Source organism: Rhodococcus sp. no. 34 (genome assembly GCF_054589475.1).
Genome location: NZ_BAAILK010000023.1, coordinates 194,697 through 249,526, shown reverse-complemented (window position 1 = coordinate 249,526; position 54,830 = coordinate 194,697). Strand labels below are relative to the sequence as shown.

The following is a 54,830-nucleotide window of genomic DNA, read 5'->3' as shown; positions in this document are numbered from 1 at the left end:
TCACACTCGACCAGCGAGAAGCAGAGCGCTTCCTCGCCGCCGACGGCTCCGATTGCGGCATCGCGAACGTGAACATCGGAACGTCCGGTGCGGAGATCGGCGGCGCATTCGGCGGGGAGAAGGAGACTGGCGGCGGACGCGAATCGGGTTCGGATTCGTGGAAGGCATACATGCGCCGAGCCACCAATACCGTCAATTACTCGGACCAGCTTCCGCTGGCTCAAGGGGTCGAGTTCGGCTGAACACCTGCCGGGCGAAATCGGTGATCGCGTCGATCAACTCCGGGAGCGCCGACAACTGCGGTGCATGGTCGGTGCCCAGGCTGACCACCTGGGCACCGGGGACAAGTCTCTGCATGGCGCGTTGAGCCTCGATCGGCACGGTTCGATCCAGCGTGCATTCGACATACAACCTCGGCACGGTTCCGAATCGCTCATCCGTCCAGACCGGTGCCATCAGGCGGGCTGACTCCAGTTGTGGAACGAGCATGCGCGCGGCGAAGATCGCATCAGCCACCGGCGCTTCGTGGAAGAACACAGCGGCACCGGCTTCGGGCGGAACAGCCGTCGCATCCCCGTCGTCGGCGGGGACCAACCAACGTGAGATCCCGACCGGACTTTCCAGACCGAGTTCGACGCAGAGCATCCCGAAGTCCGTCTGCGATGGAAGCATCATCCCTGCGACGTACACAAGACCCGTTACCCGCGAAGGCAGCAACTCAGCCACCTGTGAGGCCACGATGCCACCGCCGGAGTGACCGACGAGGGCGCACTGCCCGTCCAAGGACTCGACAACTGCCACAACATGTTCGGCAACGACATCGAGATCGATCACGTCGTCTGGGTTCCAACTTCCCGAGCCGGGAAGCTCCACCACAACAGGATTGAAGCCGGCCGATTTCAGTGGGCCACACACACGATCCCAGACCCAACCGCCGGCCCACGCTCCGTGGATCAGGACGATGTTCCGTGCACTCACTGCTTGACCTCGAGCTCTGCAGCCGAAAGTACCCGAGCCGCCTCACGACCTGCGGCGGCGTTGGACTTCCCCTGCCTCGACCCGGCCAATTTGGCCTTGATGTGATCGCGAACGGTAATGGGTTCGTACTCCAAGCCGGAGTCGTCCTGAAAACTCGGCAAGGTCGCAATCACCGCGTCGACGTTTCCGTCATGGAAGAAGGCCGCCGATCGCCGGCGCTTGATGGTGCCGTTCACCACCGGAGGCGCAACTCGGTGCAGCGTGGACATCCACCTGTCGTTGGTCAGTCGCGCGGTGAGATCCCCGAGGTTGACCAGTAGCGCGCCGTCGTGCGGCCAGACATCGTGCCAGCGTCGGTCGCTCCCGAGTACTTGCAAACCTTCGACCTGATCCGCCCACAGCACGGTGACCAGCCCGAAATCGGTATGTTCGCCCATCCCCTTCAACTCACCGTCCAACGCCACCGTCCCTTCGGGTAACGCGTAGTTGTTCATCCGCAGTACGTCGATGGAGTGGTCGGTGATCGACTCGAAGAATCCTGGGGTCAGCCCGAGCGCGTCTTCGAAAATGGTGGTCAGTGTGCGTGCCACCCGCTCGCCATGGGCGTAGTAATTCTCCACCCGCTCCGTGAAACCAGACACTGCGGGCCACAGGTTGATTCCGTAATCGTCCTCCGACAGTTCGAGTTCGGTGAATGATCGGGCTTCGGTTCCGACGTTGAAGGCCTCGAAAAAGTCGTTCATTCTGGTCGCGGATTCGACGCCGAGGCTCAGGCTCAGCGACTCACTCTTGGGCGGGCTGTACCCACGATTCGCGCCCTCGATTCGGTAGCCCGACTTCGTCTCCATCGGCAGCCCGAAGAAGTCGTCCATCGCTTCGGCGAGGCCGGAAGAAACAGCGGCCGGAACACCGTGGCCCCGAATCTGCATGAAACCTACAGTCCGACAAGCATGGTCGACTTCGGCAGCCACTCGCGCCTTGTCCTGGTCGGCACCACCGAGCACGTAAGGCGAGATGTCGACGACGGGCACTTCGAAGGGATCAGACTGGGACGATGGCACTGGCGTCTCCTGCAGAGCTGGTGGCGGATTGAGATTTTGCAGTGGCATGGAGGCTCTCTCGCGATCGCCTCGCGAGTTCACCGAGTCGGGTGTGATTGAACAGCAGATTGAGTGAAAAGGCAGAGGCCGCAGCCAAGGTGATGCCGCTACCGAGGAGGATCTGAGCCGAGGAGGGGAATCGCTCGAACATCCCCTCCGCAAATTCCGGCAAGATACCGATCCCCACCGATACAGCGGCGATCGTGGTGTTGATCGGGTCGCTGAGATCGACCTTGCGCAGCGTGTTGATTCCGACCACGGCGACAGTGGAGAACAAGATGATTCCGACGCCGCCGACCACCGGATCAGGCAGGGCTGCAACCACTTCACCCATTCGCGGGATGAGGCCGAGGACGATCAGAATGGCACCGCTGGTAGCGGTCACGTACCGGCTGTACACCCGGGTCGTGGCAACGGCGCCGACATTCTGCGAGAAGACGGTGTCGACAAAGGCATTGAAGATTCCGCCCAGAACTCCCGACATCCCGTCGGCCACCAGCCCTCGTGCGAGATCTGCTTTCTTCAAAGGCTTTCCGGTGATCTCGCTGACTGCCAGCATGCTCGCCGTCGATTCTGCGAAGACGACTGCCATGACGATACTCATCGCCACCACGGCGGTGACGGGAAACTCCGGAGCGCCGAAGTGAAACGGCATCGGGAAGCCCACCCAGGCCGAGCCGCCGACGCCACTCAGATCGATCAGGCCCATCGGGATGGCGATCACGGTGCCGATCACCAGCGCCATCAGTACACCGAGCTGCGTCCACATCCCGCGGCCGAGGCAGATGAAGGCCACCGCGACCACAACGACTGCGGCAGCCAGCGCCAGATTCTTCGGGTCGGCGAACGACGGGGAGGTGGGGTCGTTTCCGACGATCAGTCCTCCTGCGACACCGATCAACGAGATGCCGATGACTGTGAGGACGACGCCGGTGACCAGGGGTGGGAAGTATCGGACGATCTTGGCGAACGGCACGGCCAAGGCAATGCCGACTACGCCACCGACCAGCATGGACCCGTACACCGCCTGCAGGCCGTACTCCTTGGCGATCAGAATCATCGGCGTCAGCCCGGCGAAGGTCGCCCCGCAGACGATCGGCAGCCGGACACCGGCGACCTTCCCGACGCCCAGGCTCTGAATGATCGTGATGATGCCTGCAACGAGCAAGTCCGCGCTGATCAGCATCGCGACCGTGCTGCGGTCCAGCCCGACTGCGGCACCGAAAACCAGCGGAACCGTGATGCAACCGGTGTACATGATGAGGACGTGCTGAAGAGCAAAAGCAGACTGGCGGGCAATGGGGAGCCGCTGGTCGACTGGATGGATGGCCATGCGCCGATCTCCGTCCGAAGCTGGAAGTGTTTCGTGTACGGGACTATTCAGCACGTCGATAATTTCTTACCGTGGTCGAATTTGTTTCGTCTGTGTAATCAAAACTTTCACCAGAGCACTGCTATCTTCGGCACATGGACGACGACCAGAGAGCGATAGCGACCGCAATCGGGGCAGCCGTGCGGACAGCGAGAAAAGAAGCCGGTTTGACGTTGCGTGAGGTTGCCGTGAAGTCAGGGTTGTCGCAGCCATTCCTGAGCCAAACCGAAAACGGGCACGCAGTACCCAGCGTCATGAACCTTCATCGCCTCGCGCAATCGCTCGGCACCACGGCGCACTCACTCTTGGCACAGGGCGAGCGAACTCCGTCCAGCCTCGTCCGCGCCGGCGAGGGGCGAACCTTCGAACTGGCACACGATTCGGTGATCCGATTCTGCTCGACCGGCTCACGGACCATGGAACCCAACGAGATCACGGCAGCACCTCACTCCGAGGCAGGTGAGCACACCGAACATGCCGGCGAAGAATTCATTCACGTTCTCGAAGGATCTGTCGAGGTCGAGGTCGGGCTGGACGAGCATCACGTTCTTCATGTCGGCGATACCCTCCTCTACACCTCGACCATCCCGCATCGGTGGTTCAATCGCACCGCTGCAGTTGCGAGATTCCTCATCGTGAGTTCACCGCCGTCCTTCTAGATACTCCACCGCTTCAGTTCCACACCACAACCCCGGCTCACGGCTTACCCTGACAGCGTGACCAAGTGGCCGGAACTTGCGCGTGAGATCGCCGATACCGTTCTGTTTCCCGTCGCCGACAGCGTCGACGCCGACGGAGAAATCCCCAGCAGCCATTTCGACGCGCTCGCCGCCGACGGCTTCTACGGCATCGCCGCCCTCGGTGAGGGTGGCCCCAGCAGCGAAGAACTGGTCGAGGTCCTCGAAACCTTGTGCGGCGGTTGCCTCGCCACGACGTTCACCTGGATGCAGCATCACGGCGTCGTCGGGGCCCTGGCAGCGAGTACCAATACGTCTCTGCGCGAACAATACTGGGACGGTCTGGTCTCCGGCACGATTCGCGGTGGGGTTGCGTATGCCGGCGCCATCCCCCGCCCACCGCTTCTGTGGGCGAAGCGGGTGAACGACGGCTACGTCCTCGACGGAATCGCCCCCTTCGTCACCGGTTGGGACATCGTCGATGTTCTCTTGGTGTCGGCGCGCGACGAGTTCGACAATTCCATCGTTCATTCCGTCGTACCGGTGGGCGAGGCCCCGGGTCTGACGATCGAGGAACTTCCACTGATCGCGGCGCGCGGAAGCAACACCGTCCGAATCGTGTTCGACGCTTTCGAAATTCCCGATACCGACGTCTGTGCTGTCGTCAGCGACGAACAATTCCAGAGCACCCAGCTCCCCGGCTTGTGGCTCAACGGCGCGATGGCCATGGGCATCACCCGCCGCGCTGTCACCGAACTTGCGGATCTGGGAGTCGACACCGACGCGTTCGAGGAACAAGCCACCCGGGCGCGCGCCGATCTCGATGCAGCACTGCGCGACGGCGGCGACATGTCGGCCGCCCGCGCCCGAGCGTCGGAACTTGCGATACGCGCGTCGGCCGCACTCGTGACTGCGACCGGAAGCCGCGCTCTGGTCGGCAGCAACACCCCCGAGCGGCTCATGCGTGAAGCCACCTTCACTCTTGTCGCGGCTGGTCGCCCGGAGATCAAAACAGCTCTCGTGGAACGACTCAGCGGATACTGAGTACGCACGGTTGTACTCGATTACGCTGGGGCTCATGACCAGTGGAGAACCAGTACTCATCCCGGCCGGAACCGTGTTCACGCCGGAGGACCTGACGTTCTATGCCGATCGCGACTCCCGCAGTCTCGACGACGCCATCGCCGAAGCCGACCTTCTTGTCAGTTGCCCACACTCGGGTTCCGCGATTCCAGCAGAACTCTCACGTTTTCTCGCACCCGAGTTCACACAGCGGCTGCAATTCGACTTCACCGACATGTCCACCAGTCCCATCGTGCGCCGTTGGGCCGAAATCGATTCGCGCATCGTATACGTGGAGAATCCGCACCCACGCATGATTCGCGATCCCAACCGTGCGAAGCCCGAAAACCTGGAAGCGTCACTGCGCGAAGCATTCGCCCGCGTCCACAAGGCCGGTGCAGGCAATAAAGCAGACCTCACCGGCGTCGACGCAGTTCGCCCTGTCACCTTCTCGTTCTACCCCCTGCTGCTCGAGCCGACCGACGACGCGGGCTGGAAGAACCTCGCCGAGACCTTCACCGAGACAGCCGAACACGGTTTGGGTGTCTACGAAAGAACTCGCGACACACTGATCGAAGCCATGGTGGAGAAGAGCTTCGAACTCGGTCGATCGTTCACGACGTTGTCGTTCCACGACACGATGAACCACACCACCCGGCGGGACGGCGCCGTCAATGTCGAACGGCCGGAAGCAGATCGACTCCCCGACGTCGTCGCACTCTCCAATCGTGGCGATCACGACGGCAATCGACGCGGCGACAATCCCGTGACGATGGATCCGGAGCTCATTCGCACACTTGCGGTCTCACATCGCAAGGGATTTCAGGTCGACGATCCGGATGCGGTCGCTCTCAATCAGCCGTACCTCGGCAGTTTCGAAATCATCCGAGCCGGAGCGAGATTCGCCGAATTGAGCGCCCGCGCTGCCGAAGCCGGGATCACGTTGAGTGCGGTCCAGGCCGAATTCAAGCGAGAATTCCTGCTGGGAGACGAACTGGCCGCCTACATCATGGAACCCGGCGTCGACTGGCCGACACCCGATGCCGAGCGGGTGGACCAACTCGCCCACGCGTGCAAGGCGAGCTGGGACCACTACCGCAACAGCTGACTCAGCGCTGTCACTCAGGCTGACTCAGCCACAATACTCAACCGAGCACCACTCCGAACAACGCGCCGGCCGCAATCGTCGTGACGGCCAAGATGATGGTCGGCAGGAAGAACGAGTGGTCGACGAGCTTGGAACCGAGCTTCGTGCTGCCCGAGAGGTCGAAGTTCGCAGCCGCGATCTGCGAACCGTTTGTCGGCAACAGATAGACGCCGGCAAACGCTCCGGCCCACATTCCGCTCACCAGACCGGGTGCAATCCCGGCAGCGAGACCGATCGGCACGATGGTCCTCGTAGCGGTCGACTGACTGGTCGTCAGTACACAGACCAGGAAGACACCGAGCGCGAAGATCCACGGCGCGGCGTTGACCCAGTCGCCGACGGTGCTCGTGATCAGCTCGGAATGGGCGCTGATGAACGTGTCCGTCAGCCATGCCAGACCGAACAGCGCGATGGCCGAGACCATACCGGCACGGAACACCGTCGACGACGGCACGTCGGCGACATTCGGGCGGCACACCAGCAGGATCAACGTACCCACGACGAACATCAGCATTTCGATGATCGGTGTCATCCCCATCGGAGTACCGTCGGCAGCTTCGGGACGAATCCCCTTGAACAGGCCGAAGATCACGATAGCCAGGACGCCGGCGAGGAAGATCAGTGCCGCGTTTCGTCCGGTCTTCGTCGAGACGAGTTCGGTCTTGGAGGCTGCACCAGGTCCGGCCAATTCGCCCGACTTCATCTTCGCCTGTATCTCCGGGTCGTCGTCGAGATCTTTGCCGAGTCGGTTGACCGCGATTGAGGAAAGGACGATGCCGACAACAGCGGCCGGGAAGGTGATCTTGATGATGTCGATGAGTTCGAAATCGTAGGGCGGCACGTCGGTCAGCGTGACCATTGCCGCCATTGCCGCGGACACCGGACTACACGCGAGCGCTACACCGGTCGAGACAACTGACAGCGACAGCGGTCGTGACGGCCGCACACCGTTCTTGTACGAGACGTCGTAGATGACGGGGAGCAGCGGGTAGAGGATGTTGGACGTGCCGGCACCGACCGAGAACAGGAATGACACCAACGGCGCGATCAGCGTGATCTGTTTCGGGCGAGATTCGATCAACTTGGCCGCGATGGTGACCATCCAGTCGATACCACCGGCCGCCTGCATCATCGACGACGCGAGGACGACGGACAGGACGATGAGGAGAGCGTCGACCGGCGGACTGCCGACGTCCTCTCCGAAGACGAACACGAGGACGGCAACACCTGCGCCGCCCCACAGACCGAGAGCGACACCGCTCGATCTGGTACCCATGACAATCGCCCCGAGCACTACCGCCAGCTCGAGGACAATCTTGACTGCTTCCATCAGGCACTCGCCTTCTCGATAACAAGAGAATCGCTATAACAGGGCAAATAGTATGCTCTGCGCTTCGGCTGCAGGCACGAACACGCTGTCGGTGGGAAGGGGCAATATGGTGGTCGTGACCAACGTCCTCGGTAGGTTCTCGCCCGCCACACGCGAGTGGTTCGGCGGCGCTTTCAGCGCTCCGACTGCTGCGCAGCTCGGCGCCTGGGAATCCATCGCGAGTGGCTCTCACACACTTGTCGTCGCACCCACCGGCTCCGGCAAGACATTGTCGGCGTTCCTGTGGGCCCTCGATCAACTCGCCGCCAAGGACGAAGGCGAACGAGCCACCAAAGTCCTCTACATTTCGCCGCTCAAAGCGCTGGGTGTGGACGTCGAGCGGAACCTTCGCGCGCCGCTGGTCGGCATCACGCAGACGGCGAAGCGTCTAGGCCTCACTCCGCCCGAGATCACCGTCGGTGTCCGTTCCGGTGATACGTCCCAGGCCGATCGGCGCTCGTTGATCAAACGACCCCCGGACATCCTGATCACCACGCCTGAGTCGTTGTTCCTGATGCTCACCTCCGCTGCCCGGGAAACACTGGTCGGTGTCGACACCGTGATCGTCGACGAGGTTCACGCGGTGGCGGGCACCAAGCGCGGCTCTCACCTCGCGCTCTCACTGGAACGCCTGGACGGCTTGCTCGAGCGTCCGGCGCAACGCATCGGATTGTCGGCCACTGTCCGTCCGCACGAGGAGATCGGGCGGTTCCTCGCCGGTTCGGCACCCATCCGGATCGTGGCACCGCCTGCCGCCAAGACCTTCGACCTCACGGTCCGTGTTCCCGTCGAGGACATGACCGAACTGGGGATCGCGACGCCGGACGACGGTTCCGAATCTCCCACCCCGCAAGCCGGTTCGATCTGGCCCCACGTCGAGGAACAGATCGTCGACCTCGTTCTCGACCACCGATCGTCCATCGTGTTCGCCAACTCTCGTCGCCTCGCCGAACGATTGACAGCCAGGCTCAACGAGATTCATGCAGAACGCATCGGTCTGGCCGTCGAGAAAACATCTCGCCCGCCCGCGCAGATCGGGGCTCCCACCGAGGTCAACTACGGCGCAGAACCCCTCCTTGCTCGCGCCCACCACGGATCGGTCAGCAAAGACCAGCGAGCCCTCATCGAAGACGACCTCAAATCGGGTCGATTGCGATGCGTCGTCGCCACCAGCAGTCTCGAACTCGGAATCGACATGGGCGCCGTCGACTTGGTCATCCAGGTGGAGGCACCGCCTTCTGTTGCCAGCGGCCTGCAACGTGTCGGTCGCGCCGGCCACCAGGTCGGCGAGATATCGCGAGGCGTCGTCTTCCCCAAGCATCGCACCGACCTGATTCATTGCGCGGTGACCGTCGAGCGCATGGTCGAAGGCAAGATCGAAGCGATGGCCGTTCCGGCCAATCCCCTCGACATCCTCGCTCAGCAAACTGTTGCGGCCACCGCTCTCGAACCGATCGACGTCGACGACTGGTTCGAGACGGTGCGCCGAAGCGGTTCCTTTGCAACGCTTCCCCGTTCGGCGTACGAATCGACTCTGGACTTGCTGGCGGGGCGGTACCCCTCGGACGAGTTCGCCGAATTACGTCCTCGCCTTGTCTGGGATCGTGAGTCCAACACGCTCACGGGCCGCCCGGGTTCGCAGCGTTTGGCCGTCACTTCCGGCGGCGCAATCCCCGACCGCGGCCTCTTCACCGTCTACATGGTTGGCGAGAAAGCGTCCCGCGTCGGCGAACTCGACGAGGAAATGGTCTACGAATCCCGGGTCGGCGACGTCTTTGCGCTCGGCGCCACCAGTTGGCGGATCGAGGAGATCACCTTCGATCGGGTTCTGGTCAGCCCCGCCTACGGCATGCCGGGTCGTTTGCCCTTCTGGCACGGCGACGGACTCGGTCGCCCCGCCGAACTCGGACAGGCGTTGGGGCAGTTCGTCCGCGAAACGGCTCTCGGCAACGAAGCCGACGTCGTCGAGCGTTGCCGCGTGGGCGGGCTCGATCACAACGCGACTACCAACCTGATCCAACTCGTCGGTGAGCAGAAGAATGCCACCGGGCAGGTGCCGTCGGATCGAACCCTGGTGGTCGAACGCTTCCGCGACGAACTCGGTGACTGGCGTCTGGTGCTGCATTCCCCGTACGGCCAACGGGTTCACGCACCGTGGGCCCTCGCCATCGGGGCGCGCCTGCAGGAACGATACGGCGTCGATTCCAGCCCGACGGCCTCCGACGACGGCATCATCATCCGACTCCCCGACACCGAGAACGAACCTCCCGGCGCCGAACTGTTCACCTTCGACGTCGAGGACATCGAAGATCTGGTCACCCAGGAGGTGGGCGGCTCCGCGCTCTTCGCTTCCCGATTCCGCGAATGTGCCGCCCGCGCACTGCTTCTCCCCCGCCGCAATCCCGGAAAACGTGCACCACTGTGGCAGCAGCGTCAGCGGTCGGCGCAACTGCTGGACGTCGCCCGCAAGTTCCCGACCTTCCCGATCCTGCTCGAGACCGTACGCGAGTGCTTGCAGGACGTTTACGACCTGCCTGCACTGAAGGAATTGTTCGGCAAGATCGAGAAAAGGCAGATTCGAATCGTCGAGGTGGAGACGGCCTCTCCGTCTCCGTTCGCCAGTGCGCTCCTGTTCAACTACGTGGGTGCGTTCATGTACGAGGGCGACAGCCCCCTCGCCGAGCGACGCGCCGCCGCTTTGTCCTTGGACTCCACGCTGTTGGCCGAACTCCTCGGCCGCGTCGAACTGCGCGAGCTCCTCGACGCCGGAGTGATCGAGCAGGCCGAACGTGAACTGCAACGGCTCGTCCCTGACCGAAAGGCCAAGGACCTCGAGGGTGTTGCCGACCTCCTCCGCATGCTCGGCCCGCTGACCACCGAAGAAGTCACCGAACGCTGTCTCGAGGACCCGGTCTCATGGCTCGAGAAGTTGGTTACGGACAAACGTGCCCTCCACGTCTCGTATGCGGGCGAGAGCTGGTGGACCGTCGTCGAAGATGCAGCGCGGCTTCGCGATGGACTCGGCGTTCCCCTACCCATCGGCGTTCCGGCCGCGTTCATCGAGCCGGTCGATCAACCACTCGACGACCTCCTGAGCCGGTACGCCCGCACCCACGGTCCCTTCACTCTCGCCGACGCGGCTGCACGCTTCGGTCTCGGAGTATCAGTCGCGCGTGACGTTCTCGGTCGGCTCGCGCTCGAAAAGCGGGTCCTGGAAGGTGAATTCCGCCCGTCTGCAACCGGGAGCGAATGGTGCGACGCCGAGGTCCTGCGTCGCTTGCGGCGTCGCTCGCTCGCCGCGGCACGGCAGGAGGTCGAGCCGGTCAGCACCGCGACGCTCGGGCGATTCCTTCCCAGTTGGCAGCACGTGGGCGGCACGCTGCGAGGAATCGACGGTGTTGCAACGGTGGTCGATCAACTTGCCGGCGTTCCGATTCCGGCGTCCGCTCTCGAATCGTTGATCCTGCCGAGCCGAGTTGCCGACTACTCTCCCGCGATGTTGGACGAACTCACGTCGACGGGTGAAGTCCTGTGGTCCGGATCGGGAGCTATCTCGGGCAAAGACGGGTGGGTGGTGCTGCACCCCGCCGACCTGGCACCGATCACGCTCAATTCGCCCGCCGACACCGACGTCTCGGAATTGCAGAAGCGCATCCTCGACCTGCTGTCCGGCGGCGGTGCCTACTTCTTCCGCCAGTTGGTCGACGCGTTGCGAACTACGGAGTCGGCTGCGGACACGGTCGACAGTGCGGTGACGACGGCGCTGTGGGAGTTGGTGTGGCTCGGACACATCGGTAACGACACCGTTGCACCGCTGCGCGCACTTCTCTCCGACACCACCAGAACAACAACCAGTCACCGATCACCTCGCCGTGTTCCTCGGGCCCGTCCGTACCGCGGAATGGCCCGCGCTACCACGCCCGCGCGCACGGGACCGGCAACCGCCTCCGGTCGGTGGTTCCAGCTGCCAGGTATCGAACCTGACCCCACTATCCGGGCGCACGCCACGGCTGATCTGCTGCTCGAACGATACGGCGTCGTCACCCGCGGTTCGGTGATGAGCGAGAACGTGCCGGGCGGTTTCGCGTTGATCTACAAGGTACTGAGCACGTTCGAGGACAACGGGCGCGCTCGACGCGGATACTTCGTGGACACCCTGGGCGGCGCTCAATTCTCGACGCCTCCCGTGGTGGACCGCTTGCGGACGTTCGGTGATTCCATCGAGGGGCGCCACACCTCCTCGGCTGCAGTCACTCTCGCGGCGTGCGATCCGGCAAACCCGTACGGCGCCGCACTACCGTGGCCGGCGTCGGGGGGCGAAGAGTCACCAGGACACCGACCCGGACGAAAAGCCGGCGCACTGGTAGTTCTGGTGGAGGGTGAGTTGGTTCTGTTCGTCGAGCGCGGCGGTCGCACGATCCTGACATTCACCGACGACGGCGGAACGCTGCGCCTGGCAGCACTGTCACTTGCTCAGAAGGTGACTTCTCGCGCCATCGACAAGTTGGTAGTGGAGAAGGTCGACGGAGAGACCATCCACGGCAACGATTTTGCTCCGGTCCTGGTCGAAGCCGGCTTCGCGGCCACCCCTCGCGGATTCCGGTTGCGGTCATGAGGATTGGGGTCATGATGATTGGGATCGTGGCAGTTGAGATCCTGAAGTGTGGGTGCGGCGACCATGCCTGAGGGCGATACCGTGTGGCGGGCCGCCAATGAACTGCGCGCTGCCCTGGCCGAGAAGGTACTCACCACCTGCGACGTCCGCGTTCCTCGTTACGCCACGGTTGATCTCTCGGGCCACCGCGTGGATTCCGTCGCGAGCCGCGGAAAACATCTCCTGATCCGAGTGGGCGAAGCGTCCATTCACACGCATCTGAAGATGGAAGGTCAGTGGCAGATTTATCGCCCCGGCGAGCGCTGGCGCCGACCCGCCCATCAAGCGCGCATCATCTTGGCCACCGAAGACTCTGTAGCAGTTGGCTTTTCACTGGGAATCACCGAGATCCTCGAACTCGGGCAGGAACAGGAGGCCGTCGGACATCTCGGACCGGATCTGCTCGGGACCGATTGGGACAGTTCCGTGGCCGCCCGAAATCTTCGGGCTGCCGACTCCGTACCGATCGGAATCGCGCTCCTGGATCAGCGGGTGATGGCCGGACTGGGCAACGTGTACCGAAACGAGATCTGCTTCCTACGAGGTATTCACCCGAAAACGCCGACACATCTCGCGGGGAATCTCGACGCGATAGTGGATCTGTCTTTTCGCACCATCAACGTCAACAAGTCACGTCGCATCCGGGTCACCACCGGCGACACCCGCCCCGGTAGGCAGACATGGGTGTACGGCAGACGCGGAAAACCATGCCGCCGTTGCGGAACTCGCATCAGAGAAGACACCCTCGGACCGGATCAGCTCACCGAGCGAAATATCTTCTTCTGCCCGGCCTGCCAGCCCTTCACGCCTGGTTAGCGTTGATCAGCAGCCTGACGCAGTGGCGGACAAATCGATCACGGTCCACGACGATCGTGCCGTCCAGATAACCGATGAACAGTGTGAACAACGCCCCGACCAATCCGACTGCCACCAGTTGCTTGTCCACGGGATCAGCGATCTCGGACAACTGGTCGTACACGAGGTCCACGAACGCCGGCATCGATTCGATACCGCGGCCGCTCAGGACGGGTTCCGAGAGCGGGGCGATCAGGAGCACTCTCCCCATCGCCGGATCGTCGACCATGAGCTTGACGAAAGCGTCGACCGCAGCGGTGGCGACGGCCTCGGATGTCGTCTCCGACTCCACTGCCGACGCAAGCGCCGACTGCGCGCGCTCGGCGACAAACGTGTGGACCGCGACAACGTACTGATCGCGATCGGTGAAGCTTTCGTAGAAGTACCGCTCGGTCAAACCGGCGGCCTTGCAGACCGCACGCACGTTGACGGCCGGACCGTCGACCGCACCGAGCAGTGTCACTCCGACGTCGAACAACGTCGCCTTTCGAGTGGCCCTGCGTTCTTCGATGCTCACAACTTCCCCACTTCGCCGACACTTGATCTTCAATGCACCCGGTATTCGATCCTTGACTACCGCTGTTGTCGATCCTAATCTGACAACATGCGTAGTCAACTTGACGACAGCAGCACCCCGGTTCCCCTCGGTCCGGATTCCCTGACGTGGAAGTATTTCGGCGACTGGCGCGGGATGCTGCAAGGCGTCTGGGCCGGTTCGATGCAGAACATGCACCCCGGCCTCGGCGCCGGAGTCGAGGAGCATTCACAATTCTTCGACGAGCGGTGGGAACGGCTGTACCGCTCGCTGTATCCCATTGCAGGCGTGGTCTTCGACGGCGATCGCGCGCAGCAGACAGCCGAAGAAGTCCGCGGCTATCACACACGAATCAAGGGCGTCGACAAGTTGGGGCGTCGGTATCACGCACTCGATCCCGACACTTTCTACTGGGCGCACGCAACGTTCTTCATGGGCACCATCGTCACTGCCGAGAACTTCTCCGGTGGCTTGACCGAGGCCCAGAAACGTCAGCTCTTCACCGAGCACATTCAGTGGTACCGCCTGTACGGGATGAGCATGCGCCCTGTTCCCGAGACCTGGGAAGCATTTCAGGAGTACTGGGACCACATGTGCCGCAACGTACTCGAAGACAACAAGGCGACCCGCGACGTCCTCGACCTGTCGGGACTCGGCAAGCCCCCGTACATGACGTGGCTACCCGATCCGTTGTGGCGGCTCGCCCGAATCCCCCTCGCCCGCGGATTCGTGTGGCTGACGGTCGGAATGTACGACCAACCGGTTCGAGACCTACTCGGCTACTCGTGGACCAGTCGCGATCAGAAAATTCACAACGCTGTCGGCCGCACCGTCAACGCCGTCTTCCTTCTGGTGCCGTGGCGATACCGGTATCAGCCACGTGCTCGCGCGGGATGGGATCGAGCTGACGGCCGAATCCCCTCCGACGCACCACTGGTCCACACACCGGCGCGCAACCTGCCCCCGCTCGAGCAGCGAGATAACCCGATGCACTACAGCCCCAGGGTCTGATCTGCCATGCTCTGAACATGGAGTGGGACCTGCGAACCCTGCTGAACCGTCCGATCACGTCTCACGGTGCGCCGCTGGGACAAGAACGTGTGGCGGCGAGGACCACCGCGTACATCTACGGCAACATTCTTGTCCTCGCCGCACTCATACCGGTGACGAAATCTCAGGAATCGCTCGGCGCCGCGATTGTGGTCGGCACGGCATTGTCGACATACATCGCCCACACATTTGCCGAGGGCGTCGGCGAGAGCATTCGCAACGATCGCCGACTGACGACCGCGGAGAGAATCGACTCGCTTCGCGATTCCGTCCCGATCCTCACCTCTGCGGTTGTTCCTGTCGTCATTCTCGCGACGGCGTGGTTCAACTTCCTGGAACCACGGACGGCGCAGTTGATCGCGGAAATCGTCTTGATCCTGCGGATCGGTTCCACCAGTTACGTGATCAGCCGACTGCACGGCGAGAAAGTCAGTACGAACACCCATCTGGCAGCGTTCGGCCTCGCCGCCGTCGCCACCCTCATAGTCGGGTTGAAGATAGTGCTCACTCATTGACGAGTCCCCCGATCGCGAATCCCCAGGCCTGAAGGGGTACTGCCGTTACCCGGCTGAGCAGTCACTCCCGCCGAACCACCGGCCGCCGCTACCGTGGACGACATGAGCATCCCGAGTCTGAAACTGAACAACGGCGTCGACATCCCCGCGCTGGGCTTCGGCGTGTACCAGACGCCGCCGGACGAAACAGTCGCCGCCGTCGAGTCCGCGCTGTCGACGGGTTATCGCCATATCGACACTGCGGCGGCCTACGGCAACGAGAAGGGCGTCGGTGAGGCGATCCGGCGATCCGGACTCGATCGCGCGGACATCTTCGTCGAGTCGAAGGTCTGGATCACCGACTACGGATACGACGAGACTCTGCATGCCTTCGACAAGAGCGCAGGCAAACTCGGTGTCGAACAACTCGACCTCCTGATCCTCCACCAGGCGTTGCCGAGCGAGTTCGAGCGCACGATCGACGCGTACAGGGCGTTGGAAACGCTTCTGGCCGACGGCAAGGTCCGCGCCATCGGAGTCAGTAACTTCATGCCGGATCACCTCACCCGACTCCTGGACGCAACGTCCGTGGTGCCGGCGGTCAACCAGATCGAGGTTCATCCGTACTTCAGGCAGTCGACTTTGCTCGAGGCCGACGCCGATCACGGGATTCTGTCTCAGGCATGGTCACCGATCGGCGGAATCACGTTCTACCGCGACGGCTCCCACGGCTCGACCCTCGAGGACGCCACCATCGGCGCCATCGCGACCGCTCACGGCAAGTCGCCTGCACAGGTGATGCTGCGCTGGCACCTCCAGCAGGGCCGCCAGGTGATCCCCAAGTCGGTGACTCCCTCGCGGATCGCGGAGAACTTCGACGTGTTCGACTTCGAACTCACCGCCGAAGAACTCTCCGCAATCGACGCACTCGACACCGGAGTTCGCGGCGGTCCCGAACCCGAGGTCATCACCCGCGAGAAGTTCGGAATCGAGATTCCCGAAGCCTGAACCCGGCAGCTTGAACAACACAGCAGCCCCAGTGATCTAGCTGGCGCTCCACCCGCCGTCGATGGTGTACGAAGCCCCCGTCACCATCGACGCCTCGGTCGATGCCAGCCACCCCACCAGCGATGCCACTTCTGCGGGCTCGACCATCCGTTTGATCGCGCTCTCGGTGAGCATCACCTTCTCGACAACCTCGGATTCACTGATTCCGTGAACCTTTGCCTGGTCGGAGATCTGGGATCGCACGAGTGGTGTCAGGACGTAGCCCGGATTGACACAGTTACTGGTGACACCGTGTGGGGCACCCTCGAGCGCAACAACTTTCGACAGGCCTTCGAGTCCGTGCTTTGCCGTGACGTACGCACTCTTGAATGCCGAAGCGCGGAGCCCGTGGACCGAGGAAATGTTGACGATGCGCCCGAATCCTTTGCGGTACATGTACGGCAGGGCCGCTCTGACCAGGAGGAACGGCGCTTCGACCATGAGGCGTTGAATCTTCCGGAAGTCCTCGACGTCGAAATCCTCGATGGGACTGACCCGTTGAATGCCGGCGTTGTTGACAAGTATGTCCGTCTCGAGTGCCAGATCCACGAGTTGGTCGGTGTCGAGGAGATCGACGGCCCACGCAATGCCGTCGATCTCGTCGGCCAGCGCCTTCGCGGCGACGTCGTCGAGATCAGCGACGGTGACGTGGGCGCCGCGGGCGGCAAGGAGTCGAGCACACGCCTCGCCGATACCGCTGGCACCACCGGTGACCAGTGCCGTTTTGCCGGAGAGCATCATGCGGAAACACCGGCCCGCTCGTCGGCGAGCACTCGTGCGTCGGCAGCATCGACGGACTCGAGCGAGATTCCCTTGGTCTCCCGCGCGAAAACGACTGCGACGATAGTGACCAGGGATGCCAGCAGGAGATAGATCGCGATGGGGACCGAGGAGTCGAACTTGCTCAGCAGTCCGGTCGCGATGATCGGAGCCAGTGAACCTGCCACGATCGACGTGACCTGATATCCCAGGGAGACACCGGAATAGCGCATCCGGGTCGGGAACATCTCGGCCATGATCGCGGGTTGGCCGGCGTACATGAACGCGTGGAACACAAGCCCGATGATGATTGCCGACAAGATGACTGCATTGTGCCCGCTGTTCATCATCGGAAAGGCGAAGAATCCCCATGTTCCAGCGGTGACGGCGCCGATCATGTACACCGGACGTCGACCGATCGTGTCGGACAGTTTGCCTACCAACGGAATCACTGTGAAGTGCACGGCATGTGCCATCAGCATCCACCAGAGGATGTGCGCCGTGTCCGCATGAACGACGACCTTGAGGTAGGTGATCGAGAAGGTCACCACGAGGTAGTACATGACGTTTTCGGCGAAACGCAGGCCCATCGCGGTCAACACTCCGCGCGGGTAACGCTTGACCACCTCGAAAACGCTGTACGAGGTTGCCTTGACCAGTTCTGCTTCCTTCTGCGCCGCAATGAAAATGGGAGCGTCGGTGACCTTGGTCCGAACGTAGTACCCGACCAGAACGATCACCGCGGAGAGCCAGAAGGCAACGCGCCAGCCCCAACTCATGAAGGATTCGTCCGAGAGCGTCGACGTCAGGATCAACAGCACGACAGTGGCCACCAGGTTGCCCATGGGTACGCCGGCCTGAGGCCAGGACGACCAGAACCCACGAGATCGATTCGGGCTGTGCTCGGCGACAAGGAGTACCGCCCCACCCCATTCGCCGCCGACAGCAAATCCTTGGATGAAGCGCAGCGTGACCAGCAGTGCCGGCGCCCAGTAGCCGATCTGACCGTAGGTCGGTAGGCAGCCCATCAAGAACGTTGCGGCGCCGACCAGCAGCAAACTGAACTGCAACAACTGCTTCCGGCCGAACTTGTCTCCGAAATATCCGAAGACGATTCCGCCGAGTGGCCGGGCGGCGAATCCGACGGCGTAGGTGATGAAAGCCGCGATGATCGCATCCAGCTCGTTGCCGCCGCCAGGAAAGAAGACTTTGCTGAAGACCAGCGTGGCCGCCGTGCCGTACAGAAAGAACTCGTACCACTCGACCACGGTGCCCGCCATCGAGGCGCCGACCACCTTCTTCAGCCCCGATGGTGGGGCTTGGCTCTCGGGTTTCGGCATGTTGTCGACGCTCATCGTGGACTCCCTCGTCTTCAGTTCGCGATTCGCCTGCTCTTCACGATCAGGAATGTGACCGCTCGCACATTTTTTGTGACTCGATGAGTATCGGTGCAGATTCTTGGCACGACAATGACAAATCTCGCACCATACAGGTGCAAAAATGCAGATATGACACTCGGACTGAGCCCGGACGACCTACTGGTGCTTCTCGCGGTCGGTCGCACCGGCCGCTTCAACACCGCCGCCGACGACCTGGGCCTCAACCACACCACCATTTCGCGCCGCATCGCCTCGCTCGAGAAGAGCCTCGGCGGCCGTGTACTGGTCCGCTCGTCCGGCGGCTGGGAGTTGACCGACCTGGGCAGACAAGCCCTCAGCGCGGCCGAGCGCATCGAGGCCGCGGTGAACGAACTGGCGCTCGACTCCACCGGTCAGCAGCAACTCGACGGCGTCGTGCGGGTCTCGGCCACCGACGGCTTCAGCGCATACATCGCGGCCCCCGCCGGCGCAGCGGTTCGCAGACGCCATCCTCGCGTGAGCGTGGAGATAGTCGTCGCGACCAGAAAGGCGTCGCAGATACGCTCGGGGCTCGACATCGAGGTTGTTGTCGGCAAACCTCAAGTTCACCGCGCCGAGGCCGTCCATCTGGCCGACTACGCGCTGGGTTTGTATGCCTCCCGAGAGTATCTACGTCAGAATGCAGTTCCCGAAAGTGCCGAAGATCTGGCCGCACACTCGCTCGTGTATTTCATCGACTCGATGCTGCAGGTCGACGAACTCGATCTGGCTCGCAAGCTCACGGTTTCCATGCGCGAGGCCGTCACGTCCACCAACGTGTTCGTCCACATCGAGGCAACGCGCGCGGGTGCCGGCATCGGCCTGCTCCCCTGCTTCATGGCTGAGCAGCACGACGATCTGATTCGCGTGCTGCCCGCTCACATCGAAGTCAGACTTTCGTACTGGTTGGTGGCTCGTTCTGAATCCTTGCGCCGCCCGGAAGTCGCAGCGGTGGTGACAGCTCTTCGAGAGACGGTGGATCGCAAGCGATCTCAACTCCTCGGCTCTCCCGGGGCTAACGAAGCGCTCAGTCCAGAGTCGAACGATGCTGGACGATGACCTTGCGCGCCAACTCGGCGATCTTGACGTTCATGTTCTGCGAGGTTCGCACCAGAATGTCGAAGGCCTCGTCGTCGGACACCCGATGCAATGCCATCAGCAGACCGACGGCCTGACCGATTTCGCGACTGCTCGCCAGGCCTCGCCGCAGCGAGTCGGCATCCTCTCCTCGGTTCAGCGCGGTGACGGCCACGGATGCAAACGATGCCAACATGATCGCGTGGTCGGCAACAGTTTCCGTGAATGCTCCCGGAGTGTCGGAGAAGAGGTTGAGGGCACCGAACTTCTGACGATCGACCATCAGTCGGAACCCCATCGAGCCACGAATGGGTGTCTCTGCCACTACTTTCCGAGCGAACTCGGGCCACTGATTCGGAGTGCGAAGATCTGACTCCAGCTGCGGCGCCTCCGTGTCGAGGGCGTCGATGCACGGCCCCTCGCCAGTCGCACGTTCGAGATCGTCTGCATGCTCGGCGATCTCGTCGCTTGCCGCTACCGTGACGTTGGTGTTTCCCCGTCGCAGCATCAGGCTTGCGTGATCGCAACCGGGAATCAACTCGACAGCCGCCGAACAGATCGCGGAGTACACCTCGGCGCTGTCTGCGGCGGAGTAGAGGATCTCCGCCAACGCCGCGAACACTGCCGTGGGTTCTGTCAGTGCTTGGTCGCGCTCAGCCATCTCCATACACCTCGGGGTCTACCGTTCATCGAATTCTTCACCGAACGGTACAAACCTTACTTACTCGAGCGGATGGGGTCGCCGCCGCTCGCCGATTCCCGCCCGTCCGTCCCCTGAAAAGCTTCCGTAGCCGCGCGGTGATGCAGAGCCGTGACGGTGGTGATCTGCTTGGACACCAGGTCGTTGAGCTCGCGGTACTGCTCCTCCGTCTCCCCGGCCGGAATGTCTCTCAGGACCTCCCACATCGCACTCTTGCCGCACAGAGCGGTCCGCATGATCTCGAGAGTTGCCAGCTTCACGAGACGGTTGCGCCAGATGGCGTCGACATGGACGAGGCGCCTGATCCGATTGACCGTCGCGTCGATCTTGGAGTACCGCGGCAGAGATATGCCCTGGGTGTCCTCGATCAGTTGCAGCAGCTGCTCGATCTCGTACTCGAGCTCACCCGGCAACGAGTCCAGCTCACCGTCGGCCCACGCGCCGTACGAGTCCGAGAGCGACCGCGAGAGTTGCAGCCCTACCATCGCTCCGCACAGGTGAGTGACCAGATAGGCAGTGGCTATGTGTTCCTCAGCAGATCTCGACCGACTACCGAACATTGGGATCCTCCTGGGCGACGCTCGACCGGTCTGTGCTGACACGGGTGGTGATTCGACATCCGCCTACCCGCGACAGACCGAGAACAAACGACGGGCGACTCAGACCCGATCCGGCACCACGACGACGGGTTCGAGGATCTCGGCCCGAGACTCCGGCGCTGCGGCGCGCAAGGCGTCGGCCGACTCGTCGTCCGGCTGGGTCTGCGACTCGATCTCCGCTTCGACGCGCGCTCGGTACGTGTCGACCTCGCGCTCGACGGTGGCGGCATCCCAACCGAGAATCGGGGCAACCAATCCGGCAACCTGTTGCGCACAGTTGACACCACGATGCGGGTACTCGATTGCGATGCGCATGCGGCGAGCCAGGATGTCGTCGAGGTGCAATGCACCCTCGGCCGCGGCGGCGTACACAGCCTCGACCTGAAGGTAATCGGGGGCATCTGTGATGGGCTGCAACAACTCCGGCGTCTGTCGGCCGAGTTCGAGGACCTCCGTGATGAGTGAACCGTAGCGGTCGAGCAAGTGCTTGACGCGATACGGATGCAAGCCGTACTGCTCGCCCAGTTGCACAGTCTGATTGATCAACGCGAAGTATCCGTCGGCGCCGACGAGCGGCACCTTCTCCGTGATCGACGATGCCACTCGCGCCGGAATGTCTTCTGCTGCGACGTCGACGGCGTCTTCCGCCATGACCCGATACGTCGTGTACTTTCCGCCGGCGATGGCGACCAGGCCTGGAGCCACACGGGCAACAGCGTGCTCGCGCGAGAGCTTCGACGTCTCGTCGCTCTCACCGGCAAGCAGCGGACGCAGGCCTGCGTAGACACCGTCGATGTCGGCGTGCGTCAGCGGCGTGACCAGAACGGAGTTCACGTGGCCGAGGATGTAGTCGATATCTGCTTTCGTTGCCGCTGGGTGAGCGAGATCCAAGTTCCAGTCGGTGTCCGTGGTGCCGATGATCCAGTGACTGCCCCACGGAATGACGAACAGCACCGACTTCTCGGTACGCAGGATGATGGCGGCTTCACTGACGATGCGATCGCGCGGGACGACGATGTGTACGCCCTTCGACGCTCGCACCCGGAACCGTCCGCGCTGACGTGAGAGGGCCTGGATTTCGTCCGTCCAGACACCGGTTGCATTGATGACGACGTGACCCTTGACCTCCGCGGTACGGCCGTCTTCGCAGTCGCGAACACGAACTCCCGAGACTCGGTCCGCTTCACGCAGAAATCCCACGACCTGCGTCGATGTTCGGACGACCGCGCCGTAGTGGGCCGCGGTCCGTGCAACGGTCATGGTGTGCCGAGCGTCGTCGACGACGGTGTCGTAGTACTGGATGCCACCGGTCAGTGAACTGCGCTTGAGGCTCGGCGACATGCGCAGTGCGCCCGCCCGGGTCAAGTGCTTCTGGGAGGGGACCGATTTGGCGCCGCCCATCCGGTCGTAGAGGAAGATTCCCGCGGCCATGTACGGGCGTTCCCACACTCGGTGAGCCAAGGGGAACAGAAACTTCAGCGGCTTGACCAGGTGCGGAGCGAGCGTGGTCAGCGAGAGTTCGCGCTCACGCAACGCCTCACGAACGAGGCCGAATTCTAGTTGCTCGAGATAGCGGAGACCGCCGTGGAACATCTTCGACGAGCGACTGGACGTACCGGATGCGTAGTCACGGGCCTCGACCAACGCAACCTTGAGCCCGCGGGTGGCCGCATCGAGGGCCGCTCCGACACCGACAACACCACCGCCCACCACGACGACGTCGAATTGCTCGGTCTGAAGTTGTTCCCAAGCAGCTTCGCGCTGCTGCGGGCCGAGAAACTGCGCACCTTGCTGCTTACTCAACCCGGTCTCCTGTAAGTCGACGACGAATCCGTTTACAGGCTAGTAGCTTGATCCACATACTGCGACAGCGCACGGATTACTGCGAACACGCCCGAACCTAGGAGCACAGTGAATCAATACATCGCCGCCATCGACCAAGGCACGACGTCGAGCCGCTGCATGATCTTCGATCACGACGGCGCCGTGGTGAGCGTTGCGCAGAAAGAACACGAGCAGATTTTCCCGCGAGCAGGTTGGGTCGAGCACGATCCGGTGGCGCTGTGGATCAACACTCGGGAGGTGGTGGCCGGCGCTCTCGCGAAGGTCGATCTCACGCGGGCCGACATCGCTGCCGTCGGAATCACGAATCAGCGTGAGACAACCGTCGTTTGGGAACGTTCGACGGGTAAGCCGATCTACAACGCGATCGTGTGGCAGGACACGCGCACGGATCAACTGTGTGTCGAACTGGGCGGCGACGAGGGTCCGGACAAGTATCGAGACAAGACCGGACTACCACTCTCGACCTACTTCGCCGGGCCGAAGATCCGCTGGATTCTCGACAACGTCGACGGTGCGAAAGCAAAAGCGGAGGCCGGCGAATTGTGCTTCGGCACTGTCGACACGTGGATCGTGTGGAACCTGACCGAGGGCGTCCACGTGACAGATGTCACCAATGCGTCACGCACGATGCTGATGGATCTCGAGACCCTCCAGTGGGACGAATCGATCTGTGCGGACTTCGGAATCCCGATGTCGATGCTCCCGGAAATCCGTAGTTCCTCAGAGGTCTACGGCACAGGACGTCCACGCGGCAATCTCGCCGGTGTGCCGGTCGCCGGAATCCTCGGTGACCAGCAGGCAGCCACATTCGGCCAGGCCTGCCTCTCCGAGGGTGAAGCCAAGAACACCTACGGCACCGGCAATTTCATGCTTCTCAATACTGGCACGAAGCCGGTGCACAGCAAGCACGGACTACTGACGACCGTCTGCTACAAACTCGGCGAAGCCCCTGCCGTCTACGCACTCGAAGGTTCCGTCGCCGTGACGGGTTCCTTGGTCCAGTGGCTTCGAGACAATCTCGGAATCATTCAGAACGCCAAGGACATCGAGCCGCTCGCCGCAAGTGTCGACGACAACGGCGGCGCCTACTTCGTGCCCGCGTTCTCCGGGCTGTTCGCACCTCGGTGGCGACCGGATGCCCGGGGTGTCATCGTCGGTCTGACGCGCTTCGTCAACAAGGGACACCTGGCCCGCGCAGCGCTCGAGGCGACGGCATACCAGACCCGCGAGGTCATCGACGCCATGCGAGCGGATTCGGGAGTCGAACTGTCCGCGCTGAAGGTCGACGGCGGCATGGTGGTCAACGAAACCCTGATGCAGTTCCAGTCGGACATCCTCGGAGTTCCCGTCATCCGCCCGGTGGTCAACGAAACGACAGCTCTCGGTGCCGCATACGCTGCGGGCCTCGCCATCGGTTATTGGGCCGACACCGAAGACATCCGCAACAACTGGGCCGTCGGCCAAACCTGGGAACCGGCGATGGACGAGTCCGAAAGGTCACGGCTGTACGCGGAGTGGAACAAGGCCGTCGAGCGGACGTACAACTGGTCCGAGTAATCACCCCGATCCTTCCATACCGGAAGAGCTGATCATGGTCGCCTATTGATACTCCTGAGGTATCAATAGGCGACCAAGTTGGTATTGGACGTGACCTACACCACTCTGCGAATCTCATTCAGGCACGCCACGTTTCGGCGCCGCGAATGTTGCAGAGAAAGGTCGCCACGCATGAGTTCACCCACTCGCAGTTCCGAGGAGATCAACGCCAAGGCGCGAAGAGCCGGTATCGCTTCGTTCATCGGAACCACTATCGAGTGGTACGACTTCTACATCTACGGCACTGCCGCTGCCCTGGTATTCGGCGACGTCTTCTTCTCCGACACTCTCCCGAACGGAGTCGGCACTCTCCTCGCCTTCATCACACTCTGGGCAGGCTTCCTCGCCAGGCCGATCGGCGGGATCATCTTCGGTCACCTCGGCGACCGGATCGGACGCAAGAACACTCTCGTCATCACCTTGATGATGATGGGTGTCGCCACGGTAGGCATCGGACTCCTCCCCACCTACGCACAGGTCGGGATCTGGGCGCCGATCGGTCTGGTCACCCTTCGCGTCATCCAAGGAGTCGCGGTCGGTGGCGAGTGGGGCGGCGCAGTGCTCATTGCCAGCGAGAATGCACCGAAGGGCAAGAGCATCCTCTACTCCGCGTTCGCCCAACAGGGATCACCCGCCGGAAATCTGTTGGCCACCATCGCGTTCTTCCTTCTGTCCTCGATGCCGACGCCGTCGTTCCTCCTGTACGGATGGCGCATCCCGTTCATCATCTCGGCGGTGCTGGTCATTCTCGGGATGATCATTCGCCTCAAACTCGAAGAGTCGGACGAGATGAAGGCCGTTCTCGCACGCAAGAAGGTCGTCAAGCTTCCGCTCGCCGAAGTCTTGCGCAAGCACTGGGTACTGGTTCTCCTCGGCGCCGGCGCACTCCCCCTCGCCCAGGTCACCTATTTCAAGAACACCTTCGCATTGTCCTGGGCTACAAAAGAACTCGGATACGATCGAGGAACGTTCCTGGCCGCCATCGCGATCGCGCTCGTCGTGCAGTTCATCGTCCAACCTTTCGGTGCCGTCCTGGTCTCCAAGATCGACATGCGAAAAGCCATGTGTCTGATGGTGATACCGGAGTTCGTTCTCATGCCCGCGATGTTCTTCGCCATCAGAACCGGGAACTTCACCATTGCAGTCGTCGCAATGTGTCTGGCCACGATCCCGCACTCGATGTTCTACGGCGCCATCGCCGGCGTTCTCGCTCGGGCCTTCCCCGCCAACATCCGTTACACCGGTCTGTCGACGGCGTACCAGCTGTGTTCCCTTGTCGTCGGCGGCGGAACTCCCGTACTGGCGCAGTGGATGCTCAACACGTCAGGCAATATCGTCGGGGTCGCGATCGTATCCGGGCTGTACGCCCTTGTCTCACTGATCTGCACCCTGCTCCTGCTCCGACGTACCGGCTACAACGCGGGCGAACTCTCGACGGCCGAACAAGCGGACTACGACGAACTCGAACTGGAAAACACTCTTGTCGATATTGCGAACTCGCCGAAGTCCGAAGCGGGTGAGATTCCTACCGGTCGGGCAACCGTCTAGGCCAGGGACGGCAGCGCCTGCTCGGACAATTTCAACACTTCGAGAAGAGCAGGTCTGTCGTCTCCTTCTCGCCAGGCGATACGCAGTTGAAGAGGAGGAGGTGGGTCCATGACCGGAACAAAGACAACATCAGGATTCACGATGCTCTGGGCCACCGAGGAAATGGTCAACGAGCATCCGATTTCCGCGGACACCAGCGCGATCAACGACATCGAATCCGGTGCCGTCTGCACGATTCGAGCCAGGAACCCTGCGTTCTTCGAGGCAGTGAGCAGAGACTCCCGCAGAATCGAACCTGGCTCCGCCGGAAGCGTCACCCAATTCTCGGACTCCAATTCGATCAACCGAACCGAGTCCCTCGACGCCAACGGGTGGTCTTTGGACATGGCCACCAGAAAGTTCTCCTCGGCGATCAATCTCGACGTGATCCCGAGCGGCGGTACGGTCCACCGCACCATCCCGATGTCGAGTCGTCGATCGAGCAGCATCAACAACGCCTCGTTCGCGAAAGCGGAACTGTCGAGCACGAATTCGATACCGGGATTCGTCTTTCTCACCAATTTCGCCCACCGCCCGACGAGCAGATGCGAAGAAGTCCCCGCGAAACCCAGGCGAACGCGACCTGTCGTTCCCTTGCCTGCCGCAGACACCGCGATCTCGGCCATCCGGCACGCGTCCAGAATCTCGCGCGCCGGAAGCAGCAGCGCTTCACCGGCAGCAGTGAGCCGCACAGTTCGAGTGCTCCGATCGAACAACGGCGAACCGAGCTGTTTCTCGAATTGCCTGATCGTTCGACTCAGCGGCGGTTGCGCAATCCGAAGCCGCTGCGCCGCACGGCCGAAATGTAGCTCCTCAGCCACCGCGAGAAAAGCGTTGATCTGATGAATTTCCACCCGACATTGTTGCGCCACACCGGCCGAACATGTCAAGTTCCGAAACCGACCGAGTGCGCGAAAGAACAAGAAGAGGTACACACGTGGACAAGACCCTCTCGATGAAAGAGGCCGTCGGCCGATACGTCGAAGACGGGATGACCGTTGCGCTGGAGGGATTTTCGCATCTCATTCCTTTTGCCGCGGCACACGAGATCATCCGGCAGGGCAGAAAGGACCTCACCCTCTGCCGGATGACGCCGGACATCGTTTCCGATCAACTCGTCGCCGCCGGCTGCGTCCGAAAGCTGGTTGCCTCGTTCTTCGCCAGCGGCTCCGCAGGTTCTCTGTACGAGTTACGCAGACGCATCGAGAACCAGGACCCGCTCCCCCTCGAAGTCGAGGAATACAGTCATTACGGCATGGTGTGCCGGTATCAGGCGGGAGCGGCCAGGCTTCCCTTCTTCCCGCTGCGGTCGTACGCCGGTAGTGATCTACCCGCACTCAACCCACAACTGCGACTCGTCGAGGATCCGTACGGCGGCGGGAGCGTCTACGTTGTGCCGCCGTTGAATCCGGATGTGACGATCATCGGCGCACAGCGAGCGGACACGTCCGGGAACGCACAGATCTGGGGCATCGCCGGGGTGCAGCAAGAAGCCGTTTACGCCGCGAAGAAGGCGATCGTCGTTGTGGAAGAGCTGGTCGACGACGAGGTCATCAGGTCAGATCCGAGCCGAACTCTGATTCCCTCGCACGCCGTCGACGCGGTTGTCGTCTGCCCGCGCGGCGCGCACCCGTCGTACGCACAGGGATACTACGACCGCGATTGCGGCTTCTACCGACGCTGGACCGAGATTTCCAAAGACCCTTCGTTGCTGAGAAATTGGCTCGACGAATGGGTGTACACACTCGGCGATCACGACGAATATCTCGCCAAGCTCGGAGCTGACTACTGGTCGGATCTCGAGGTCGGATCAAAACTCTCCACACCTGTCGACTACGGGAGCAGACTGTGACCACCACGATTGTCAGCGGTAACACCACCTCCACCGAAACGATCGTCGCCGTCGCGGCACGCGAGTTGGCGGGTAAGCGCCGGGTCTTCGCCGGAGTCGGGCTCCCCACGCTCGCAGTCGATCTCGCGCGCCACACGTCGAACCCGGACGTAGAACTGATCTACGAATCCGGAGTGTGCGGCGCGCATCCGTCGGCGATGGCCGAAGGTATCGCCGACTCCGTCGTGGTCTCCGGCGCCGAATCCGTGCTCAGTATGGCCGCACTCTTCGGTTATGTCCTGCAAGGTGGCAACGTCGACGTCGGTTTTCTCGGGGCCGCTCAAATCGATCGAACGGGAAGCCTGAACACAAGTTTCATCGGTGACTGGAAGAACCCGACGGTCAGACTGCCCGGAGCAGGCGGGGCCGTCGAGATCATCGCGAACGCCGCCGAGATCTTCGTCGTGATGCGTCGCCACGACCTCAGTTCCTTTCCGGCCGCGCTCGACTTCTGCACCTCACCCAGCCCCGCCCGCGCCCACGCCAGCGGAAAGGGCATCATGCCGGCAGGTGCAGGAGTGACAAAGGTGTTCACCAACCTCGGTGTCCTGACACACCAGGGCCCCGGCGGCGAGTTGGAGCTGACCAGTGTCCACGAAGGCATCTCGGTCGATCAGGTGCGAGAGGCGACGGGATGGGATCTGGCCGTCGCCGACCACGTCACCGTCACCACCCCGCCGTCCGGTACGGAGATCGATCTGCTCCGCAACACTATCGACAAAGTCAGGCTGTACCTGCGGTGACACTGTCCCGGAACCTGCCGACGGCATCGACCAGCACGGCTTCGGGATACGTCGCGAAACACAGTCGAGCGCTTCGACCAAGGTCCGCTTCGACCGCGAAGGCCGAACCTGGGACAAATGCCACGCCGTGCTCGAGCGCGGCACCCAGGAGTTCGGTGGTGTCGACGTCGTCGACGAAATCCATCCAACAGAACATCCCGCCGCGGACCTCGGAAAAGCGTGCACGCCCACTCAATTCCGTCTCGGCGGCCGTGACCAACGCCTTCGCTCTGGCGCCGTAACCCTCCCGGAGCTTGTCGAGGTGCGTTTCGAACCATTCGACGTCGGAGAAGAGGTCTGCGGCGATCTGCTGGGTGAGCGAAGACCCGCACAGGTCAGCGCCTTGCTTGATCAGTTCGACCGCCTCGCAGACCTTTCGGTCGCCGTGCAGCCAGCCGACGCGCAGCGCCGGTGCCAACACTTTGGAAGCACTGGACAGCCGAATCACCCTGTCCGACAACGCCGCCAGCGGTGCGGGCGGTTTCTCGCCGAAGTACAGTTCGCCGTACGGGTCGTCCTCGAGCACCCAGAACCCGTATCGGTCCGCCAGTGCCGCCAAGTGCGCTCGCCGCTGCGCCGAAAGCACCGCGCCGCGCGGGTTGTGGAAATTGCTCACGGTGTGAACAACTTTGGGCCGAAGACCGGCGGCGAGTTTCGTCTCGAGCGCGTCGGTATCCATTCCGTCCTCGTCCAGCTGGACGGGAACGAGACGGGCCTGCGCCGTTCGAAAGACCTGCAGCGCACCGGTATATGCCGGTTCCTCCACGACCACGACGTCACCGGCGTCGAGGAGGACCTGCGCGAGCAAGCTCAAACCTTGCTGAGAACCGTGGGTGATCACGACTTCGGACACGTCGAGTGTCCGCCCGATCTTGGATGATTCGCGCTCGGCGATCACCTCACGGAGGCGCCGCAGGCCTGACGTCTCGCCGTACTGAACGGACGAGGGGTCACCGAGTGCGTCGTGGGCTGCCTTCGAGATTCGCTCCCGCGGAATGAAATCGGGATCGGGCAGTCCGCCGGCCAAGCTGATGACGTCGGGCCGGGCAGTCAGGGTGAGCAGATCGCGAATTGCAGAACTACGGAGTCCGTCCATGCGAGCGGACAGCGCGGCGTGTGTCATATGAAGCTCCCAGGCACGCAGAATGAAGGTCAGAGGAAAAACACCCTGAGCCGTCCTGGGTCAACGGGGCGGGAGAGCGCCGAGATACCGACCCTTGATTCGGTCGGTATCTCGACTATCCCACCAATACTTCAGTATATGAAACAGAGTTCCCACATTGTAAGAAGACTCTGGTCGGTTGTCAGTCCAGGTCGTCGTGACGCATGAGCTGACGAGCAGCCTCAGTGATCGATCCGGTCAGCGACGGGTACACCGAGAACGTCTGCGCCAGGTCGTTGACCGTCAGGTTGTTCTGTACGGCGATCGCGATCGGCAGGATCAATTCCGAAGCAGTGGGTGCGACCACAACACCGCCGATGACCACGCCGGTAGCCGGGCGGCAGAAAATCTTCACGAATCCGCGACGCAAACCGGACATCTTGGCGCGCGGGTTGGTGTTGAGCGGCAACATGACGGTGCGCGCAGGCACCTCTCCGTTGTCGATCGCTGCCTGCGAAACACCCACCGTTGCAATTTCGGGGCGTGTGAAGACGGCCGACGCGACGGTCTTCAGCTTGATCGGGCTGACGCCTTCACCCAGTGCGTGGTACATCGCGATACGTCCCTGCATCGCAGCCACCGACGCGAGCGGGAGCAGTCCGGTGCAGTCACCGGCGGCGTAGATACCGGAAACCGTGGTGCGCGAGACCCGGTCGACACGCAGGTATCCACCCTTGTCCAACTCGATGCCGACCCGCTCCAGGCCGAGACCGTTGATGTTGGGGACGGAACCGACGGTCATCAGAGCGTGGCTTCCTTCGACCGTGCGGCCGTCGGAGAGCTTGACGACGATGCCCTTGTCGGTGCGCTCGACGGCGTCCGCGCGGGCGTGCTTGACGAGGGTGACACCGCGCTCGGCGAGGGCGTCCTCGAGCACGAGCGCCGCATCGGCATCCTCGCCGGGCAGAACACGGTCGCGACTGGACACGAGCGTGACCTTGACGCCCATCTCGGTGTACGCGGAGACGAACTCGGCACCGGTGACACCGGAACCGACCACGACCAGGTGCTCGGGAAGCTCGTCCAAGTCGTAGAGCTGGCGCCACGTCATGATTCGCTCACCGTCGGGCTCGGCTCCCGGGATGATGCGGGGGCTGGCGCCGGTGGCGATCAACACGACGTCTGCGTCGATGGTCTTCTGCTCGCCGCTTCCGAGCGTCGCGCGAACCTGGTGTGCTGCCATGCCGAGGAGTGGATCGGTCAGTTCGGCGGTGCCGGAGAGAACCTCGACGCCTACCGTCTGCAACCGTGCGCGAATGTCCGAGGACTGGGACAACGCGAGACTCTTGACTCGGGAGTGGATCTTCGGCAGTGACACCGAAGCCTGCTCCGGATCCAGAGTAATGCCGAGGTCGGATGCACGACGCATGTCGGTGCGGATCCCGGTGGACGCGATGAACGTCTTCGACGGGACACAGTCGAACAGCACACACGCACCGCCGACGCCGTCCGAATCGACCAGGGTGACCGTGGCCCCGTGCTGCGCGGCTACCAGTGCCGCCTCGTAGCCGGCGGGTCCGCCACCGATGATCACGATCCGGGTCATGTGTCCTCCAAGTCCTCGCGTGGCCGGCAGGGGTCTCCCGTCGACCAGTGTCACGCTATTCGAGCACCACGTGTCGCGCAGTGCTTGTACCAGATTACTTGCGTCCGGTGGTCCGCTTCGCCACACCCTCGGACCACGGTTTAGGCTTGCGCCCGTGTCGATTTATGCCGCCTACGGTTCCAACATGCATCCCGAGCAGATGTTGTTGCGCTGCCCACACTCCCCCATGTCCGGGACAGGGTGGCTGCGAGGCTGGCGCCTGACCTTCAGCGGCGAGGACCTCGGCTGGGAGGGTGCTCTCGCCACCGTGGTCGAAGATCCCGATTCCAGTGTTTTCGTGGTGCTCTACGACGTCCCGGAAGAGGACGAAGTGAGTCTGGACCGCTGGGAAGGTGCCGAACTGGGTCTGCACCGCAAGATCCGCGTGCGGGTCGACACCGCCGGCGACGCGGTACTTGCGTGGCTCTACGTCATGGATGCGTACGAAGGCGGACTGCCGTCGGCCCGCTACATCGGCGTGATGGCCGACGCCGCCGAGATTGCCGGAGCGCCGGCCGAGTACGTACGAGAGTTGCGGACGAGAAACAGCCGCAATGTCGGTCCGGGTAACGGTGTCACCGATTAGATAGCTGTCCTGCTCAAAGCAGCAGGAAATACGCGAGCACTGCCAGTGCTGCGAGCACCACCACAACCGTCACGCCGATGAGCACACGCTTGGAACCGCGCGACTCCGATTCGCCTGCGACAACTGCAGTTTCCGGCTCGGCGGTCGCCACCCCGGCAGCGGTTTCTGCCGCCACCTTCTCGCGTCCCAGGGTGTCGAACACCTCGGTCACGTCGTGTGAAGGCGGCAATCCGATCGGCACGATAGTGTGCGACGTCGAGGTGAATCCGGCAGCCAGAATTGCGGCTCCCAGCGCAGCCGACTGCTCAGGCCCGGGACCGAGTTCACATCTGACACCGAGCTTTTCGGCAATCCCGGCCGCTATGGACATCATGGCCGCTTTGTCTGTCGCCGGTTCGCCGTCACCGGTGACGACTACGGCGTCCAAGTTCTCCGGCATCCAACCGAACGCACCCAGAGCCGTCGCGAGGCGTGAACTCGGCGAACTCCCGTCGCCGGCAAAGCCGAATGCACGGCCGGCCGCGACACCAGAACGCACGAGGGTGACCGCTGCCCCGGTGTCGTCCACGTGATAGATGCCGATGAGCGTGCCGGCGAGTGCCGCGATTTCCGACTCGAACCACGCCGACACGGCCTCGGCATCCGAGACGAGTGTGACCCGTTCGAGGCCCGCGTAGACCAGCGAATCCTGCATGAGGGCCGCTGTCGACGAGTCCCAGCGTGACGGGTAGGTCGCGACGATGTCGGGCGCTCCCCCGCTTCGACCACCACGATCGGGCAGCGGCTCGCATTCCTGCAACAGACAGCGAATCGAGGTCGCCACCAAATCCTCGGCGCGGTAACGAGTATCGGCAGTTCCCGCGACGCCACTCGGGTCCCCGACGCGACCGACAAAGCCCGACCAGCTCTCGGCGAACTCACGGCCGGCACCCAGTTGCTCGGTGCCACCGAGCACCGTCGTTCCGTCCTTGCGTTGATTGAGGATCGTGTCCCGAACCAATACCACCGGATCGGCCGAACCCGGATCGTTCGACGCAACGACAGCCGTCGACACCAATGTGCCGATTCGCACTCCCACACCTATGGACATGCCCGTACCTTCACTCGAACGACACGAAAAACGGTACCCCCGACGGGAACCGGAACTATCCCAGAACCAGGCTCGTCAGAACCTTCACACCGACGCCGAGTGCTCGCTCGTCGAGATCGAAAGTGGGTTGGTGGATGTCGAGCTGATCGCCCTCACCCGACCACACGCCGAGCCGCGCCATGGCACCCGGCACGGTTTCGAGGTACCACGAAAAGTCTTCGCCACCACCGGATTGCGGGGTGTCCGCCAAAGCATCTTGTCCGACGGTCGCGATGGCGTCCTCGAACATCCGAGTGGACACCTCGTCGTTGACGACCGGAGGCACTCCGCGACGATAGTTGAGTTGGTAGCGAACTCCGGTGGGTGCGAGCAGTCCGTGGACGATTTCTTCCACGAGCGGTTCGAGCAACTCCCAGGTGTCGTGATCGCCGGTACGTACCGTGCCCGTCATCATGCCGGTCTGCGGAATCGCGTTGGGCGCCTGACCTGCACTGACCGCGCCCCACACCATGACGGTTCCGGTACGCGGATCGATACGACGGCTGAGCATTCCCGGCAGCCCGGTCACGACGGTGCCGAGCGCGTAGATCAGATCCGTGGTCAAATGCGGCCGCGACGTGTGCCCACCCGGAGAGTCGAGGACGACCTCGATCGTGTCGGCAGCAGAGGTGATCGCACCCAGGCGCATTCCCACCTGGCCTGCCTCGAGTCGCGGATCGCAGTGCAGAGCAAAGATTCTGGACACACCGTCGAGCGCGCCCGCGGCGATGACGTCGAGTGCTCCGCCAGGCATGACTTCCTCGGCGGGCTGGAATATCAGCCGAACCCCGACGGGAAGTTCGGGCAGCGTGGCCAGAGCCAGTCCGGCGCCGAGCAAGATGGTGGTGTGGGCGTCGTGGCCGCACGCATGGGACACACCGGGGACCGTGGACGAGTACGTCGCCCCGGTCGCTTCCTGCATCGGCAAAGCGTCCATGTCGGCGCGCAGTGCGATTCGTGGACCCTCCGGTCCGATATCGCACGTGAGACCGGTGCCACCGGGAAGGATCTTCGGCGACAATCCAGCGGCAGTGAGGCGGGTGGCGACGAATTCGGTGGTCGCGTATTCGCGGCGAGCCAACTCCGGGTTGGCATGGATGTGTCGACGCCACGCGACGAGGTCGTCGGTGTGCGCGTGAATCCACGTGTCGATTGCCGCGTTCACCGGCGATCTACCCCTTCCAACAGACGGGCGCGTTGTTCTGGATCGGACGCTACCCGGACAGCAGTGCGGGCCAACGCAATTGCACCGTCGACTACCGCTCGATCTGCGGAGGTGGTGATACACGCAGCCGCGAACTCCGGCTGATGTGTCACTGCCCCCGATGAATCCAAGCCTATGACCGGGTGAATTCCCGGAATCACATTGGTCACATTACCCATATCCGTACTACCCAGTGGACGGGAGCGCTCCCATTCCGCTGCCAGTGGCACCCGTCCGAGATCGACGATCTGTTCACGGTACGCCGCCGCCAGCCACGGATCGGGGGTCAGCTCGGTGTAAGTAGGCGATACCGTGCGGATTTCGTGGGTGCACCCGGTGCCGAGTGCTCCCGAGGCGAAGCAGGCCTCGGCACGCTCGGACAGATTGGCCAACGACGCGGCTGTTTCGGCACGCAGGTAGTAGAGCAATTCGGACCGAGCCGGAACGATGTTGGGAGCCGTGCCGCCGTCACTGACGATTCCGTGAATCTGCTGACCTGGCTGCAGGTGCTGACGCAACAGTCCGACCGCCACCTGCGCGAGCGTCGCTGCGTCGGCGGCGTTACGACCGAATTCCGGCGCAGCAGACGCATGCGCCTCGCGACCGTGATAACTCACGGCGATGTCCGCCAAGGCCAGCGAGGTCGCACCGATGATGTCGATCGGCCCTGGATGAACCATCATGGCGGCGCCGACGCCGTCGAAGGCACCACGCTCGAGCATCAGGACCTTGCCGCCACCGGTTTCCTCCGCCGGAGTACCGATCACTCGGACGGTGATCCCCAGTTCGTCGGCCACGGTAGCCAACGCGATGCCGGCCCCGACCGCTGCGGCGGCAATGATGTTGTGCCCACAGGCATGACCGATCTCGGGCAGCGCGTCGTACTCGGCGCAGATCGCGATGACCAACTCTCCGCTGCCGTAGGTGGCATCGAAAGCCGTCGGCAGATCGACGATCCCGCGAGTGACCGCGAAACCGTGCTGCGCCAGCAGGTCCGACACTTTGGCAGCGCTGCGGAACTCCTCGAAGGCGAGTTCCGGGTCGCTGTGAATCGAATGCGACAGCGCAATCAGATCGGCCTCTACGGACCTGACTGCGCTGTCGACATTCTGGTTCACGCGATCATTGTCTCACCCGAAGGAGAAGTTGCTCTTGTCAGTCACCTGAGCGAGGTCTGCAAGAGCATCGCGGTGGATGCCTGCCTTGATTCCCGCCAAGTTCTTGCCGTGAGTCGACGTCAGTGCCGACGCCTTGGCCACAGCAGCGGCGAGCACTCCGTCGCCGTCGACCGTTTCCTGCACGATGCCCGCAGCAAGTGCGTCGGCACCGCCGAAGCGACGCCCTGTCGTCATGGCATCGACTGCCGTCTGCTTGGGCAGACGACTGTTCAGCAGTGCAGACATCCCGACAGTGAACGGCATGTTCAGTCCGACCTCGGGGAGGCAGTAGAAGCCGCGGTCCGCGCGCATGATCTGGAAATCGTGCGAGGACGCGAGCATGGCGCCGGCGCCGAACGCGTGCCCCTGCACGGCCGCGACCGTGGCCATCGGGAAGGTCAGCAAACGGCTGTAGATGGTGTGGACCTTGTCCAGGTAGCCGGGGAGACCGTCGAGATTGCCGAAGATCCACGTCGTGTCCAGGCCGTTCGTGTAGAACTTGCCCGTCGCCGTCGTCACCAGGGCTGCGGGCCCCTCGTGCGCTTCGATCTCGTCCAACTTGCTGTGAACAGCGTCGATCCACTCAGGGCCGAAGCGGTTCTCGTTGTCCGTTTCGCCCTCGTTGCCGAGGTACAGGATGAATACGTCGCCGTCGCGTTCGAGATAAGGCATGGATGGGAGAGTAGCGCCCGCCAACTCACCCGGCGAACCGACCCGACTCCTCAGTAGGGTTGCTCACATGGGAACGATCGCCGAGGCCGCCGCCGCTGCTCTGTCCGCCATGACTGGCTCTTCGTCACCGTCAGTCGCCATCGTGCTCGGGTCGGGGTGGACCGATGCCGCAGACGTGTTCGGCGACGCCGGTGCGGACGTGACAGCCGAAGTCTCGATGGCGGATCTTCCTGGCTTCGCCCCACCGTCCGCTCTCGGCCATGCGGGCACCATTCGTTCGGTGCGCGTCGGAAACACCGAAGTCCTGCTGCTGCTCGGGCGCGCGCACGCATACGAGGGCCACGATCTCGGTACCGTCGTCCACCCGGTCCGGACAGCCATTGCTGCCGGCGCCGACACCGTCATCCTCACCAATGCGGCCGGCGGTATTGCTGAAAACTACACAGTCGGTCAACCGGTGCTGATCAGTGACCACCTGAACCTCACGGCCCGCTCTCCCCTCGTCGGCGCAGAGTTCGTCGACCTGGTCGACGCCTACTCGCCGGAACTGCGTGCGCTGGCTCGCTCGATCGACCCGGACCTTGCCGAGGGTGTTTACGCCGGGCTTCCCGGTCCGCACTACGAGACTCCAGCCGAGATTCGAATGCTTCGTACACTCGGCGCCGATCTGGTCGGCATGTCGACGGTTCACGAGACCATCGCGGCTCGCGCGCTCGGCGCTCGCGTTCTCGGCATCTCCATGGTCACCAATCTGGCCGCCGGAATCACGGGCGCCCCGCTCGACCATCAGGAAGTGCTGACGGCAGGCAAAGCCTCGGCGGCCCGGATGGGAGTGCTGCTGCGTCAACTGGTCGAGCAGCTGTGACACCACTGAACGTCACCGAGTGGATCGACGCCGATCCGGACCCAGTTACCCGCGCAGAATTAGCAGCCCTTTCGGAACATGAACTGACCGAACGCTTTTCCGCACCACTGACGTTCGGCACTGCTGGGCTTCGCGGGCCGGTACGCGGCGGACCCAACGGCATGAACCTCGCGGTCGTCATCCGGACCACGGCCGGTCTGGCGGCCTGGCTGACAGCTCGCTGCCAGGGCGGGTCCCACGTTGTGGTCGGCCGCGACGCCCGGCTCGGTTCAGAGGCATTTGCTCTCGCCGCCGCCGAGGTCATGGCAGCCGCCGGGTTCGAAGTGACCCTGCTCCCCCGCCCACTGCCGACACCGCTGGCGGCGTTCGCGGTGCGCAGGCTCGGGGCAGCGGCAGGTATCCAGATCACCGCCTCCCACAATCCTGCCGCCGACAACGGTTACAAGGTGTATCTCTCGGGCGGAGCGCAACTCGTCTCCCCCGCCGATCGTGAAATCGAGAGCGAGATCGCCCGCATCGGTGGTGCCGCCGACGTCGCGCGGGCATCGGTGATTCCGGCCGACGATTCTCTGGTCGAGGAGTACATCGCCCGCATCGCGACCCTCCCGCACGGCGACGCCCGCTCGATCCGGATTGCGCTCACGGCAATGCACGGCGTCGGCGGCGAGACTGCGACCGCGGCTCTGCGAGCAGCAGGATTCGAGGACCTGCACGTCGTGGCGGAGCAGTTCGATCCCGACCCCACGTTTCCGACCGTCGAGTTCCCCAATCCCGAAGAGCCCGGCGCCGCAGACCGCCTGCTCGCCCTTGCCCGAAGTGTCGACGCGGATCTGGCGATCGCACTCGACCCGGATGCCGACCGCTGCGCCGTCGGAGTTCGCGACGGTGATCAGTGGCGCATGTTGCGCGGCGACGAAACCGGGGTGCTCCTGGCCGACCACGTACTGAGCACGGCGCCCGAAGATTCGTTGGTGGCGACGACGATCGTCTCCTCGACCCTGCTCTCGAAGTTGGCGAGAGCCCGCGGAGCCAGGTTTGCGCAGACACTCACCGGTTTCAAGTGGCTCACGCGTGCCGGCGACGGACTCGTCTACGCCTACGAGGAAGCGATCGGGCACTGCGTCGATCCGGATGTGGTGCGGGACAAGGACGGAATCTCGGCTGCCGTGCTGGTGGCCGACTTGGCTGCCACCCTCGCGGTCAGCAACAGAACCCTGCTGGACGTTCTGGGCGACTATGCCGTCGAATTCGGACTGCATCGTGGGGACCAAGTATCCCGCCGCGTCGAGGATTCGAGCGACATCGCCGAAATGATGAAACGACTACGCGCCGATCCGCCAAGCCAACTCGCGGGCGAGCCGGTCACCGTCGAGGACTTGGCCGAGGTTCGCGGTGGTATGCGCACGGACGCAGTGATATTCGACGGACCGTCGATCCGCGTGGTGGTGCGACCGTCCGGCACCGAGCCCAAGCTCAAGTGTTATCTCGAAGTTGTCGTCCCGGTGGCGAACCGCGACAACCTCGCGAACGCAGTAGAGCAGGCGAAGGCCCGGCTGGCCGAACTCCGAACCTTCGCCCTTTCGCTCTAGCGGGGTCCGAACTGCCGATCGCCGGCGTCACCGAGACCGGGGACGATGAAAGCGTTCTCGTCGAGTCCGTCATCGATGCTCGCGATGACCAGACGAACCGGGTGGCCGGACGCTGCCAGCGCGTCGACGCCGGCCGGAGCGGCCACGACGCACACTGCCGTGACATCCGTCGCGCCACGCGCAACCAGCAAGTCGATGGTGTGCACCATCGAACCACCGGTGGCGAGCATCGGATCGAGCACGAACACCGGGATCCCGGACAGATCCGCCGGCAGGGATTCGAGGTACGGAACCGGCTGATGAGTCTCTTCGTCACGTGCCATTCCGACAAAGCCGACGCCGGCCGACGGAATCAGCGCACTCGCCTGTTCGACCATGCCCAGACCGGCCCGCAGCACGGGTACCAACAACGGCGGCTTCGCGAGCCGGATGCCCGTCGTCGCTGCTACCGGGGTGTCGACCGGGAACTCCTCGACCTCCGCGTCACGCATGGCCTCGTAGACCAGCATGTGCGTGAGCCTGCGAAGTGCGGAACGAAAAGTTGCGTTCTCACTGCGTGCGTCACGCATTGTCGTCAAGAGGGCCGCCGCGAGCGGATGGTCGACTACGTGCGTTTGCATGACCATCAGAATAGTTCCTCGGGAACCGGAGCACCCCGCGCGGCGTCCAAGAAGGAGTAAGCGCAACGGGGGGAAGACAAGTTGACAAATCTGGATCTGGACACTGAAAGCATCGCGGAGTTCGCCAGGCGGTTGGGCACTGTTGCCGACAACGTCGCGCAAGCTCGACAGGACGCAGCGGGTGGCGATCACATGGCTCTGTCCGCTGTGCTCGGGCTGATCGGCGGCGACTTCGTCGGCGTCGCGGGCCGGGCACAACAAGCGCACATCGACGACATCGATCGACTGTCCACTGTAATTTCCAGTGTCCGGTCGGCCGCCCTCGACGCTCATGCCGTCTATCTCGACTCCGAGGAATCGGTACGAAGGACTCTCGCTGAAGCCGCACGCTCATGATCGACGTCGACGCACTCGCACGACCGATCATCGATCTGGTCGACACTGTCGGGACTGGTGCCCCCAGCGCAAGTGGACCCGACGTCGGCATCCGAATCGCTACGGACGCCCTCGAGATCGCATACCAATTGGGAAGCGCTGCTCTGAGCGAACTGGCGTCCTCTCAGAGCTCGTCCACGGCACTCACCGCTGCGGTGACCAAAACCGAGCAGACGCAGACGTCGACGCGAAACCTCGCCGATCGTGGGACCGACATCGCCGGCGTCGTGGACGAAGCAACAACGTCCGTGTACGCGGGAATGACCGAACTCGGTGAGATTCTCCAGTCCTTTCTGACACTCGCGATCAAGGCCGGGCCGACGCTGATGACACCGACGGGCCAATTGATGTTGTTGTCGGCCGCGTTGGAGCACCTCGGACGCGCGGTATCGGTTATCGAGCGGGTACGCGGTGAGTTGGCCGGGTCGACCGACAAGATGTCCGCACTCGTCCCGTCCGTCCCGATACCCGATCCCGCACCTGGGGTCTCCGAGTCGGCGGGTGGTTCCGGTTCCGCAAGTGGTTCCGGTTCCGCAAGTGGTTCCGGTTCCGCAAGTGGTTCCGGTTCCGTCGGTGGCGTTGAGGTCGAACTTCCCGACGGCTCGATTGCCACCGCACCGAACGCCGAGGCCGCTGCTGCCGTACGCAACGCGCTCACTCAACAGGGTGTCCCGTACGCCTGGGGAGGCACGACGCCGGGAGTCGGTCTGGACTGCAGCGGGCTGACTCAATGGGCGTACGGCCAGGCCGGAGTCGATATTCCGAGGTTGGCTCAGGAACAGGGAATCGGGAACCAGGTCGATCAGAACAATCTGATGCCGGGCGACCTCGCGGTCTGGGACGGACACGTCGCCATGGTGATCGGCAACGGTCAGATGGTCGAAGCCGGCGATCCTGTCGAGATCAGCGCCATCCGAACCACGAACAGCGGCATGGGCTTTCACGGCTTCTACCGTCCGACGGAATGACAGGGAATCATGCCCGAGAACAAGCGCGAATCACCGCCGATCATCACAGCCGTAGCCGTCAACCGCGCCGGAACCATCGCGGTCCGCGCCACGGAGCACGCCGTGCCCGTGGACCTGCGGATCAGCCAGGACGAACTGCGGTACGGCGGGCAGCGGTTGGCGCAGCAGATACTCACGCTGTGCTCACATGCAGCAATCGAAGCCGGCGCCCGCCGCCGTGTGGAGCTCGAGGAGACCGGAGTCCCGGCAGCGATCCTCGATCGGCTCGGTCTACCGACCCGAGACGAACTGGCCGATGTCGACGCCGCCGAGGGCCAGAACCTTCCGTCGAGCTGGATGCGTTCGATATGAGCGAGATTGATCGAATCATGGAGCTGGCGAAACACCGGACGGGACTCTTGCAGGACGCCGTCGACGGGGTCGGCGCTCTTCGGGTAGTCGTCTCGAGCGAGGGTGGGATAGTCACGGCGACTGTCGACGGGCTGGGCGCTCTGGTCGACCTACGGATCACCGACGCAATCACCGCGATGAATTCTCAGACGGTGGCCGCATTGACGGTGGCCACGATTCACCAGGCAGTTCAACAGTCCAACGACGAACGCGAGCGACTGGTCAGTGAGCTCCGAGTAGCCCTGAAACAAACGTGACGAACCCCCGCTATGCCTTTCGCGCTGCGGTGGATAGGCTTCCGCCCATGGCTGGAGACATCGTCCCTATCGAAATCGGACTCACCGACGGAGACCTCGTCACTTTGTGGGCACCTCGCTGGCGCGAGGGCGACGACGAGTGGGAAGCGTTTCTCGGCCATGAGGAAGACCTCTACGGGTTCTCCTCCGTCGCGGAACTCGCGGCCTTCATCCGAACGGACTCCGACAACGACCTGGTCGAGCATCCGGCGTGGGCCGTCGTCTCCGGACTGTCGGCAGCCGAGTTGGAACCGGAAGAGAACTTCACGTTCGACTTCGTCGGCGTGCCGGAACTGGCCGCAGGTGACCCTGAGGCACTGGTGGTCTCGGAACTCGAAGACACCCTGAACATGGCTCGCAACATCGGTGAGGTGTGCGAACTCGACGCGGTCATCCGCTTCTTCAGCGGCCATCCGGTACTCGGCGCGCTTGCCACCGGCGCCGGCACCTTCGAAGGCCGCGAAGGCCTGGAGCTGTGGGACCAGGTCGGCGCTGCGATCGTCAAGGACTGGGACGCCGTTCTCGACGCCATCGACAAGGTGGTCACCTCCCCGAAGGTCGATGCAGCCGCCGTCGCGGTCGCCGAAGCTGAACTGCTCGCTGCCGCCGAGAACACCGTCGACGCCGACGATGTCGCCGAGGAGGGCGAGGACGAGGAATTCGACGAAGACGACCTCGAAGAGGACGAAGACGAAGTCGAGACCTTCTGGGGCGAGGTCGGTGTCGACCCGATCCGCATCATCACCTCGGCCGAGACGTTCTACACTCTGCGCTGCTACATGGGAGATCAGGCGATCTTCCTCGGCAAGGACGGACTGATCACCGTCTTCCGTAGCGAGCGCGCACTCGCTCGCTACCTCGCCGACAACCACGAACACGATCTCTCGCAGGTCAGTACGTACGGCGAAATTCAGAATGCGGCCGTCGACGGTTCACTCGAAATCGAGGTCACGGACGAGAACGTCTACGTTCTGCCCGGTATCGCCGACGACCTCGCCCAGGGCCCGGACGTCGTAGATGCCGAGCAGCTGGAACTCGCAGTCGAATTGTTCACCGATGCAGCAGATTTCGCCGACGACGACTCCACCGAGGAGGCTCTGTCCGCGTCGAACGAGCTGGGTTGGTACGTCTCGTACCTCCTCAACCCCGATCCGTCGCGGATGGCTCCGAGTGCGCCGTTCACCAAGGAATCCGAGGCCTGGCGCGAACTCGAGCGCGAGTTCGAGGCCCGGCTTCGATCTGAGTAGTCGGGCGCACGTCATCTAGCCGATGAGCACGGCGTAGCCCGGCTTGATGACGTCGTCGATCAACGCGAGGCGCTCGTCGAACGGGATGAAGGCCGACTTCATCGCGTTGATGGTGAAGCGTTCGAGATCGGTCCATCCGTAACCGAAGGTCTCGACCAAAGCGGCCATTTCCCGGCTCATGGTGGTGTCGCTCATCAGCCTGTTGTCGGTGTTGACGGTCACTCGGAAGCGCAAGTCCGCCAAGAGTCCGAACGGATGGTCCGCCAGGGCGGCTACGGCTCCGGTCTGCACGTTCGAACTCGGGCACAGTTCCAGGGGAATGCGCATGTCACGGACGTAGTTCGCGAGCCGACCCAACTCTGCCCCACCTGGCACGCCTACGTCGATGTCGTCAACGATCCGCACGCCGTGGCCCAACCGATCCGCTCCGCAGAAGGCGATGGCTTCGTGGATCGACGGCAACCCGAAAGCCTCACCCGCGTGAATCGTGAAGTGGGCGTTCGCGTCACGCATGTACTCGAACGCGTCGAGGTGCCGGCTCGGTGGGTTTCCGGCCTCGGCGCCGGCGATGTCGAAACCGACAACCCCGCGGTCCCGGAATCGCACAGCGAGTTCGGCGATCTCCCGCGACCGCGCGGCATGCCTCATCGCCGTGAGAAGACAGCCGATGCGGATCTCCCGTCCCGCGACCCTGGCAGCGGATTCGCCGGCCCGGAAACCTTCGAGAACGTGCTCGACGACCTCGTCCAAACTCAGGCCTTGCTCCAGGTGCTGCTCGGGCGCAAAACGGATCTCGGCATAGACGACGTTGTCGTCGGCCAGATCCTCGGCACACTCACGTGCCACCCGTGCGAGCCCTTCGGGGGTCTGCATCACGGCGACTGTGTGCGCGAACGTTTCGAGGTAGAGCTCGAGCGATCCACTGTCAGCGGCAGTTCGGAACCATTGCGCCAGTTCGGATGCCGTATTCGCCGGCAGCTCGTCGTAGCCACATTGCTCGGCCAGTTCGAGAACGGTCTCGGGTCGGAGTCCTCCGTCGAGATGATCGTGGAGAAGAACTTTGGGTGCGCTGCGGATCGTGGTCAACTCCGGTGCGTTCATTCGCCAACGCTAACGCGAATCACCCACAATTCGCTCGATGAGCAACGGTCGCGAAACGGTGTCGGAATCGGTCCCGATCGACCATCCACCGCCGAGGCTTCGTCGCGCTGCATCAAATCTCTCGGGAGTGTCGGTGTGCAATGTCATCAGCTTCTGCCCGGCACGGACCACGTCGCCAGGCTTTGCATGCATCTCGATGCCGGCACCGGCCTGAACGGCTTCGCCCTGCCGTTCGCGTCCGGCTCCCAGTTTCCAGGCCGCGATGCCCACCGCCATGGCGTCGAGTCGGGTCAGTACGCCGTCTCGGTCCGCGGTGACGACGTCGCTGTGCCGGGCCACCGGCAGCGTCGCGTGTGGGTCCCCACCTTGTGCGGCGATCATCGCGCGCCACCGGTCCATTGCCGTGCCGTCGGCCAGTTTGTCGGCGGGGTCGATACCGTCGATCCCGGCCGCTGACAGCATCTCCCGAGCCAGGACCAGGGTCAGCTCGACGACGTCCGACGGCCCGCCGCCTGCCAGCACCTCGACGGATTCACGTACCTCGAGGGCGTTGCCCGCCGTCAATCCGAGCGGGGTGTCCATCCCGGTGATGAGAGCGCTTGTACGCACGCCGGCGTCGTTGCCAAGCTCGACCATCGTGCGTGCCAACTCTCGCGCGTCGCCGAGGTCCTTCATGAACGCTCCGGAACCGACCTTGACGTCGAGCACCAGGGCGCCGGTTCCCTCGGCAATCTTCTTGCTCATGATCGAACTTGCGATCAGCGGAATGGATTCCACCGTTCCGGTCACGTCGCGCAGCGCGTAGAGCTTCTTGTCCGCGGGGGCCAGATTCGCTCCGGCAGCGCAGATCACCGCGCCGATTTTCGGATCCGAGAGAATGTCGACCATCTCCGTCGCCGTGAGCTCGGCTCGCCAACCTGGAATGGCCTCGAGCTTGTCGAGAGTTCCACCGGTGTGGCCGAGTCCGCGGCCCGACAACTGCGGGACTGCAAGACCACAGGCAGCGACGAGGGGTGCAAGCGGAAGGGTGATCTTGTCCCCCACTCCACCGGTCGAATGCTTGTCGACGGTGGGCAGCGGCAAGTCCGAAAAGTCCATCCTCCCGCCGGATTCGATCATCGCCTCGGTCCATCGACCGGTCTCTGCTCGCGACATTCCGCGGAAGTAGATCGCCATCGCGAGCGCCGACATCTGCTCGTCGCCGACGACCCCCTCAGTGAACGCCTGAACTATCCAGTCGATCTCGGTTCCCGACAGCTCGCGGCCGTCACGCTTGGCGCCGATGATGGAAACTGCGTCAAACATGGCGGAGCCCCTCTGCTTGTTCCGGCCCGAAAGCATCAGGCAACAGCTCGCTCAGCGGCTTGAACCCACTGCTCGTGTCGACAAGCATCTCACCCCCGCCGTGCTCGAGAAGAAGCTGTCTGCACCTGCCGCATGGCATCAGAATCGAGCCCTTCGCGTCGCAGCACGTGAAGGCAATCAGCCGCCCGCCCCCGGTGGCGGCCAAGTTACCGACGAGTCCACATTCGGCACACAGGCTCAAACCGTATGAGACATTTTCCACATTGCATCCTGAGACGATCCGACCATCGTCTACCAGGGCCGCTGCACCCACCGCGTACCCCGAGTACGGCGCATAGGCGTGCCGCATGACCACTTGCGCGTTGTGCCGCAACAACTTCCAGTCGATGTCACCCATGGTTCGTTATCCAATCACGCCGACTGAATGGATGCAGAAACCACGCCGAAACCGTCTCGGCGAGATTGGAAAGGCAAACCTTACAAAGAGTTTGGTACGCGTACGAATCCCGCATCTGATTAGTTCCCGGTTTCACATAGGTTTAGAGTCTGAGTCAAGTCGGTTCAGGATCCCGTCGAGCCCGGGCTGAGGTACATCGAAGCTCTCTGCAGGCTCGACGCGTCCACCAATGACGTTGGAGGCACAGCACTCGATGAGTACTACGACTGAAGCCGCTCCTCAGAAGGAGCGCACGAGGTCGCTTTACCGGGGCGACCCCGGAATGTGGTCCTGGGTTCTACACCGGATCACAGGCGTCGCTACTTTCTTCTTCCTATTCGTACACGTTCTCGATACGGCACTCGTTCGGGTCAATCCCGATACGTACGACGCCGTCATCGACACGTACAAGAACCCCCTCGTCGGCCTCATGGAGATCGGCCTCGTCGGCGTAGTCCTCTACCACGCCCTCAACGGCGTGCGCGTGATGTTGGTGGACTTCTGGTCGAAGGGCCCGAAGTACCAGCGCGTCATGCTCTGGACCATTCTGACGATCTGGTTCCTGGTGATGATCCCAGGCGCCGGACGCATCCTCATCAACATGTTTGCGGAGCACTGACATGGCGACTACTCACGGACCCGAAGCCAAGAGCCTGGGCACCTCATACGACCGTCCCGCAAGCCTGGACAACCCGCGGTCCCCGCGCGCGAAGGCTCGGAACAACTTCGAGTTGTACGCATGGCTCTTCATGCGCTTCTCCGGCGTCGCCCTGATCGTTCTGGTCCTGGGCCACATGTTCATCATGCTGATGCTCGACGGTGGCGTTCACCGTTTGAACTTCGCGTTCGTCGCAGGTCGCTGGTCCAGCCCGTTCTGGCAGTTCTGGGATCTGACGATGTTGTGGCTGGCACAGCTGCACGGCGGTAACGGTCTGCGCACGGTCATCGCGGACTACTCCCGCAAGGACTCCACGCGCTTCTGGCTGACCACGATCCTCGTTCTCTCGATGATCCTGATCATGGGCCTGGGCACGTACGTCATCTTCACCTTCGACCCCAATATCTCGGCGAGCTAGGGGAGCACAGACTTCATGCAGGAACATCGTTATGACGTGGTCATCGTCGGCGCCGGTGGCGCAGGCATGCGTGCGGCAATCGAAGCTGGCCCCCGTGCCCGCACGGCCGTACTGACCAAGCTCTACCCCACCCGCAGCCACACCGGCGCGGCCCAGGGCGGCATGTGTGCCGCACTGGCGAACGTGGAGGAAGACAACTGGGAGTGGCACACCTTCGACACCGTCAAGGGCGGCGACTACCTCGCCGACCAGGACGCCGTCGAGATCATGGCCAAGGAGGCCATCGATGCGGTGCTCGACCTCGAGAAGATGGGTCTGCCGTTCAACCGCACGCCCGAAGGCAAGATCGACCAGCGTCGATTCGGTGGCCACACACGCGACCACGGCAAGGCACCCGTCCGCCGTGCGTGTTACGCCGCCGACCGCACCGGTCACATGATCCTGCAGACGCTCTACCAGAACTGCGTCAAGCACGACGTCGAGTTCTTCAACGAGTTCTACGCGCTCGACATCGCCATCACCGAGACCGAGGACGGCCCGGTTGCCACCGGTGTCATCTGCTACGAGCTCTCGACCGGCGAGCTGCACATCTTCCACGCCAAGTCGATCGTCTTCGCGACCGGCGGCTCGGGACGCATGTACAAGACGACGTCCAACGCGCACACCCTCACCGGTGACGGCATGGGCATCATCTTCCGCAAGGGCCTGCCCCTCGAGGACATGGAGTTCCACCAGTTCCACCCGACAGGACTCGCCGGTCTCGGCATCCTGATCTCGGAAGCCGTCCGCGGTGAAGGTGGCATTCTCCGTAATGCCGACGGTGAACGCTTCATGGAGCGTTACGCACCCACCATCAAGGACCTCGCTCCGCGTGACATCGTGGCTCGTTCGATGGTCCTCGAGGTTCTCGAAGGCCGCGGCGCCGGCCCGAACAAGGACTACGTCTACATCGACGTGACGCACATCCCCGAGGAAGTTCTCGACGAGAAGCTCCCCGACATCATGGAGTTCTCGCGCACCTACCTCGGCGTGGACCCCGTCAAGGAGCCCGTGCCCGTCTACCCGACGTGTCACTACGTCATGGGCGGTATCCCCACCAAGATCAACGGTGAGGTGCTGCGCAACAACGACGAGATCGTCAAGGGTCTGTACGCGGCCGGCGAATGCGCCTGTGTCTCCGTACACGGTGCAAACCGTCTCGGTACCAACTCGCTCCTCGACATCAACGTGTTCGGCCGCCGCGCCGGCATCGCTGCCGCCGAGTACGCGAACTCCACCGAGTTCGTCGACATGCCGGAAACCCCGGCCGCCATGGTCGAAGACTGGGTCGGCGTCATCCTGTCCGATCACGGCCACGAGCGCGTTGCGGACATCCGCACCGAGCTGCAGCAGTCGATGGACAACAATGCCTCCGTCTTCCGCACCGAAGAGCGCCTCACACAGGCACTCAAGGATGTGCGTGCTCTCAAGGAGCGCTACAACCACATCACGGTCCAGGACAAGGGCAAGCGCTACAACAGCGACCTGCTCGAGGCCATCGAGCTGGGCTTCCTCCTCGAAATGGCAGAGGTCACCGTCGTCGGCGCCCTCAACCGCAAGGAATCGCGCGGCGGCCACGCTCGCGAGGACTTCCCGGACCGCAACGACGCCGAGTACATGAAGCACACGATGGCGTACAAGGAGGGTGACGGCCTGCTCTCCGACATCCGTCTGGACTACAAGCCGGTGATCCAGACCCGCTACGAGCCGATGGAGCGTAAGTACTGATGTCTGCGCCTGCTGTAGATGCACCCAAACTCCCCGCTGTTCCCGAGGGGGCCGTCATGGTCACTCTCAAGATCGCGCGGATGAACCCCGAATCGGGCGAGGGCCAGCACTGGGACAGTTTCCAGGTCCCGGCACTGCCCACCGACCGTCTGCTCAACCTGCTCCTGTACGTGAAGGGTTACCTCGACGGCACCCTCACGTTCCGTCGCAGCTGCGCACACGGAGTCTGTGGATCGGACGCGATGCGGATCAACGGTGTGAACCGTCTGGCCTGCAAGCTGCTGATGAAGGACATGCTGCCCAAGGACGGCAAGCCGGTCACCATCACGGTCGAGCCCATCAAGGGCCTGCCCGTCGAGAAGGACCTGGTTGTCGACATGGAGCCCTTCTTCGACGCATTCCGCGCCGTGAAGCCGTTCCTCATCACCAGTGGCAACGAGCCCACTCGTGAGCGCATCCAGAGCCAGCACGACCGTGCTCGTTTCGACGACACCACCAAGTGCATCCTCTGCGCATGCTGCACCACGTCGTGCCCCGTGTACTGGAGCGACGGCAGCTACTTCGGTCCCGCTGCCATCGTCAACGCACACCGGTTCATCTTCGACAGCCGTGACGAGGCCGCTTCCGAGCGTCTCGACATCCTGAACGACAAGGACGGCGTGTGGCGTTGCCGCACCACGTTCAACTGCACCGACGCATGCCCCCGCGGCATCCAGGTGACAAAGGCAATTCAGGAAGTCAAGCGAGCTCTGCTCTTCGCTCGATAGTCAGGCCTTCGGCCCTGTGCGCGGTTAGGGAGTCTCCGGACTCCTTGACCGCGCACAGCTATGTCGGGGGCATGTTGAGCGGTGTCACGACTTGAACCGGTGACGTCGTAAAGCCGAAGTGAGCGCCCATGGCGCCGTGTTCTTTCATGACCACCTGACAGGCAGTGCGAACATCCGCCCGCAGATCGTGGTGGAGCACCGCTGATATTCGCCTCTCCCCCAGCAACTTTCGATTGTCACCGTCGAGATCGTGAGCGATGAAGACACTGCACTCCCGGTTCAGTTCTTCGAACGCGTCGACAGTGGCCAGGTTGCCACCACCGATCGAATACACGGCACGGATCTGCGGATCGGATTCGAGTGCCGCTCGCACCAATTTCCTACTCGTCTGATCCAGACCGTCACTGTTCGGAATGTCGATCAAACGGCGATGCGGAGCCGAGACGCGCATAGCGGAGCGAAATCCCATCTCCCGTTCTTCCTCCCCGCGGAAGAACCCACTGCTCATGCTGACCAGCACGTTGCCTTCCCGATCCCCCAGCCACTGATCTATCAAGTACGCGGCGGTGGCTCCAGCGGCTCGGTTGTCGATGCCGATGTAGGCGGCTCGCCTGCTGCCGGCAACGTCGGTCACCAACGTGACGACCGGAATCCTTGCCGCCACCAACCGGTCGATCGCCGCCACGACTTCCGGAGTGTCGGGAGCCTTGACGATGACTCCGTGGGAGCCACGCCGGCGAATCTTGTCGAGCGTCGATGTCATCGCTTCTACCGAACCGGTTTCACGAAAGTGAAACCGGGACCGCACCACAGCGGGCGCAAGGGTCGGCAGTTCGGCCTCGAGCGCATCGCGGACGGCGTCGGAAAACCGTGCGGGAGTTTGCAACACGACGTCGACGATGAATGTTCGACCGACCAGTTTCAGTTGCGAGCGTTGACGTTCCAGGTCCGTGATCGCCTGGCGAACCTCCGATCGTGTGCCGTCGCGAACTCCAGGACGGTCGTTGAGCACCCGGTCGACGGTGGCCTCACTCAAGCCCGACTGTTGGGCGATCTCCCGCACTTTGAATCGATGCGCCACAACTACCTCACAATGATGGATATTTGATGGTTTTTCGCTGTTGCTCGAGGTCTTCGTCACAGCCAGACTAAACCCATGACTTCTCCGCCGGGCGTAATCAGGCCCGCACTCCTAGCCGACACTGTCGTACTGGTCAGTGGTGGCTCGCAAGGCGTCGGCGCCGGCGTCGTACGTGCCGCTGTCCGTGAGGGCGCGCAGGTGGCTTTCACCGGCCGACGCCCTGACGTCGGAAAGACTCTCGAGGCAGAACTTCCGGGAACTCACTTCATCGAAGCCGATGTGGCACAGACGGATTCCGCACTCGCCAGCGTTGCCGAGACGATCTCACATTTCGGCCGCGTGGATGCCCTCGTCAATTCTGCCGGGCTCACCTCGCGCGGCACGCTGCTCGACACCACCGAAGAACTCTTCGACCAGCACATCGCGGTGAACCTTCGCGGTCCGTTCTTCACGATGCAGGCAGCAGTCAAAGACATGCGCGAGCGTGCGGTCCCCGGGTCCATCGTCAACATCATCTCCACGTCCGAACTCGGCGGGCAGCCGTATCTCGCGCCGTACGTGGCAGCGAAGGCCGGGCTGGCGGGTCTGACCCGCAACGCCGCCCATGCGCATCGCTGGGATCGTATCCGGATCAACGGTCTCGACATCGGGTGGACACAGACCGAGGGAGAAGACCTCACGCAGAGAGCTTTTCACGACGCCGGTGACGACTGGCAGGAACGCGCGGGCAGCACCCTCCCCATGGGCAAGCTCGGACAGGTCGACGAAATCGCCGACTTCGTCGTCTTCCTGCTCTCCGATCGCAGCGGAGTCGTGACGGGTTCGATCATCGACTGGGACCAGAACGTCTTCGGAGGGCTGGACTGATGGGCGCTCGCATCGGAGTCGTCGGCCTCGGACGAATCGGCAGCTACCACGCCCGAAATCTACTGACGCTAAACGGCGTCGACGCACTGGTTGTCACCGATGTCGACGCACGTCGAACCTCGGACGTGGCAAGCGAACTCGACGTGGAGTCCGCTGCCGATCCCGACGCGCTTCTAGCGTCGGGCATCGACGGCGTTCTGATCGCCGCGTCGTCGAGTTCACATGCAGATTTGATCGAAGCCGCTGTCCGCCGAGACATCCCGACGTTCTGCGAAAAGCCGGTAGCAGACTCCATCGAATCCTCCGTTCGTGTACTCGCGACTGCCGAGCAGACGTCGGTGCCAGTCCAGATCGGATTTCAGCGCCGATTCGACCCGTCATTTGTGGCGGCGTACGACGCGGTTCGATCTGGAGAACTCGGTTGGATCCACACTCTCCGATCGACCACCCTCGACCCCGCTCCCCCGCCGATCTCGTACATCGAACACTCCGGCGGCATCTTCCGCGACTGCTCGATCCACGACTTCGACATCGTCCGGTGGATCAGCGGCCGCGAAGTCACCACTGTTTTTGCCACCGGCTCGAATCAGGGTGATCGCGGGATCGCCGATGCCGGTGACGTCGACACCGCCGCAACGGTTCTCACTTTCGAAGGCGGAACCATCGCGGTCGTGTCGAATACCCGCTACAACGGCCGCGGCTACGACTGCCGACTCGAGGTACTCGGCTCGGCGGACTCCGTCGTTGCCGGGCTGGACGACCGCTTGCCACTCCGCTCTCTCGACCCCGAAACATCGTTCCCCTCGAAGGAGCCGTACACGTTCTTCATGGACCGCTTCACGTCCGCCTACCGTGCGGAACTCGAAGCATTCCTCGGCGTTGTCGCCGGGCGTCGGGAATCACCGTGCACGCCCACAGATGCGGTCGAGTCGGCGTGGATCTCCGAAGCTGCAACGCACTCTCTGCGCGAGGGTCGGCCCGTCACGATCACCGAAGTCAAAGATCTGTTCCTTCACGACAAGAATGAGGCACACACATGAGCACTCCTCGCATCGCCGGCGCACCGATCTCCTGGGGCGTGTGCGAAGTCCCGGGCTGGGGCTACCAACTCGACCCTGCGCAAGTCCTCCGGGAAATGCGCGAAGTCGGTCTGGCGGCAACGGAAATCGGACCGGAGGGCTTTCTGCCGACAGCACCCGCCGAAATGGCCAAGGTGCTCGCGGATCACGACCTAAGCGCAGTCGGCGGGTTTGCACCAGTACTGCTGCACGATGACGATCATGATCCGGTACCCGGCATCTCCCCCATCCTCGACGGTTTTGTCGCCTCGGGTGCCGAGGTTTTGGTTCTGGCCGCCGCGACGGGTTCCGACGGCTACGATTCACGCCCAGAACTGGACGAGCAGAGTTGGAAAACCCTGCTACACAATCTCGATCGCCTCACCGACGCCGCGGCCGAGCGTGGAATCAGGGCAGTTGTCCACCCTCACGTCGGAACGATGATCGAGCAGCGCGACGAGGTCCTGCGAGTGCTCGACGGCTCGGCCATCCCACTGTGCCTGGACACCGGCCACCTGTTGATCGGCGGCACCGATCCGGTCGACCTGGCGCGTCAAGCTCCCGAGCGCATCACCCACGTGCATCTCAAGGACGTCGACGATGCCCTCGCATCACGCGTTCGCAGTGGTGAGCTCACCTACACCGACGGCGTGAAGGCGGGAATGTACCGTCCGCTCGGTGGCGGCGACGTCGACATCGCCGGTGTCACAGCCATATTGCAGCGCCACGGTTTCGACGGGTGGTACGTGCTCGAGCAGGACACCATTCTGGCCGAGGCTCCGTCCGACGAGGGACCGGTGCGCGATGTGCGAGCGAGCGTCGAGTATCTGCGGTCGGTTCTGTGACACCTGCCCCGCTGCGGATAGGCATTCTGGGAGCCTCACGCATCGCCGAGAACGCGATGATCAAACCTGCAACGGCCACCGGGCACCGCCTGGTGGCCGTTGCCGCACGCAGCCCCGAGCGGGCCAGAGCCTATGCAGCCCAGCATGGGATCGAACGGGTGGTCGATTCGTACGCCGAGCTGATCTCGGATCCGGAGGTGGACGTCGTCTACAACGCGCTGCCCAACAGCCTGCACGGACCGTGGAATCTCGCCGCCGTTCAGGCCGGCAAGCACGTGCTGACGGAGAAACCGTTTTCGAGCAACGCGGTGGAAGCGCGTGCTGTAGCCGAGGCAGCGCGCGTGAGCGGAGTGACGCTGCTCGAGGGGTTCCACTACCTCTTTCATCCGGTGAACCGGCGCCTGCTGGATGTGGTTCGGAGCGGCACAGTCGGCGCGGTCACTCGGGTGGAAACCGTACTGCGGATGCCCACACCATCCGAGAACGACCCGCGGTGGGAGCTCGCATTGGCAGGCGGGTCACTGATGGACCTGGGCTGCTACGGGTTACATGCTTCCCGGACGCTGAGTGACGTCTGTGGCGGTGCGCCAGTGGTGACCGGGACCCGCCACGAGGAATACGCTCCGGGGGTCGATTCGTGGTTCGACATCGAACTCGAATACCCCAGCGGCGCCACGGCATCCGTGGTGACCACGATGTTGGACGAGCGGTACCACTTCACCTTCCGAGTATTCGGCACTGAAGGAGACGTCCTGGTGCACAACTTCCTGCAGCCGGACATCGACGACCGTGTCTCCGTCACGGCCGGTGGGCGCACGAGCGTCGAGCATCTGGGCACGAAGTCGTCGTACACCTATCAACTCGAAGCGTTCGCCGATCATCTGTCCGGGGTCTCGGCGCTGCCGATCGGGCCGGGCGACGCGGTAGCCAACATGACGATGATCGACGAGGCGTACATGCATTCCGGCCTCGGGGTTCGGCCGACGACCATCCTGTGACGAAACGACTACAGCCTCGGTTCGATTCGAACCGAGGCTGTAGTCGCGAGGTTTTGATCTAGCGGCGAAGCTCGTGGGTCAGCGTCTCGAGCTCGTCACCGCCCGCCATCTCCTTGGTCAGTTCTTCGAGTGAGATGTCGTCGTACTTGGCGTCAAGCTTCTGCCTGCCTCGGTTGAGGAGCACGAAGTGATCGCCGACCATGTACGCGTGGTGCGGATTGTGCGTGATGAAGATGACGCCGAATCCCTGTTCCTTGGCAGCGGTGATGTAGCGCAATACCATTCCCGACTGCTTGACGCCGAGCGCTGCTGTCGGCTCGTCGAGAATCAGCACGCGCGCGCCGAAGAAGATGGCGCGGGCGATGGCAACACACTGACGCTGACCGCCCGAGAGACTACCGATCGGTGCGTCGACGTCAGGTAGTTCGATGCCCATCTTCGACAGTTCCGAAAGAGTCGTCGCGCGCATGGCGTTGGCGTCGAGCGACTTGATCAGACCACCCTTGCGCAGTTCCTGCCCGAGGAAGAAGTTGCGCCACACCGGCATCAACGCAACGACGGCGAGGTCCTGATAGACCGTCGCGATGCCTTTGCCGAGAGCTTCTTTCGGCGAGTGGAACGTTGTCGGTTCACCGTCGACGAGTAGTTCACCTTCGCTCTGTTGGTGCAGACCGGCGATGATCTTGATCAGCGTGGACTTGCCTGCGCCGTTGTCACCGAGCACGCCTGTTACTTCACCCGCACCGACGCGCAGGTTGATTCCCTTGAGCGCGATGATGTTTCCGTATTGCTTACCGACGTCCTTGAGCTCGATCAGTGGCACGTTGCCGCCCGAGTTCGAGAGAGCGGGAACTTCAGCTGTGGTACTCATGTGTCACCTTTTCGCAGCGTAGTTGCGGAATGCGTTGTTGGCGATGACCGCGAAGAGCAGCATGGCGCCGAGGAAGAACTTGAACCAGTCCGGGTTCCAGCCTGCGTAGACGATGCCCTGGTTGGTCATACCGAAGATGAATGCACCGATCGCAGCGCCGATCGCGGTTCCGTAACCACC

Annotated in this window: 54 protein-coding genes; 30 read left to right on the top strand and 24 right to left on the bottom strand. The window is 63.0% G+C overall.

Annotated features, from left to right (window positions below):
- Positions 1–242, top strand: a 242-nt coding sequence (locus ACYP01_RS07145; protein WP_459679137.1) for an aldehyde dehydrogenase family protein, incomplete at its 5' end; no start/stop codon positions are given.
- Here the strand turns inward: ACYP01_RS07145 and ACYP01_RS07140 are convergent.
- The 3 genes from ACYP01_RS07140 to ACYP01_RS07130 are packed head-to-tail and all read right to left on the bottom strand — an operon-like array spanning position 193 to position 3,411.
- Positions 193–978, bottom strand: a complete 786-nt coding sequence (locus ACYP01_RS07140; protein WP_459679135.1) for an alpha/beta fold hydrolase — start codon at positions 976–978, stop codon at positions 193–195. The genes ACYP01_RS07145 and ACYP01_RS07140 overlap by 50 nt on opposite strands.
- Positions 975–2,039, bottom strand: coding sequence for an isopenicillin N synthase family dioxygenase (locus ACYP01_RS07135; RefSeq protein WP_003940933.1), 1,065 nt, complete (start codon positions 2,037–2,039; stop codon positions 975–977). Before ACYP01_RS07135 ends, ACYP01_RS07140 begins: the two co-directional genes overlap by 4 nt.
- Positions 2,020–3,411 (bottom strand): uracil-xanthine permease family protein, encoded by a 1,392-nt coding sequence (locus tag ACYP01_RS07130; protein ID WP_003940835.1) that lies wholly within the window; start codon positions 3,409–3,411, stop codon positions 2,020–2,022. Before ACYP01_RS07130 ends, ACYP01_RS07135 begins: the two co-directional genes overlap by 20 nt.
- A gap of 134 nt (positions 3,412–3,545) precedes the next feature.
- On the opposite strand from ACYP01_RS07130, the gene ACYP01_RS07125 reads away from it, so the two are divergent.
- From ACYP01_RS07125 to ACYP01_RS07115, 3 genes are read left to right on the top strand one after another with little or no spacing between them, the layout of a single operon-like run.
- Positions 3,546–4,109 (top strand): helix-turn-helix domain-containing protein, encoded by a 564-nt coding sequence (locus ACYP01_RS07125; protein WP_003940980.1) that lies wholly within the window; start codon positions 3,546–3,548, stop codon positions 4,107–4,109.
- A gap of 57 nt (positions 4,110–4,166) precedes the next feature.
- Positions 4,167–5,171 carry an acyl-CoA dehydrogenase family protein gene (locus ACYP01_RS07120; protein ID WP_003940988.1) on the top strand — a complete coding sequence of 335 codons (1,005 nt, stop codon included), beginning with the start codon at positions 4,167–4,169 and terminating at the stop codon, positions 5,169–5,171.
- Between the two features lie 34 nt (positions 5,172–5,205).
- On the top strand, positions 5,206–6,297 hold the full coding sequence (locus ACYP01_RS07115) for an N-formylglutamate amidohydrolase (protein WP_003940896.1): 1,092 nt from the start codon (positions 5,206–5,208) through the stop codon (positions 6,295–6,297).
- 37 nt (positions 6,298–6,334) lie between these two features.
- On the opposite strand, the gene ACYP01_RS07110 is transcribed toward ACYP01_RS07115, so the two are convergent.
- The gene (locus ACYP01_RS07110) at positions 6,335–7,666 is read right to left on the bottom strand and encodes an anaerobic C4-dicarboxylate transporter family protein (RefSeq protein ID WP_003940851.1); all 1,332 of its coding nucleotides are present in this window, start codon (positions 7,664–7,666) and stop codon (positions 6,335–6,337) included.
- A 106-nt stretch (positions 7,667–7,772) separates the two neighbouring features.
- Between ACYP01_RS07110 and ACYP01_RS07105 the strand changes: the two genes are divergently transcribed.
- Together ACYP01_RS07105 and ACYP01_RS07100 are read left to right on the top strand one after the other, a co-directional pair.
- Positions 7,773–12,320 carry an ATP-dependent helicase gene (locus ACYP01_RS07105; protein WP_387385142.1) on the top strand — a complete coding sequence of 1,516 codons (4,548 nt, stop codon included), beginning with the start codon at positions 7,773–7,775 and terminating at the stop codon, positions 12,318–12,320.
- A gap of 63 nt (positions 12,321–12,383) precedes the next feature.
- Entirely contained in the window at positions 12,384–13,175 is a 792-nt protein-coding gene (locus ACYP01_RS07100) for a DNA-formamidopyrimidine glycosylase family protein (RefSeq protein ID WP_030535047.1), read from the top strand.
- Here the strand turns inward: ACYP01_RS07100 and ACYP01_RS07095 are convergent.
- Positions 13,162–13,731, bottom strand: coding sequence for a TetR/AcrR family transcriptional regulator (locus tag ACYP01_RS07095; RefSeq protein WP_007727263.1), 570 nt, complete (start codon positions 13,729–13,731; stop codon positions 13,162–13,164). The two genes, ACYP01_RS07100 and ACYP01_RS07095, sit on opposite strands and share 14 nt — an antisense overlap.
- A gap of 87 nt (positions 13,732–13,818) precedes the next feature.
- On the opposite strand from ACYP01_RS07095, the gene ACYP01_RS07090 reads away from it, so the two are divergent.
- The 3 genes from ACYP01_RS07090 to ACYP01_RS07080 all read left to right on the top strand — a co-directional run bounded on the left by ACYP01_RS07090 (position 13,819) and on the right by ACYP01_RS07080 (position 16,301).
- Positions 13,819–14,760 (top strand): oxygenase MpaB family protein, encoded by a 942-nt coding sequence (locus tag ACYP01_RS07090; protein WP_459679127.1) that lies wholly within the window; start codon positions 13,819–13,821, stop codon positions 14,758–14,760.
- Positions 14,761–14,777: 17 nt separating this feature from the next.
- Positions 14,778–15,314: a hypothetical protein gene (locus ACYP01_RS07085; RefSeq protein ID WP_003940745.1), complete on the top strand. Its 537-nt coding sequence runs from the start codon at positions 14,778–14,780 to the stop codon at positions 15,312–15,314.
- Between the two features lie 102 nt (positions 15,315–15,416).
- Positions 15,417–16,301, top strand: coding sequence for an aldo/keto reductase (locus ACYP01_RS07080; RefSeq protein WP_459679125.1), 885 nt, complete (start codon positions 15,417–15,419; stop codon positions 16,299–16,301).
- Positions 16,302–16,337: 36 nt separating this feature from the next.
- On the opposite strand, the gene ACYP01_RS07075 is transcribed toward ACYP01_RS07080, so the two are convergent.
- Entirely contained in the window at positions 16,338–17,081 is a 744-nt protein-coding gene (locus tag ACYP01_RS07075; RefSeq protein ID WP_459679123.1) for a 3-hydroxybutyrate dehydrogenase, read from the bottom strand.
- Positions 17,078–18,454 (bottom strand): MFS transporter, encoded by a 1,377-nt coding sequence (locus ACYP01_RS07070; protein ID WP_218695227.1) that lies wholly within the window; start codon positions 18,452–18,454, stop codon positions 17,078–17,080. The genes ACYP01_RS07075 and ACYP01_RS07070 overlap by 4 nt, the downstream gene beginning before the upstream one ends.
- A gap of 153 nt (positions 18,455–18,607) precedes the next feature.
- On the opposite strand from ACYP01_RS07070, the gene ACYP01_RS07065 reads away from it, so the two are divergent.
- A complete protein-coding gene (locus ACYP01_RS07065; RefSeq protein WP_373938199.1) occupies positions 18,608–19,555 on the top strand; it encodes a LysR family transcriptional regulator in 948 nt (315 codons plus the stop codon).
- Here ACYP01_RS07065 and ACYP01_RS07060 read toward each other — a convergent pair.
- The 3 genes from ACYP01_RS07060 to ACYP01_RS07050 all read right to left on the bottom strand — a co-directional run bounded on the left by ACYP01_RS07060 (position 19,524) and on the right by ACYP01_RS07050 (position 22,675).
- A complete protein-coding gene (locus ACYP01_RS07060) occupies positions 19,524–20,240 on the bottom strand; it encodes a GAF and ANTAR domain-containing protein (protein ID WP_003940742.1) in 717 nt (238 codons plus the stop codon). The genes ACYP01_RS07065 and ACYP01_RS07060 overlap by 32 nt on opposite strands.
- Before the next feature lie 50 nt (positions 20,241–20,290).
- Complete coding sequence (locus ACYP01_RS07055; protein WP_003940921.1) at positions 20,291–20,833, bottom strand: hypothetical protein; 543 nt, start codon at positions 20,831–20,833, stop codon at positions 20,291–20,293.
- A gap of 99 nt (positions 20,834–20,932) precedes the next feature.
- Positions 20,933–22,675: a glycerol-3-phosphate dehydrogenase/oxidase gene (locus ACYP01_RS07050; protein ID WP_003940825.1), complete on the bottom strand. Its 1,743-nt coding sequence runs from the start codon at positions 22,673–22,675 to the stop codon at positions 20,933–20,935.
- 108 nt (positions 22,676–22,783) lie between these two features.
- Here ACYP01_RS07050 and glpK point away from each other — a divergent pair, with 108 nt between their 5' ends.
- Both glpK and ACYP01_RS07040 read left to right on the top strand, forming a co-directional pair.
- A complete protein-coding gene (glpK, locus tag ACYP01_RS07045) occupies positions 22,784–24,274 on the top strand; it encodes a glycerol kinase GlpK (protein WP_042449616.1) in 1,491 nt (496 codons plus the stop codon).
- 171 nt (positions 24,275–24,445) lie between these two features.
- Positions 24,446–25,861: an MFS transporter gene (locus tag ACYP01_RS07040; RefSeq protein WP_459679118.1), complete on the top strand. Its 1,416-nt coding sequence runs from the start codon at positions 24,446–24,448 to the stop codon at positions 25,859–25,861.
- On the opposite strand, the gene ACYP01_RS07035 is transcribed toward ACYP01_RS07040, so the two are convergent.
- A complete protein-coding gene (locus ACYP01_RS07035) occupies positions 25,858–26,754 on the bottom strand; it encodes a LysR substrate-binding domain-containing protein (protein ID WP_030535055.1) in 897 nt (298 codons plus the stop codon). The two genes, ACYP01_RS07040 and ACYP01_RS07035, sit on opposite strands and share 4 nt — an antisense overlap.
- Positions 26,755–26,837: 83 nt before the next feature.
- On the opposite strand from ACYP01_RS07035, the gene ACYP01_RS07030 reads away from it, so the two are divergent.
- Together ACYP01_RS07030 and ACYP01_RS07025 are read left to right on the top strand one after the other, a co-directional pair.
- Positions 26,838–27,752 (top strand): CoA transferase subunit A, encoded by a 915-nt coding sequence (locus ACYP01_RS07030; protein ID WP_003940930.1) that lies wholly within the window; start codon positions 26,838–26,840, stop codon positions 27,750–27,752.
- Positions 27,749–28,534: a CoA-transferase subunit beta gene (locus ACYP01_RS07025; RefSeq protein ID WP_003940707.1), complete on the top strand. Its 786-nt coding sequence runs from the start codon at positions 27,749–27,751 to the stop codon at positions 28,532–28,534. The genes ACYP01_RS07030 and ACYP01_RS07025 overlap by 4 nt, the downstream gene beginning before the upstream one ends.
- Here the strand turns inward: ACYP01_RS07025 and ACYP01_RS07020 are convergent.
- On the bottom strand, positions 28,515–29,696 hold the full coding sequence (locus ACYP01_RS07020) for an aminotransferase-like domain-containing protein (RefSeq protein ID WP_003940841.1): 1,182 nt from the start codon (positions 29,694–29,696) through the stop codon (positions 28,515–28,517). The genes ACYP01_RS07025 and ACYP01_RS07020 overlap by 20 nt on opposite strands.
- Before the next feature lie 181 nt (positions 29,697–29,877).
- Positions 29,878–31,281, bottom strand: a complete 1,404-nt coding sequence (locus ACYP01_RS07015; RefSeq protein ID WP_459679113.1) for an NAD(P)H-quinone dehydrogenase — start codon at positions 31,279–31,281, stop codon at positions 29,878–29,880.
- A 154-nt stretch (positions 31,282–31,435) separates the two neighbouring features.
- Between ACYP01_RS07015 and ACYP01_RS07010 the strand changes: the two genes are divergently transcribed.
- Positions 31,436–31,906 (top strand): gamma-glutamylcyclotransferase, encoded by a 471-nt coding sequence (locus tag ACYP01_RS07010; RefSeq protein WP_003940753.1) that lies wholly within the window; start codon positions 31,436–31,438, stop codon positions 31,904–31,906.
- A 13-nt stretch (positions 31,907–31,919) separates the two neighbouring features.
- Here ACYP01_RS07010 and ACYP01_RS07005 read toward each other — a convergent pair whose 3' ends face one another.
- Genes ACYP01_RS07005 through ACYP01_RS06990 form a run of 4 tightly spaced genes read right to left on the bottom strand, consistent with a single transcriptional unit; the run spans position 31,920 to position 36,068 of the window.
- Positions 31,920–32,996, bottom strand: a complete 1,077-nt coding sequence (locus tag ACYP01_RS07005; protein ID WP_030535059.1) for a hypothetical protein — start codon at positions 32,994–32,996, stop codon at positions 31,920–31,922.
- Between the two features lie 55 nt (positions 32,997–33,051).
- Entirely contained in the window at positions 33,052–34,200 is a 1,149-nt protein-coding gene (locus tag ACYP01_RS07000; RefSeq protein WP_003940741.1) for a M20 family metallopeptidase, read from the bottom strand.
- Positions 34,197–35,357 (bottom strand): M20 family metallopeptidase, encoded by a 1,161-nt coding sequence (locus ACYP01_RS06995; RefSeq protein WP_459679108.1) that lies wholly within the window; start codon positions 35,355–35,357, stop codon positions 34,197–34,199. The genes ACYP01_RS07000 and ACYP01_RS06995 overlap by 4 nt, the downstream gene beginning before the upstream one ends.
- Before the next feature lie 12 nt (positions 35,358–35,369).
- Positions 35,370–36,068, bottom strand: coding sequence for an enoyl-CoA hydratase-related protein (locus ACYP01_RS06990; RefSeq protein WP_047271754.1), 699 nt, complete (start codon positions 36,066–36,068; stop codon positions 35,370–35,372).
- 67 nt (positions 36,069–36,135) lie between these two features.
- Here ACYP01_RS06990 and ACYP01_RS06985 point away from each other — a divergent pair, with 67 nt between their 5' ends.
- Complete coding sequence (locus tag ACYP01_RS06985) at positions 36,136–36,933, top strand: purine-nucleoside phosphorylase (protein WP_459679105.1); 798 nt, start codon at positions 36,136–36,138, stop codon at positions 36,931–36,933.
- Positions 36,930–38,522 (top strand): phospho-sugar mutase, encoded by a 1,593-nt coding sequence (locus tag ACYP01_RS06980; protein WP_459679103.1) that lies wholly within the window; start codon positions 36,930–36,932, stop codon positions 38,520–38,522. The genes ACYP01_RS06985 and ACYP01_RS06980 overlap by 4 nt, the downstream gene beginning before the upstream one ends.
- Here ACYP01_RS06980 and upp read toward each other — a convergent pair.
- On the bottom strand, positions 38,519–39,142 hold the full coding sequence (upp, locus tag ACYP01_RS06975) for a uracil phosphoribosyltransferase (protein WP_007727319.1): 624 nt from the start codon (positions 39,140–39,142) through the stop codon (positions 38,519–38,521). The genes ACYP01_RS06980 and upp overlap by 4 nt on opposite strands.
- 81 nt (positions 39,143–39,223) lie before the next feature.
- Here upp and ACYP01_RS06970 point away from each other — a divergent pair, with 81 nt between their 5' ends.
- The 5 genes from ACYP01_RS06970 to ACYP01_RS06950 are packed head-to-tail and all read left to right on the top strand — an operon-like array spanning position 39,224 to position 42,478.
- Positions 39,224–39,538: a type VII secretion target gene (locus ACYP01_RS06970; RefSeq protein WP_003940812.1), complete on the top strand. Its 315-nt coding sequence runs from the start codon at positions 39,224–39,226 to the stop codon at positions 39,536–39,538.
- Positions 39,535–40,545 (top strand): C40 family peptidase, encoded by a 1,011-nt coding sequence (locus ACYP01_RS06965; protein WP_065352209.1) that lies wholly within the window; start codon positions 39,535–39,537, stop codon positions 40,543–40,545. The genes ACYP01_RS06970 and ACYP01_RS06965 overlap by 4 nt, the downstream gene beginning before the upstream one ends.
- 9 nt (positions 40,546–40,554) lie before the next feature.
- On the top strand, positions 40,555–40,896 hold the full coding sequence (locus tag ACYP01_RS06960; protein ID WP_058226446.1) for a hypothetical protein: 342 nt from the start codon (positions 40,555–40,557) through the stop codon (positions 40,894–40,896).
- The gene (locus tag ACYP01_RS06955; RefSeq protein ID WP_007727324.1) at positions 40,893–41,192 is read left to right on the top strand and encodes a YbaB/EbfC family nucleoid-associated protein; all 300 of its coding nucleotides are present in this window, start codon (positions 40,893–40,895) and stop codon (positions 41,190–41,192) included. Before ACYP01_RS06960 ends, ACYP01_RS06955 begins: the two co-directional genes overlap by 4 nt.
- Before the next feature lie 47 nt (positions 41,193–41,239).
- Positions 41,240–42,478 (top strand): hypothetical protein, encoded by a 1,239-nt coding sequence (locus tag ACYP01_RS06950; RefSeq protein ID WP_003940713.1) that lies wholly within the window; start codon positions 41,240–41,242, stop codon positions 42,476–42,478.
- Positions 42,479–42,493: 15 nt separating this feature from the next.
- Here the strand turns inward: ACYP01_RS06950 and ACYP01_RS06945 are convergent, their stop codons facing one another.
- The 3 genes from ACYP01_RS06945 to ACYP01_RS06935 are packed head-to-tail and all read right to left on the bottom strand — an operon-like array spanning position 42,494 to position 45,281.
- Positions 42,494–43,579, bottom strand: a complete 1,086-nt coding sequence (locus ACYP01_RS06945; RefSeq protein WP_007727325.1) for an adenosine deaminase — start codon at positions 43,577–43,579, stop codon at positions 42,494–42,496.
- A gap of 9 nt (positions 43,580–43,588) precedes the next feature.
- A complete protein-coding gene (locus ACYP01_RS06940) occupies positions 43,589–44,884 on the bottom strand; it encodes a thymidine phosphorylase (protein ID WP_042449637.1) in 1,296 nt (431 codons plus the stop codon).
- Positions 44,877–45,281 (bottom strand): cytidine deaminase, encoded by a 405-nt coding sequence (locus ACYP01_RS06935; protein WP_007727326.1) that lies wholly within the window; start codon positions 45,279–45,281, stop codon positions 44,877–44,879. Before ACYP01_RS06935 ends, ACYP01_RS06940 begins: the two co-directional genes overlap by 8 nt.
- Positions 45,282–45,534: 253 nt before the next feature.
- Between ACYP01_RS06935 and sdhC the strand changes: the two genes are divergently transcribed.
- From sdhC to ACYP01_RS06915, 4 genes are read left to right on the top strand one after another with little or no spacing between them, the layout of a single operon-like run.
- Positions 45,535–45,939 carry a succinate dehydrogenase, cytochrome b556 subunit gene (gene sdhC / locus ACYP01_RS06930; protein ID WP_020969155.1) on the top strand — a complete coding sequence of 135 codons (405 nt, stop codon included), beginning with the start codon at positions 45,535–45,537 and terminating at the stop codon, positions 45,937–45,939.
- Position 45,940: 1 nt separating this feature from the next.
- Complete coding sequence (locus ACYP01_RS06925; RefSeq protein WP_003940699.1) at positions 45,941–46,396, top strand: succinate dehydrogenase hydrophobic membrane anchor subunit; 456 nt, start codon at positions 45,941–45,943, stop codon at positions 46,394–46,396.
- 15 nt (positions 46,397–46,411) lie between these two features.
- Complete coding sequence (gene sdhA / locus ACYP01_RS06920) at positions 46,412–48,163, top strand: succinate dehydrogenase flavoprotein subunit (protein WP_003941011.1); 1,752 nt, start codon at positions 46,412–46,414, stop codon at positions 48,161–48,163.
- Positions 48,163–48,930: a succinate dehydrogenase iron-sulfur subunit gene (locus ACYP01_RS06915; RefSeq protein ID WP_003940925.1), complete on the top strand. Its 768-nt coding sequence runs from the start codon at positions 48,163–48,165 to the stop codon at positions 48,928–48,930. Before sdhA ends, ACYP01_RS06915 begins: the two co-directional genes overlap by 1 nt.
- A gap of 58 nt (positions 48,931–48,988) precedes the next feature.
- Here ACYP01_RS06915 and ACYP01_RS06910 read toward each other — a convergent pair whose 3' ends face one another.
- A complete protein-coding gene (locus ACYP01_RS06910; RefSeq protein WP_037129077.1) occupies positions 48,989–50,011 on the bottom strand; it encodes a LacI family DNA-binding transcriptional regulator in 1,023 nt (340 codons plus the stop codon).
- A gap of 75 nt (positions 50,012–50,086) precedes the next feature.
- On the opposite strand from ACYP01_RS06910, the gene ACYP01_RS06905 reads away from it, so the two are divergent.
- The 4 genes from ACYP01_RS06905 to ACYP01_RS06890 are packed head-to-tail and all read left to right on the top strand — an operon-like array spanning position 50,087 to position 53,779.
- Positions 50,087–50,878: an SDR family oxidoreductase gene (locus ACYP01_RS06905; RefSeq protein WP_075832802.1), complete on the top strand. Its 792-nt coding sequence runs from the start codon at positions 50,087–50,089 to the stop codon at positions 50,876–50,878.
- A complete protein-coding gene (locus ACYP01_RS06900; RefSeq protein WP_459679092.1) occupies positions 50,878–51,918 on the top strand; it encodes a Gfo/Idh/MocA family protein in 1,041 nt (346 codons plus the stop codon). Before ACYP01_RS06905 ends, ACYP01_RS06900 begins: the two co-directional genes overlap by 1 nt.
- Complete coding sequence (locus ACYP01_RS06895) at positions 51,915–52,781, top strand: TIM barrel protein (protein ID WP_020969151.1); 867 nt, start codon at positions 51,915–51,917, stop codon at positions 52,779–52,781. Before ACYP01_RS06900 ends, ACYP01_RS06895 begins: the two co-directional genes overlap by 4 nt.
- The gene (locus ACYP01_RS06890) at positions 52,778–53,779 is read left to right on the top strand and encodes a Gfo/Idh/MocA family protein (protein WP_161120832.1); all 1,002 of its coding nucleotides are present in this window, start codon (positions 52,778–52,780) and stop codon (positions 53,777–53,779) included. The genes ACYP01_RS06895 and ACYP01_RS06890 overlap by 4 nt, the downstream gene beginning before the upstream one ends.
- A gap of 58 nt (positions 53,780–53,837) precedes the next feature.
- Here the strand turns inward: ACYP01_RS06890 and ACYP01_RS06885 are convergent, their stop codons facing one another.
- On the bottom strand, positions 53,838–54,650 hold the full coding sequence (locus ACYP01_RS06885; protein ID WP_007727336.1) for an ATP-binding cassette domain-containing protein: 813 nt from the start codon (positions 54,648–54,650) through the stop codon (positions 53,838–53,840).
- 3 nt (positions 54,651–54,653) lie between these two features.
- Positions 54,654–54,830 (bottom strand): ABC transporter permease subunit (locus ACYP01_RS06880; RefSeq protein WP_459679249.1); only part of this gene is annotated, 177 nt, incomplete at its 5' end.

What these genes read in the sequence shown, in the direction of transcription:
- ACYP01_RS07130 (WP_003940835.1), bottom strand. Translation starts at nt 3,411, where the DNA reads ATGGCCATCCATCCAGTCGACCAGCGGCTCCCCATTGCCCGCCAGTCT.
- ACYP01_RS07125 (WP_003940980.1), top strand. Translation starts at nt 3,546, where the DNA reads ATGGACGACGACCAGAGAGCGATAGCGACCGCAATCGGGGCAGCCGTG.
- ACYP01_RS07115 (WP_003940896.1), top strand. Translation starts at nt 5,206, where the DNA reads ATGACCAGTGGAGAACCAGTACTCATCCCGGCCGGAACCGTGTTCACG.
- ACYP01_RS07110 (WP_003940851.1), bottom strand. Translation starts at nt 7,666, where the DNA reads ATGGAAGCAGTCAAGATTGTCCTCGAGCTGGCGGTAGTGCTCGGGGCG.
- ACYP01_RS07105 (WP_387385142.1), top strand. Translation starts at nt 7,773, where the DNA reads ATGGTGGTCGTGACCAACGTCCTCGGTAGGTTCTCGCCCGCCACACGC.
- ACYP01_RS07100 (WP_030535047.1), top strand. Translation starts at nt 12,384, where the DNA reads ATGCCTGAGGGCGATACCGTGTGGCGGGCCGCCAATGAACTGCGCGCT.
- ACYP01_RS07090 (WP_459679127.1), top strand. Translation starts at nt 13,819, where the DNA reads ATGCGTAGTCAACTTGACGACAGCAGCACCCCGGTTCCCCTCGGTCCG.
- ACYP01_RS07085 (WP_003940745.1), top strand. Translation starts at nt 14,778, where the DNA reads ATGGAGTGGGACCTGCGAACCCTGCTGAACCGTCCGATCACGTCTCAC.
- ACYP01_RS07080 (WP_459679125.1), top strand. Translation starts at nt 15,417, where the DNA reads ATGAGCATCCCGAGTCTGAAACTGAACAACGGCGTCGACATCCCCGCG.
- ACYP01_RS07075 (WP_459679123.1), bottom strand. Translation starts at nt 17,081, where the DNA reads ATGATGCTCTCCGGCAAAACGGCACTGGTCACCGGTGGTGCCAGCGGT.
- ACYP01_RS07070 (WP_218695227.1), bottom strand. Translation starts at nt 18,454, where the DNA reads ATGAGCGTCGACAACATGCCGAAACCCGAGAGCCAAGCCCCACCATCG.
- ACYP01_RS07065 (WP_373938199.1), top strand. Translation starts at nt 18,608, where the DNA reads ATGACACTCGGACTGAGCCCGGACGACCTACTGGTGCTTCTCGCGGTC.
- ACYP01_RS07060 (WP_003940742.1), bottom strand. Translation starts at nt 20,240, where the DNA reads ATGGAGATGGCTGAGCGCGACCAAGCACTGACAGAACCCACGGCAGTG.
- ACYP01_RS07055 (WP_003940921.1), bottom strand. Translation starts at nt 20,833, where the DNA reads ATGTTCGGTAGTCGGTCGAGATCTGCTGAGGAACACATAGCCACTGCC.
- ACYP01_RS07040 (WP_459679118.1), top strand. Translation starts at nt 24,446, where the DNA reads ATGAGTTCACCCACTCGCAGTTCCGAGGAGATCAACGCCAAGGCGCGA.
- ACYP01_RS07020 (WP_003940841.1), bottom strand. Translation starts at nt 29,696, where the DNA reads ATGACACACGCCGCGCTGTCCGCTCGCATGGACGGACTCCGTAGTTCT.
- ACYP01_RS07015 (WP_459679113.1), bottom strand. Translation starts at nt 31,281, where the DNA reads ATGACCCGGATCGTGATCATCGGTGGCGGACCCGCCGGCTACGAGGCG.
- ACYP01_RS07005 (WP_030535059.1), bottom strand. Translation starts at nt 32,996, where the DNA reads ATGTCCATAGGTGTGGGAGTGCGAATCGGCACATTGGTGTCGACGGCT.
- ACYP01_RS06990 (WP_047271754.1), bottom strand. Translation starts at nt 36,068, where the DNA reads ATGCCTTATCTCGAACGCGACGGCGACGTATTCATCCTGTACCTCGGC.
- ACYP01_RS06985 (WP_459679105.1), top strand. Translation starts at nt 36,136, where the DNA reads ATGGGAACGATCGCCGAGGCCGCCGCCGCTGCTCTGTCCGCCATGACT.
- upp (WP_007727319.1), bottom strand. Translation starts at nt 39,142, where the DNA reads ATGCAAACGCACGTAGTCGACCATCCGCTCGCGGCGGCCCTCTTGACG.
- ACYP01_RS06965 (WP_065352209.1), top strand. Translation starts at nt 39,535, where the DNA reads ATGATCGACGTCGACGCACTCGCACGACCGATCATCGATCTGGTCGAC.
- ACYP01_RS06960 (WP_058226446.1), top strand. Translation starts at nt 40,555, where the DNA reads ATGCCCGAGAACAAGCGCGAATCACCGCCGATCATCACAGCCGTAGCC.
- ACYP01_RS06955 (WP_007727324.1), top strand. Translation starts at nt 40,893, where the DNA reads ATGAGCGAGATTGATCGAATCATGGAGCTGGCGAAACACCGGACGGGA.
- ACYP01_RS06950 (WP_003940713.1), top strand. Translation starts at nt 41,240, where the DNA reads ATGGCTGGAGACATCGTCCCTATCGAAATCGGACTCACCGACGGAGAC.
- ACYP01_RS06945 (WP_007727325.1), bottom strand. Translation starts at nt 43,579, where the DNA reads ATGAACGCACCGGAGTTGACCACGATCCGCAGCGCACCCAAAGTTCTT.
- ACYP01_RS06940 (WP_042449637.1), bottom strand. Translation starts at nt 44,884, where the DNA reads ATGTTTGACGCAGTTTCCATCATCGGCGCCAAGCGTGACGGCCGCGAG.
- ACYP01_RS06935 (WP_007727326.1), bottom strand. Translation starts at nt 45,281, where the DNA reads ATGGGTGACATCGACTGGAAGTTGTTGCGGCACAACGCGCAAGTGGTC.
- sdhC (WP_020969155.1), top strand. Translation starts at nt 45,535, where the DNA reads ATGAGTACTACGACTGAAGCCGCTCCTCAGAAGGAGCGCACGAGGTCG.
- ACYP01_RS06925 (WP_003940699.1), top strand. Translation starts at nt 45,941, where the DNA reads ATGGCGACTACTCACGGACCCGAAGCCAAGAGCCTGGGCACCTCATAC.
- sdhA (WP_003941011.1), top strand. Translation starts at nt 46,412, where the DNA reads ATGCAGGAACATCGTTATGACGTGGTCATCGTCGGCGCCGGTGGCGCA.
- ACYP01_RS06915 (WP_003940925.1), top strand. Translation starts at nt 48,163, where the DNA reads ATGTCTGCGCCTGCTGTAGATGCACCCAAACTCCCCGCTGTTCCCGAG.
- ACYP01_RS06905 (WP_075832802.1), top strand. Translation starts at nt 50,087, where the DNA reads ATGACTTCTCCGCCGGGCGTAATCAGGCCCGCACTCCTAGCCGACACT.
- ACYP01_RS06900 (WP_459679092.1), top strand. Translation starts at nt 50,878, where the DNA reads ATGGGCGCTCGCATCGGAGTCGTCGGCCTCGGACGAATCGGCAGCTAC.
- ACYP01_RS06895 (WP_020969151.1), top strand. Translation starts at nt 51,915, where the DNA reads ATGAGCACTCCTCGCATCGCCGGCGCACCGATCTCCTGGGGCGTGTGC.
- ACYP01_RS06885 (WP_007727336.1), bottom strand. Translation starts at nt 54,650, where the DNA reads ATGAGTACCACAGCTGAAGTTCCCGCTCTCTCGAACTCGGGCGGCAAC.